Origin of the sequence: Nitrosospira sp. Nl5, assembly GCF_900102495.1 — a bacterium.
Classification (GTDB): domain Bacteria; phylum Pseudomonadota; class Gammaproteobacteria; order Burkholderiales; family Nitrosomonadaceae; genus Nitrosospira.
In genome coordinates this window covers 173,014-230,684 of record NZ_FMVQ01000003.1, presented here as the reverse complement: position 1 = coordinate 230,684, position 57,671 = coordinate 173,014, and the positions used below count along the sequence as shown (strand labels likewise).

The following is a 57,671-nucleotide window of genomic DNA, read 5'->3' as shown; positions in this document are numbered from 1 at the left end:
GAGAGCCGTTTCCATGTTGAGCAAGCATGATCTGTCCCATCGTTTCGCACCTGTCGTTGGTTAAACACGGTGCTATGAAACAACGGAATGAAAATGCCGAATAGCTGTAGAATCTTACAGGGAGAAGCGCAACATATTGGCTGTAACCATTGCCCGTAGCCAGCTCCAGGCATTCGCAGGCACATCGGATTTAACCGGATTTTACGTAAAATTTCGGAGAGAAAAGGAGCCCGGATGACATGACTTCGAGCTTTGACCTACCTTTCTTCACTTCATGTGTGTAATGCGCTTTGCTTATTACACGCTATTCTCGTAATGATTGGCTGCCAACGTGCGAATGGATAGGACGAAATGGGGGTAGGGTGTAATAAGCAAAGCGCATTACACGGTAAATCTCTACGCTCGCCGTTCACGCAATAGATCTAAATGTCTTGTCAATAGAGCATTACCCTGCCGTTGCGTCAGATTGACGGTAAAGAGATTGGTGCTGGCAGGGCGCAAGTCATGATGCTATTGAGTGAAGTTGATACTGCGCAATGTGCTTGCCTTATTATCGCCCTACTTCTGCTTGGCTGGAAGGCACGGGCTCGCCGTTTGGTAGAGAGCCGCACCTGTATTCAATGGGTCAAAATGGGTTTTTAATTAAAATTAAACCGGATAGAACCGAATGCACTGAGTGGATTGCCAGGCAATGCGCCGGCAAAAGTAGGATTGGTGAAATAGGTTTTATCCGTTAGATTTTTTATGTTGATGGCAAGATCCACCTTTTGGATGCGATAGGAAACAGCTGCATCGAGTACGACATAGGACGGTATCTTCAGAAGATTCAAAGTATCCGCATAACTATCGCCCTTGTATGTAACGCCAAAACCGAACATTAAACCACGCGCGAGGCCGCCTTGAATCTGGTAGGTGCTCCACAGACTGCCCATATGCGTTGCAACCCCCGCGGGACGGCTTCCGTAAACGCTTCGCGTCACGCCAAGGACACCGTTCGTGGCCACGTTTTGCGATAGCGTCATCGGATCCATCCATACTCCATTACCGATTATACTCAAACCGGCAACTGGACGTACGCCAAGCGACAGCTCCACACCACGCGACCGATCGTTCCCATCCTGGGTCGCTTGACCGCCCGAACCCGGCAAGATGATGAAATAGTTGCTGCGGCTGGTTTGGAACACCGCCACGTTCAAATCCGCTTTGCCATCCAGCAACATTGTTTTAGCGCCCACCTCGATCTGATCCGAAGTTTCCGGCGACCGGGATACCGCTTGCGCTTCAGTTGCCAGATTAATAAAGGCGCCGGTACTATAACCCGCGTAAAAAGCCAGAAACTTGGTGGGCTGATAGACGCCCCCTGTCGAATAGGTGGTCAAGGATCTCGTTTGCACGATTTCCCGATACCCATAGTCGCCCGAGACGAATTGAAAACCCTTGTCGCTGTACTTTACGAGATCATTCCGAATCCCCAGGCGGAGCTTGAATTTCTCGCTTAAATCAATCTGGTCCTGAGCATAGAAAGAGGTCTGATCGCTACTGATTCTGCGGTCGAAAATCGGCCTGCGATTGATTCCATCCAATGAAGTTTCCAGGTTGACGGGGTTGAAGATACTGACAGCGTTAGACAAAGTAAAATCGCTCCGGACAGTATTGATATCCGTATTCTTGTATTCGAAGCCGCCAAGGAACGTATGTTTAATCGGGCCTGTATTTGTTTTCCAGATAAACTCGTTCTGCAATGTCGTGTAGCCCGCGATATCAAATTGCGAGCGCGCATCGCGTCCGGTAATAATACCCGCCGCGTTACCCTGATTACCGCCTCCATTCCGCACTATCTCAAGTGTCCGCGCGTCGTAATTGAATGCTGTTCGCATCGTTAACATGTCGGATATTGCCCAGTGATGGACAAGGCCAAGGCGATTGATCGTGTGATCCGTCTTGTTGAATGGACTATAGTAACGGGTATCGCGGGGAACGTTGGCGATATTGGAATTGAAATCGAAAAGCAGCCCGTAATTATCCGGCTTTATTTTCATCTCACGGTGGTCAAAGTCTATCAGGAGGGTTTTATCGGGCGCCAGGCGCCAGATAAAACTGGGTGAGGCCTCGACGATATTCCGCTCCAGCCCGCGAAAGCCATCGGTATGCTCCATGTTCGCAATTAGACGGCCGGCAACGTTCGGCATGTACGGGATTGAGCCGGTCACATCCAGGAACCCATTGCGTGTACCAAAACTGCCGAGCATGGTCCCGGCGGACAGGCCAAAACCAAATCGCGGTTTTTTGGTGATTATATTGATGCTGCCGCCAGGACCGGCGACCCCAAATAGCGCAGAGCCCGGGCCTTTTAACACCTCGATGCGTTCGATATCGTACATCGTGCGGAAATAGCTGTTTTGTGCGCCCCCATCCGGCAAATCATCCCGTAAATAGCTCAGAGCCAAGCCACGTGAAGTAAAGCTGTTGCCAAATCCATAACCCCCACCCATCAAGGGCTGAACGCTGCTGACGTTACGCATGGCGTCATTCATTTCGGTTACGCCTTGCTCTTGCAGCAAGGCGGCTGGGACGACGGCAATACTGGCGGGAATGTCGCGTAATGGCGTGTCTGTCTTGCTTCCCGTTCTTGCCACATCCTCCAGTGTCCCCGGACGTACCCGTCCAGTGATAATCTTGATTTCGGGCAATGCAGCGCCTTTTCCCTGGCCCACTGCACTATCCTGAGCGACCGCATGCAATGGCGTAAACATCCATGCTGATGATAAGGTTATAAAGCCCACATGGACACATTTCAATCTGAATCCGAACCAATGTTTCATTGATAACGTCTCTATTTTTATAGTTATTGGCTGGCTATCAACCGCGACGGCTTGCTTGGCTGGCTATGAATGTCCTCCGCGAACGCGGTAGACGGAAGAATATAATTAGATGGTGCGAACGCTCCGGCCAATAAAAAGGTGCAAGGTCAAGATAGCGTAAGCGTATTCAGCATCAGGACAAGCAGAGCCGTGAGCGTGGTACCGATCAGACCCGCTGCCAGAAGCCGGGGGCCGTGCAGCCGGCTCCATAGGAGCGTGCCGGTTATCGCCAGGATGAGCAGCGCTCCGGCCAGCGTATCGGTGAGCAGTATCCATGCGTTGGACATTCCGCTGCCCTTGTGAAAATTGGCGAGAGTTTGCCAGAGATTGGCCTCTTTTTGCTCAATATGGGTATCCGCGTCACCTTTCCAGTATTCCGCATTGACACTCAGGTTGGGCGTTGTGAGCGTAATACGCCAGTTCTCCGGTTGCTCGATCTGACCGCCACCCCAGGGGACAGGGCTGGCAGGTTTCTTCTGGACGCGGGATTTTGCGTCTGGCAACTTGAATTCCGCGCGCAGCCATGCTTCCAGTGTTTCGGATGATTGGAGGCTGCTTGCGGGCGGCGTGAGTACCTGTCGCGTTTCTTCGTGCTTGGCAAGTGGGATCTTCATCTCATTGCGATGATTGAGCAGAATACCGGATACGCCAAACAACAATCCCATCACCGCTCCCCATAAACCCAGCCAGGCATGGGTACGTCGCAACCAGACAAGAAAACGGCCACGCTTCATGCTCTGAGAGAGGAACAGATAACCACGCGGCTCGACGGGAGGCCGCGGAACCGTCTCAGTTGGGCTCGACTCGGATGCGCCGGTGCTCGACTGAAGAGTGCTCATTTGTATAGACTTAGTGTGACCTTGTGGCTCTCCATGGCGTAGGGCTTGCCTTCGAATTCTCCCGGATTCTTGAGCTCATATTTCGCTTCAACTACATAAAGGCCTGAGCCAGGCAGGGAAAAAGAGACTTCGCCTTTCTCGTCCGTGCGCAGATGTTTTTCCCAGCCGTTTGGGGCAATAACGATAATCTCCGCTTTGGCGGCAGGCTTTCCCATGAAACTCACACGCAGCAAATCGCCGGAACTCTCAATATCCAGCGGTAAGCTCCCGCCTTTGCCAAGGCGAGCATACATAAAGCGTTTTTGAACTGGGCCGGGATTTTCGCCCTGAGGTTCACGTATCGGCTGTCTGAGTGCCTGCACCAGTATCGTGGTACCGGCAGGTATCGCAAAATGGCTATCCTCGCGGATTGCATCAGCGGATTTTTCCAGACCCGCCGAATCAATCACCGTCACTACCGGCTCAATAATGTTGTCAAGCCTGCCCGGCGAGGTTTCCCGCAGGTTTTCGCTATATTCCCCGAAATAGAGCCTGGTTGCAGCCTTGTCGCCCTCCAGCCATAATGCGTGAGCTGAGGCATTGAGGCTGAGCAGGCTACTTGCGATGGCGACGGCAGCGAGGATGATTTGTGCAGATTTCATAAAGTGCTTCCTTTTTGTTATTAATATGCATCATGACTTGATACGTTGTATTGTTGTGTCGTCTTGTGCCCGTGTTTTAATGGATTACGCTACCCCCCTGCATCAGTCCAAATTGAGAACGGTTCATAGGCATATCTCTATGGCATGACGTGCCAGCGGGTCGACATGCCAGCCATCATGTGGTCGTCGACATGGCAGTGCAGAAGCCAGTGGCCGGGCGAGCGAGGGACCATGTCAACCGAAGTCATGCTCGCGGGCAGCACCTCAACAACGTCGGTCCGGCGTCCGTGATCAAGTACTGTCTGCCCATGCCAGTGCACGGTGTGATTATCCGTTTCGTTGCCCAGCGCCACAACGTGCCAGCGGACGCGCTTGCCCAGGCTGGTTTTATAACCTTCCAGATTGCCAAAGATGCGGCCATTGATCGTATGCTTGAGGCCGCTCTCTTCTCCGCCTTCTTCGTTAAAAATCATGAATAGAGCAGTGAATTCCTGGTCCACGTCGCGCGGCGCGGGATCAGAGGCGGAACGCGCCATGCCCTGGCGGGTAACAATAATGGTGCCGATCAGCCCCAGATTCGCTTCTTCCTCTTCCATCACGTGGGAATGATAGAGCCAGACGATCGATGAGGGATCCATCGGGCCGGGACCTGCGGCTTCGTCTGCAACCCAGGTGTAAGTGTAGGACTTGCCCGCGGGTACGCTTGCCCCCGCGCCAGCCCCATCCGCACCTTCATTGTCCTTATCGTAGAACATTCCATGGGGATGCATGGAAAGCGGCCGGTCTGTTTTGTTCAGAAAATGAACCTTGATGGTATCTCCCACCACAGCGCGAAGCTCGGGTCCCAGGATTCCCATCCATTCAGGTTGCGCCAATGGTTGCGTATAGCTGCCGTCGGTATATCCAATATAGCGATATTTGGTGTATGCAGGCGTTTTTCCCCACACGCCGAGCCCCGCATCCGGCTTGATCATGTTTTGTCCCGAAGGGACGTAATTCCATGTTGTTTTCTCAGCCGCGACCCAATATTCCCGCACCGCAGCTTGCGCGGGGAGTGATATCCAGCAGCCCACAACAAAAGCGATCAACGCGGAAATCCTCCCCGCATAAACAGAACACATATTCCTCTCCAGCGCAGCCACTCTGCTACCGCAATAGTTCATCATCAATACAATCTGCACAAACTCGCATCTCGCTTCCAGCGCCGTAAATTTATATCCTGGACGATTTTGTAGGATGGGTGGAGCGAAAGTGCAACCCATCAATTAGCGCACCCACAAAAATCTGCACGCAACATAATACATCACCTAGGCGATTTACCGAGGCATGGGGAATAAACCGAATGATGGGTTACGTTACGCTTTACCCATCCTATATAACATACCTTTTTTCCGGCCGGCGCTTGAGTGATTTTATCGCCCGCTATGCCGTTACTACCGGCGACGCAACCAACGCGGCCAGAGCCTCTACCCCTTTGCGAAAAGTGGATAAATTGGAACGATCGAGCAACACGCAGGCCTTGCCCGAACGTGTGCAGTAGCGTTTCACGGCAAAATAGGTGTGGTGGTTTACGCAGTCGGCTGGACACACCACCATGTCCGCACGGGCAAATAGCGTAGACAGATGGTCCACATCGTTCCTTGGACCGCTACGATAGATGAGCAGGCTACCGCCTGAAGTCTCCACAAGGCGGCGGTATTCCGGGTACAGTTTCGCGCGCCCGCCCACGCACAGAATACAACGTCCCGCAAGGTCGAGGTTAGCGCACGCTTGCTTCTCATCACGGACATTGCAATCCGGCGCATCGCCATCGGAGGCAAACGCCGTGATAGATGCCTCGGGCGTGGCAGAAACTTTGATCAGAGGGGCCCAATCCGCCTCGTGGGTAAGACGCGTTTCAGCATCGGCGAGCTTGCGTTCCAGCAAATCGATACGCTTCAGCAGTACTTGCTGGCTGTCAGCCGATTTCAGTTCAGCAATACGGCCCTCAGCCTCTCTCCGGCGCGCCATCCTCGTCAGCCCCGCGCGCGTCAGAAAAAGGGCGCCGCCATCAACCTTGAAGAATTGCCTGATGACATGGCCAAATTTCTTGTCCAGCAATGCCTGTATACGGCCGGGAAAAGAGTGATGGGAATCATGCCGCTCGGATGCGCCGACATCGGCGCGCGGACGGCCATGCAGCAGATATATCGACATCGCTTCCGCACCCTGCAGGAAAGCGAGCAGAATTTCATCGGGGCGGCGCGCATCCGTAATCGGAAAAGGAAACGTGACGCCCGAAGCCGCTTTCTTAAGCTGTCTCACAGCCAATACTCCCTGACAAATCAGATAAAACCGCTGGCTTGCCTGGGACGGGCTGGCTGGGTGAACGCCGCTGACTTAGCCGTGATTCCGACTGCGTCAGCGGCAACGAATACATTACATCTGGCTCTGCAGCCAGTTCTGGACGCCAACTTTTTGCATGACATCCAGCTGAGTTTCCAGCCAGTCGATATGCTCTTCGGTATCTTCCAGAATGTGCTCAAAAAGCTCTCGCGACACATAATCCTTGGCCGTTTCAGAAGCAGCAATGGCAGCAACCAGAGTTTCACGGGAAATCACTTCGAGCTTGAGATCCAAAGCCACGCACTCTTCCGCTTTTTCACCAATCATGAGCTTGCCGAGTTCTTGCAGGTTGGGCAACCCTTCCAGGAACAGGATGCGCTCGATCAAAGCGTCGGCGTGCTTCATTTCCTCTATGGATTCTTCGTATTCTTTTTTACCCAAGCCGCTGAAGCCCCAGCTTTTATACATTCGGGCATGAAGAAAATACTGATTGATGGCCGTCAGTTCATGTTGCAGTTGGCGGTTTAGCCACTGGATAATGTCTGCGCTGCTTTTCATGTTTGCCTCCTCAGGCGAGATCTCGTGTAAGCGAGTGGGTTTATGTGGAATGGCGTTGCGCCAAAGTCTTTTGCATCAGTGCTTGTTCCAACACCTCCTTTGCATGGCACGCACATATCCCGCACTGCTCGCTCACGCCCAGGCAGGTTTTCAAATCCCGCATGCGGTCAGCGCCCTGGTGGACGGCATCGCGAATGGCAGAATCAGTTACACCTTTGCAGACACAAATATACATGATGAGCGCCTTAAGTCTACTATTTGTCTATTATTTCTATTACTTAGTTAAAATCAGCTTGCCGTTACGCGTGCGGCGCAACCGGTATTGCTCGCCTCGATGCTGGATGAACACTTCGTCTCCATGTAGAAACAGCGCATCACTATAAATACGCTTGTTCTGCTCCAGCATTGCAAAATTCCTTTGATTAACATCGGCTTCCGGAACTACACTTGACTTGTCCATTTGAGTCCCCTTCCGCGATTATTAATGAGAATGATTCGTAATTATATTCACTTCTCAGGGAAATACAAGACTTAGCCAAAAAATATTTTTGGGAGTTTGATTCAGGGCAAGATTCAGGTTGACACGCTAGGCAGCAGCAATAGGGCAGACAGTTGCCCTACGAATACTGTGTTGGCGATTCTGTAGATCACAGACATCGCGCTTTTTTCTGACAGTTAGCCAGTACGTAAATAATTGAAATGGGCCGAGTAGCAGGAACTTAATTATTTATTCGATACCAAGCCGCCGTCTCCGACAATCCAGTCTCCATCGATATGGTTGGCGACCAGCTTAACCTGGACCAATTTGCGCCGCCATCAATTGTCAAGGAACCCAGCAGCCGGTCTACAGCCTGACGCTTGCCTGACACAATGCCTGCTATCCGCAGCAGGGTGGGCGGAACGGGGATTAACCGTGCAGGCCGATGCAACGCTGCGGCCAACCGGCGAACCAATTCGGGCGTGGCGACATCCTCGTTATCCGAGAGTAGAAACGTCCCGTTCGCCGCCCCGGGATGAGCCAGGCAGACTATCATTGCATCCACCAGGTTACCCAGGTAAATCAGGCTGCGGCGGTTGTCTACCGCGCCCAATGGCAGAGGCCACCCTTTGTCCACTGCCCGCATCAATCGCAGGAAATTCCCTCCCACCCCAGGCCCATAGACCAAGGGCGGCCGCAGGATGACCACCTCCATCCCCGTGCGAGCGGCGATATCTCGCAAACCCTGCTCGGCCTCCCACTTGGAAATCGCATAAGGATCTTGCGGTGAGGGCAGGTCGGACTCGGTGTAGGGAGTGTTCCGCCCTTCGCCATTAACCTTGATAGTGCTCACAAAAGCAAAGCGGCAAACGCCAGCCTTCGCCGCCTGTCGTGCCAGATTCAGCGTGCCTTCCGTATTAACGGCGCGAAAAGCGGCCATAGTGTCGGATATCGTCTCGTGCATGACATGCACTCGGGCGGCCAAATGCACGACTGACTCGACCCCGGCCAGCGCCTCATGCCAGTCGGTATGACTGTCCACCTCCTCAATCACCACCTGGTCTACCCCTGGATCTAACCTGACGGTGCCACGCACTGCTCCACGAGCATGAATTCCCCGTGCCAGCAGTTCGGCAACCAGCGCGCGTCCAACGAAGCCGCTGGCGCCGGTAACCAGTGTGGATGCCATTTTCAATCAGACCGCGTTACAGCTGCTTACGATCAGCTCGGCAAACGCAAAGGAACTCGTAAAGGCTGGAGAAATTGCATTAAGCACATGCGTGGAACGTTCGCTGTGCTCAAAGATGTAATCCATTTCCAGCTTTCCATCGCGCAGGTTGATGAGCTGGGGCCGAATTCCCGACTTTGGAGTTGGAATCATGTCCTCCGCGGTAATGGATGGCAGCAGGCGCCTTGCAGCGGTGAGAAAATTGTGCTTTCTGTATTTTCCCAATTCGATATGCGCCAGGGCTCGGAAGTTCGATCGATTTCTCAGATACATGCCTGCCAGGCGATAGCCGACACTTGCCGCTTCCAACGGCCGAATGCCTTCAATAAGCCCATAGTTCTCCCTGCCGAGCGCAGGGATGGCGGTCGGCCCAACATATACGTCCCCGCTGATGACGCGGGTCAGATGGACACCGAGGAATGGAAGGTCGATATCCGGCACCGGATAAATGCTGGCGCGCACAAGATGCTCAGCCTCTGGCCGGAGCTTCCAGTAGATGCCCTTGAAAGGCACCAGGGCATAATTACCGGCCAGCCCGAAATGCCGGGCCACGACGTCCGCATAAGCACCCGCACAATTGAAAAGCCAACCGTAGGACAGCTTTCCCTGATCGGTCACTACTTCTCCATGGCGCCCCACCTTTCTGACGCCGTGACGCCAGAGAATCCGTACGCCCTGCTGCTCAAGCAAGACGGTCAGCCGTTTGACAACCGCGCGGCTATCGATCACCGCCGTATCCGGCGAGTAGATTGCTGCAGGGCCGGCTGCGGCGAAGGGCTCGAGCTCGCGGAGTTCCTTTTCGTCAATGCGCCAGGCGCGGATGCCATTCTCGGCAGCATTGCGCAGCAACCTGTCCACGGTTGGCAAATCTCTCTCGGACGTAGCGACGATTATCTTGCCGGACTTGGAACAGGGAATACCATGCTCGTGTGCGAACTCCATCATCCGCCTGGCGCCCGCGGCACAGACCCTGGCCTTGAGCGTGTCGCTGCTGTAGTAAATCCCGCTGTGCAGGACACCGCTGTTGCGGCCGCTGGCGTGCATGCCCGCGCTGGCCTCTTTGTCCAGAACGCCTATTCTGGCGGATGGAAATCGCGTCTTCAGTTCATGCGCCACCGTCAACCCGACAATACCGGCGCCAACAATCAAGTAATCATAAGAACGTTCAGTCATCCATGCCTTTCCTGAATCAGCGGCCCGAACAGCAGTTCATTGATCTTGTGCAGCGAATCAGCTTGTAGATCCGGCACAGACGAGGGGGGAACGTGCGATGGCGCCAACAATACCGCCCTCCCGACGGAAGCAGCCCGGGCAGCAGCGATGTCGGAAGCCTTATCGCCTACCAGGATAGACCTCTCCAGAGACAATCCGAGTTCGTCCCTGGCGCGCAGGATCATTCCTGGATTGGGTTTGCGGTCAAAGGAATCTGCCTTGTAGCCGCCAATTCCATGCTCGGGATGGTATGGGCAGTAGTACACACCGCCGATCACAATGCCTTCTTCGGCAAAACGGCTCACCATCCATTCGGTCACTGACAGGAACTGGGCCTCGGAATAATAACCGCGGCCAATTCCCGCCTGGTTTGTCACAACCACGATAGCCATGCCCGCGGCCACGGCACTCCTGCAAAGATCGAAAATGCCGTCAACAAATTCGAAGTCCTCAATACGGTTGACATAATTCTTTTCCGCATTGATGACACCATCCCGGTCGAGGAACAGCGCGGGCCGATTTCCCGGTAAGGGGGACATGATTCAGCGTCAGGATGTAAACAGCTTGGTGATGCGTTGTTTATTCGGCTGTTTCACGATCCCTTTTTCCGTGATCAAGGCAGTGACCAGATCCGCCGGCGTAACATCAAAAGCGGGATTGCGGATCTTGACTCCTTCCGCCGCCCATTTGTATTCCCGAAATCCGGTTACCTCGTCGGAAGACCTTTCCTCAATGGGAATGGCTGCGCCATCCGGGATATCGAGGTCGATCGTAGATAAGGGACAGGCCACGTAGAACGGAATGCCGTGACGCTTCGCCAAAACGGCCACCATGTAGGTGCCGATTTTATTTGCCACATCGCCGTTCGCCGCTACACGGTCGGTCCCGACTATCACGGCGTCGATCTCGCCCTGGCTCATAAAATGGCCCGCCATATTGTCCGTGATAAGCGTAACCGGAATCTTCTCCTGCACCATCTCCCAGGCTGTAAGCCGGGCACCTTGGAGAAATGGGCGGGTCTCATCCGCAATTACCGAAATACGCTTGCCATCCTCCACCGCGGAACGGATAACTCCCAGGGCCGTGCCATGCCCGGCCGTTGCCAGAGCGCCCGCGTTGCAGTGAGTGAGCACCCTAGCCCCATCTGACAGCAGCGTGGCGCCAAACGCCCCCATGGCACGGTTGATCCGGATATCTTCAGCCAGCACCTCATGCGCTTCGGCCAGCAGCACATCGGCGATCTCGGCAGGAGCACGGCCGGTTGCGCTATCCAGCATGACACGCATCCGCTTGAGCGCCCAAAACAGATTTACCGCGGTAGGACGGCTTGCCGCCAACACCTCGAATGCCACGTCCATGGCCGTAGCGAAGTCACCAGGCGCGGCGTTACGCAAATTCTGCGCCTCCAGCGCTACACCATAGGCCGCTGCGCAGCCGATAGCGGGCGCTCCCCGAACCACCATCGAGCGGATACCCTCGGCGATTTCCACCGCCGAACTGAAGGCAAGGTAATCGAACCGTGCAGGCAGCACGCGCTGGTCGACCATCTCCACACGTCCGCCCTTCCAGCGTAGTGTCTCCACCGGTTGCTTCCCGCCTTCGGCCATCACGCTCAGTCCCCCTCGAATTCGCAGAGGGAGAAGACGTTATGACCATGCTTTTCCAACCGCTTGCGTCCACCGAGATCAGGCAGATCGACAACAAAACAGCACTCGATAACCTCGCCGCCCATTCCTTCGATCAGCTTCACCGCCGCCTCTGCCGTGCCGCCGGTGGCGATCAAGTCATCCACGAGCAGTATCCTGTCTCCTTGAGAAACGGCGTCCACATGCATTTCGATGCGGTCAGTACCATATTCCAGATCATAGTCGTGGCCAACTGTTTCCGCAGGCAGCTTGCCCTTCTTGCGGATCGGCACAAATCCCACTCCCAGTTGGAGTGCCAGCGCCGCTCCGATAATAAACCCACGCGCCTCGATACCTGCCACCCTGTCGATCTTATTGCCCGCATAACGATTGACGAGCTCGGTGATGGTAATGCGCAAGCCCACCGGATCTTTCAACAGGGTTGTAATATCCCGAAACATTACGCCATGCTTGGGATAATGGGGAACAGTACGGATTCGTGACTTGATGGGCATAAGCTTTCTCTGGATATGTTAACGGGGGTTCAATAGCCGTCCGGCAACCGCGTCCAGCCGGCGGACCAATTCAGGATCGCGCGCGTCAGACGCCGTGATCAGGGCATGTTCGAGCGCGCTGCGGCAGCTACAGGAAGCGGCCTCGCCATCGTCATGCAGGAGCGGCGCAATCTTCTTGACCAGGCTTCGCGCATTATCCGCATTGGCCAGCAGAACTTTGATGATTGCGTCGACGGTGACATCGTCGTGATTGGGGTGCCAGCAGTCGAAATCCGTCACCATGGCCACCGTCGCGTAGCAAAGCTCGGCTTCCCGGGCCAACTTGGCTTCCGGCATATTCGTCATACCGATCACGTCGCAATTCCAGTTACGGTAGAGCTCCGATTCAGCGAGGCTGGAAAATTGCGGGCCTTCCATGACAAGATAAGTACCTCCACGCGCCACCTCAATTCCTGCTTCGCGCGCCGCGGCCTCGATATGATTGCCAAGCCGGCCGCAAACCGGATGCGCCATAGAAACGTGAGCTACCAGACCAGTGCCGAAAAAACTCTTGGTCCGGGCGAAAGTACGGTCAATAAACTGGTCCACGATAACGAACATTCCCGGTCGCAAATGTTCCCGTAACGACCCGACCGCACTGACCGAGATGACTTCGGTAACACCCGCCCGTTTCAAGGCGTCGATATTGGCCCTGAAATTGATTTCAGAAGGCGGAATTCGATGCCCGCGACCATGGCGCGGAAGGAATACCATTTGCTGGCCGTCCAGCTCACCGAAAAGAAGCTCGTCCGATGCTTCGCCGAATGGCGACCGCACCCGCTCCCAGCGTTTTCCGGCCAGCCCTTCAATGTCATACACCCCGCTGCCGCCGATGATGCCAATCACGGTTGGCCGATTGCCGTCTGTCATGTTGCGCTACCTCCCGGTGCAAAGAACAGTGTTGTTGTGTATTGTTTTCCTATTTGCCGAATGGCCGCAAAAGACCCCTTGCGGCCATATACCTGCCTGTGAACCAGACCCATAGATACCCTCGCCACCGTAGAGGCAGTTCCCCATCCAGCAATAGCTTTCGGGAAAAGTAACTTATCGCGCTGAATAGGCCACCCGGAGAAATTTCCCTGGCACTTCCAACAGGCGTATATGGTGGTGGCTGCTCTCCACGCAGAATCCGCAAAAGATGCTCCGCGGATGCCCGCCGCGATTCAATCAGGGCAAGAAATGTCGGATCGTCCGAGAAGCGGTCGCGTTTGCCATAGGTTTCATCAAAAGAGGCCTTCCCGGTACGGTAGTGCAGGTGTTCGAAAACAACATTCTCCAAGTAGCGGATACGGTCAAACCCGCCATGCTTGAGCCGCTTGAAGATATCAAACAGGTGATAATCGATAAATGCGCCCCGGTAAGCCACCGGATACGGTTCCACGAGGAGTTCGCAGGTGCGCCGCGACAGTATCGGGAATGTGCAGAGATTACCCTTCTTGAACAGGTCGTTGCCATAGGCCAGGTAGATTCTATCGGGGAAACTTGCGTCCATCCCGGCAATTATCTCGTCCCACCCCGGCGTTCCAATTACCATATCGTCGTTGACCAGAATAATGATGTCGCCCCGCGCCGCTGCGTAACAGGCGCTGTTGTAAAAACCCATCGACGCTCGGGGGCCAATAAGTCGTGTGACGGAAATTTCCTTGCTATCCAGATGATGGCTGCCGGTATCATCTTCGTCAACAAACAGGATAACCTCTACCCGCTCGGGCTGCGCAGTGTTCTCGGCAATGCTCTTGAAAAGGCGCTCGACCAGCGCGGGCCGGCCTCGCGTCGGCAACAATAACGAAATTGATGGGCTCGTCAACGCTTCGCGATGTTGGGGCGCAACCGGAAAAACATGGTTCATGTATTAAATGACCCGGTCATTGCCGCCATCCACCGGCACTTGCGCAGCCGTCGTCTTGGCAAACAATGGACCGCACATCTCCGCCGCCAGTTCGGCCACGTCGCGGCTGGTGACTTCCGTCCGCAATACGTTATTTTTGGTGTATTCCTCCACCGATAACCCATAGTGCCTGGCGCGCGAGGCCAGGACTTCCTCCGTCCAGATACCCGTGTCGAATACGGCATTCGGGTGCAGGGAGTTGATGCGAATGCCGTCACCGCCCCACTCCAGAGCGGCCACCCTCATCAACTGGGTAAGCGCCGCCTTGGAAACCGAATAGGCCGCCGCTCCCGGCCCCGGCGCCGGTACATTTTTCGAACCAATCACCACCACCCGCCCTCCGCGTGGTGCAAGCTTGAGCAACGGGTGACACTCACGCAGCAGCACCAAGTTTGCATCCAGGTTGACCTGCATGACGCGTTGCCAATCCTCTGTCTTCAAAGCATCGATATGGCAACCACCGGGGAAGATGCCGGCGTTAAGTATCAGCATGTCGAGCCCGCCGAATGCATCGCCTGCTTTCTCAAGCGCGTGCTTCAACTGCTCTTCAGACGTCACGTCGCATAAAATGCCGCGGAAATCCGCGCGCTTGTGCAAGGTGGAAATTTTGGGGTTGATATCGAGCCCCACCACCGCTGCTCCCCTGGAAAGCAATGCGTCAACGCAAGCCTTGCCGATCCCGGACGCAGCCCCCGTCACCAATGCCACTTCGCCGGCGAATATCGCCGGATTCCCGCTCTTGCGCAGCTTTGCCTGCTCAAGATCCCAGTATTCCACATCGAAAATATCCTTTGCCGGCAGCGCCCGGTAGCCGCCCAGGGCTGTTGCTTGCAGAATGATTTCCATCGTATGCGAATAGATTTCCGCGACAACAGCAGCGTCCTTTGCAGTCCTGCCGATTGTGCACATTCCCAGCTCCGGATCGAGCGCAATCCTCGGCGCGGCATCGAGCATTGTTTTCCGCTCGGTTGCCAAAGGCTCATGGATGGAAAAGTACTCGCCGTATTCTTTCGCATAGTCTTTCACATCGCGTCCCAGCATCGGCACACGCTTGGTACGTATCACGTGATCCGGCGTCGCTGGTCCTTGCTGCGAAATTGTTGCGACATCACTCCGTGCCGCAAATGCGAGACTCTTCGTATCCGCATGGCGTGCCAGAATGACCGGAAAGCCAGCAATATCCGAAATCTCTCGACGCAGGCGGGCAAGATCGAGCGACACATTTTTCAGCGGCCGCGCGACATCGGGCCAACAAATATCCCAGGCTTCGCTTCGCTTCAGGTAATCCTCGGCTCGGCCCACCAGCTTGATCATCCGCTCGTAGGATTCCTTCGCCGTTTCTCCGAAAGAGAAGATACCGTGATTTAGCAGCACCATACCGATGGTGTGTGCGCCCGCTTCGGCAGGAAAGCGTTCCGCGCACAGCCGAGCCAGGTCAAAACCCGGCATCACGTACGGGATGACGACCACCAGATCGCCATAGATCTCCTGAATCCGGCTTTCGCCACGCAGGGTATTGGTGATAGCGATCACCGCATCGGCGTGGGTATGATCCACATACTTGTAGGGAAGAATTGCATGCAGAATTGCCTCGACCGACGGCACCGGTGCCGAGGCTCTGGTCATATGCGTCACCAGTTCGTTGACCATCTGGGGATCGGGCAGCGACGGCAATTGGGCAAGCCGGCGGACATAATCAAGCCGGACTGGCGAAAAGCCGGCCTCTTCGATCTTCTCCAGATCCCAGCCGCTGCCCTTTACGTAAAGAAGCTCTTCATCTTCGCCAAAAGCATTCTTCTCAATGATTTTGACCGATGTGTTACCGCCGCCGTGCAGGACAAGGGATTTGTCGCAGCCTAATAGGCGAGAAGAATATACTCGCAGTGCGCTATCGCCAGTTAAGAGGCGTGATTCCGTTTCGATCCAGAGGTTATGCATTATTTGGCCTGTATGTGAAACATGTATTACCCGACTCTCATATCCTGTAACGTCCACAATTGTGGATCGCCACAGTTGGAAAAGATCACGATTTTAAAAAAGCGGCTAGTTACTTAGATATAACTGATACCAGTTACCTTACTGCTGTAGCTCAAAAAAATTAAGCTCGCACCCCAACTTGCTAGGAGCAGGAAGCAGCAATTTGAAGATTGTTCGTAAAAAATAATTACTGAGAGTTAAAGTTAGCAGTTATGTTGGGTCTGTTCAGTAAATAGTTTTGTATTCGCAAAAATCCATAATTTCCTATGATTGGGCATGCTCAAATATGCAAAATCAAAACCACTTTTCATTTGGAGTTTCTGTACCCTTAGGGATTATGCTATCGCATTGCTAGGATAGCCTGTTGGTTACCGGTGTCGTACCATGATTTTGGTAGCCAGCTATCCTGATGAGGAAGAACTTTAATATTTTTAAATCCCATCATTTCGAGGCTATCAAACAACAAGTCTTTTGACAGACCCACGTCATTATCAAAACAAACGGGAAAAGTATCGCTCGTATAAAACTTATTGGGTTTCGAATAATAAATACGATACCCTGGCTCAACTCCCATCCCACTGAAGAGAAAAATTGCCTCTTTAGCCATCTTCCCCAAAAATGACAAATAATAGAGTGGATCACTTATATGGCAAAGGATTAGGGACGCTACTGCGACGTCATGTTGCTTACAGCCAGGGATTGTGTGCTGTTGTCTAGGGTCATATGCACGATGATTAAAAATTGCATTCGTTCCAACCACTTCATTTAGAAATGCAACTGATTTGGTGTAATCTGCTCGGTCGTATCCGGTGGCAGTGCTCATTCCCCGCTTGATCGCTCCAACTGGAAAGTATCCGTTATTGCAGGCCGGATCAAGCAACGTACCGCCCGGATAGGACTGAGCAATCACGTCAAGCCAATCATCATACATATCCCGCAAAGCAAGATTCGCATCGCAAAATTTACTATATTGCTGCTCGCTAACCTTATCACGCTCACAAATAAAATCCTTGCCGTGCGAAGTTCGTCCTCCCTCATCTCCATATAACCAGGAGTAGGCGACGCCTGTCTGTACAGAGTCTGTAATTATAAAAGGCTGATAATCTAAAACATTTTTTGCTGTGGCGATTTGTTTTGGTGTAAGTTTGTAATCTCTTAAATCCATGATTCCATCCTCCTCCCCAGTTGTTAAAAGGCTTGCCGCTCAATAGGGTTTCCAAGCGGTTTTGTTGCAACACCGAGCTCAATCTTGATTGAGCCTGACGGCTACCTAAGTTCAGTGATGCTCCAGCATGCAAATAGATAATGGGGGCACGTAGAGAAAGTCTTCATCTTCGCCAAAAGCATTCTTCTCAACGATCTTGGCCGATGTGTTACCGCCGCTGTACAAGATAAGGGATTTGTCATGCCCTAAAAGGCAGGACGTATATACGCGTAGCGCTATATCACCTTGTGAAAGACAGAATTCTTCTTCCTTCCCGAGATCATTCATTTTGACAAGTCCATAAAGTCCTTAACGCTTCCAATTTTCAATGCTCGCTCTCCATTCTGCCCCAAACAGCAAAAACATCTTCAGGAAATGGGGCGTTTTGTTTTGAAGTCACAAACGTTGTATACGCATTAAATTTTTCTTCGAAAATATGCTCATATTTAACTAACGCATCCGCAACTGCAGTACCGAATAGCTCCTTCTTATCGAATTGCAAGCATATCGGAGGAATAGCGCCGCCCCTATCAGTGTTGGTTGTGACTGTTACGCGACCACATCTCAACGCAGCTAATACCCGCATGGATGAAATCCATGGCCAATTTTCATTCTGGGGAATGTTCAATACAAATCTTCCCATCGTATTCAGTGCATCTCGTCGACGCCGAGAAGACATCGTATTTGCCACCCAGAGGTTGTACTGCTTCCCTAATTTACCAAGAATTTGCCTACGGTAATTCGTAAGATAGCCAGTAAAGATAAAATCGTATGCAGGCGGTTCACTAAGGGAGCGAGGTGAACGGTCAGTTAACTTAAGCTCGGGAAATGGGATAGTTATTACAGGTATTCCTGGCAGCATTCTCTCGATCCCACTCAGCATAGGTAAGTCCCCGAGCCTGAAGAAACATTTTGTGTGTTCTCGCAGCAGAATCAGGTTAAGGAGGCGTTCTCGTTTGGTGGCTGGATGCATATAATCACTGTCAATCCCTAACCTCGTCCCATGAAAGAAAATTTCATCTTGATAAAAATCAAGGTGCTCAGTCAGGATCATGCCGACGCGCTTGTGGTATTTACGACAAAATGTTTCTACAACACCCGCAGAATGCTTATTAAAATTCTCAATCACTACATTAAGAGCGGATGGGTCTGGATGATTGGAAATGGTTACTTCGCGTCCCTGCGATTTCAATGCCAGGTAAAAGAATTCGATCTGTTCGGTTATATATCGGATTGGATGGTTGAAAATCCATAAACGAATCGGCAATTCATTATTGGCTAATTGTGAACAAATCTTATTGTTGGAAAGCATAATATAGCTACAGCAGCGCATTCACTTTGACGAAAATGCCTGCCTTACCTTTAACTGTATGGACCAAAGCCCTTTTAGCACCGAGAAAACGGCAGGATACGGACGAACCCATTCCCGAACGTCCGCGATACCATCCAGTGAAAACAGCCGGCGCGTCTTCCGCGACAAAAAATAAACTTTTTTAAGCGAGGAGAAAACGATAGGGTATGGACGAGTCCACTCCATAAGACGATATTGAAGTTTAAGCGTCAGCGAGCCCGAATCCCGTCCAATCTTTTCTAAAGAAAGCAGATGGACTTCAAGATCACGAAATACTGCTGCAATTTTGATCCCTTCCGCCCCTAATTGTCGTTTGCGCCTAGTGGCAAGAACGGAAAATTGATCTAGTCCATGTACGGTTGTTTCACGAGCACAATAAAAAAAAACCCCTTTGCAAGAGTAAACCTTTTCATACTCCGTGTTTAATACCAAATATGGCTGCGTTGGACTTTCAAATAACCCCGCTAACTCATCGGTATCAAGCAATGCCAGGCCATGCCGCGAACTATTTTTGACTCTTCTCTTCTTTTTATGATCCCGCCACAGCCCAACAATCTCTTCTGATATTTGGTCTCGGAACGCAGTTCCGGAAAATTCTTGTTTTACCCGTCTCCGCCCGCACGCGCGCATTTCCAATAAGTATTGCGGATTATCTATGAGGACCGTGATTCGACCGTACATCTGCTCAACAAGACCCGCCATAAGCCCCTTAAAATTTTGGTGCTTGTCAGCAATTACTCTCTCAACTGTATCCTCAAGCCACACTGCATCCCGAACTCCTTTTAATACTACCCCATTTTGCTCATCCTTCACGTAAAGGTCAGGCCCATAAGTATCTGTTACAACGGGTATCGCACCTGCAGCGAGTGCTTGCATGATGGTAACCGAGTGTAAGTTAATGCTTGGTAGCAACAAAATGTCAGCTGTCATAAACAGGCGCAATTGCTCATGTTCGGAAAGATGCCCTTCCAGCCATATAATCTTCCGATTTTCGAGCGAGTGCATGAACGCGAGATCAATCCCCCAGCCCCGCAGCTCCTCATCCGTAGGCCGGGCTGTTCTGAAGATAAATAACCCCTCCCTACCTGAACGCAAAAATCTTTCCGCGAAGAGCAAGCTTATAACGCCGCCGCGCAGAGCAAATGATCTTGGATTCTGGTGAGCTGAATTGGTAAATAAAAACATCGGACGTTCGGAATAAGTTTCTCTCCGCGCATCCAATAAAATTTTCAGCGTCCGGTCCGCCAGCCCAATCCGGGAACGCCGGAGTTTTTCATTTATCTGGTCATTGCGAAAAAAACTTCTGATCTGATCAAGCGTCTCAGGCAGGTGCGAAAAAATTCCAAGGCAATTTTCAGAACCCAGCAACCGTCCATAAAATTTTCGCAATTCGCCAGAGTTCTTTATCGCCCCACGCCCTTGATTCGCAAATGGCATAAAAATAGGTAGAAAAGACTCGCAGTGAAACACAAAGGGCCGCTCACCGTTGGTAAGTGGGCTGGTATGATGAAATTCGACATCGCCAGGCAACTCGCTAGTCAGCCATAATTCATCTCGCGTAATATGGTCCGCAAGCTTCCTGGCCAGTGGCAAGTCGCCATATTTCTCCGCGAATGGCTCTGGCATTTGCGCTACTTGTTCGAAAATCTCATCGGAATAAGCATTGTCTTCTGCGAGACGTCTAGCGAACGCCACCTCATCAAGGACATTGAAAGACAAGAAAGGGTTATTTTCGAATAACGGCCGATACAGCGGGTGAAAACCGTTACAGGGTATATATCTTGACTGATTCCAGGGTACAGCAACATTAAGTTTGTTCACAGCGATTCACTCCTTGCGAAACTTGCCTCAGGTGGGCTGCTCATTGTTTTCTGGCGAGGATCAAATTCTTCAATAATTTTTCCATGATCAAGACGGAACGCCCGGTTGCAGACTTTGGAAATCAATTCCGGCGAATGCGAGGCGATCACCAGCACGGAGGATTCATCTACCCGCCGCTGAAGGCGCTTGGCCGCTTTCTGTTGGAAGTTTTCATCACCCACGCTTAGCCACTCGTCCATAAGCAGGATATCCGCGGAGATTGCCGTTGATACGGCAAATGCCAGCCGAATCTGCATCCCGCTGGAGTAGGTACGCAACGGCATGTCGAGATATTCACCAAGCTCGGTGAATTCGGCTATTTCCGGCATTTGTTTTCTGATCTCTTTTGCGTCCAGCCCCATCATTAAGCCACGCAAAAGAATGTTGTCATACCCTGTGGCATCTCCCTCCATACCCATCGAGATATCCAGCAAAGAGGCAATCCTCCCATGCATTTCCAATGAACCCGAGACCGGCTCATATGCCCCCGCCAATACCCGGAGCAAGGTGGTTTTTCCCGACCCGTTGTGACCCAGTAAGCCGACCCGGTTGCCGGACTTGAGGTTAAAACTAATTCCGTCGATTGCCCTCACGGAAATATAAGATCGGGAATCTCGGGCAATGCGACCCCCTGTGGTTGCCTTTAATACAGCACGTTTCAATGAGCGGTCAGCGGTATAAGTCGGAAACTCAACCCTCAAATCCCGAGCGCGAATAACATCTGTATTCATAGCCAATAGGCTACCCTATTGCGGAATCTCCACAATGTGAAAATAGTTGTTACCATACCGATCAGGGTAATGCTCAACACAACTATCCAGGAGTTAAGGGGGGCTGCGGCCCCAAGGAAGGGGGCACGAAATAATTCAATAAAATGGTATAGGGGATTTGCCTCGACAAGCCATGCAGCACTGCGCCCTTTGATAATCTCGGGTAGCCACATAATGGGAGTAACGAAAAATATCACCTGGACCAAATTGGTAACTATCGGCGGAATATCCCTGAAACGGGTGCAGAATGTACCGAGAATTAGCCCGGCCCAGACGCCATTGAGTGCAACCAGCCCAATCGCCATTGGCACCAATAACAAGTTGGTCAGATCTATCTCTTTTCCATAAAAGAAAAAAACGGGCACCAACACAATCAGATTATGAAAAAATATGATCACGTTCCTGTAAACCATGCGGCAAACATGTAGGGTCAATGGCACGTGCACTTGCTTGATCATCGAATCGGCCGCGATAAATACATTGCATGACTCATTTAGCAACGATGCGATAAGCGCCCAGATGATTATGCCTGTTGCCAGGAATGGCAGGTATACATCCAGCGGCATACGGAATAGCTGCCCGTACAAGGCACCCAGCATACCGATCATAATTCCTGTACTGATTGTTAACCAGAAAGGACCCAGGACTGAACGACGATAGCGTTGCTTGATGTCTTGCCAGCCTAGTAGGGCCCAAACTTTGTATGACTTGAAGCCCGACGCTACGTCTTCAATTGCCAGCGAAAACCTGGATCGGCCAACCCCTACCCTATAGACTATCTCTGAATGTTTCAGATACTTTAGCTCCTGTAATTCCACTCGGATTTACTTAAATTTAATGAATGATTAGTAAGGATGGATATAGCTGGATGCAGAACCAAAGGTTCAATATATTCCCTGGCTTGACTCTAGGTTTGACAAACTTCATTGCGTTTCGAACCAGCGTTCTTTGATTGTATGCTTCAGGATGGCGGACATTGTACAGCCGTCCTGGACACTTCCGGATTCGATCATGGCGGTAATCTCGTCGCGGCGAAAGAAAGCCAATTCTCCATGGCCTAGTTCTCCGTCGACCGCACCAACACTTTCATCTTTCTCCAAAATTACCGAGAACAACTGGATGCAGCCGGCAATCACGCCAGCTTCTGGCGCCATCACCCCAAGGGCGACGAATTGCGTCGGTTTAGCCGCGAACCCCGTTTCTTCTCGCAACTCCCTTACCGCAGCTTGTTCCGCCGTTTCACCGGCATTCACGAGACCCCTGGGAACTTCCCAGGACCATCGGCTAAGGGGATGACGAAATACGCGGATCAATCCCAATTTACCATCCTTGATGGGCAGCACGCCCACGCCTGCCACCATGCCTTCCGCCCCGCCCTTGGGCAATACACTCAGGTACAGCAATACCTCATGGCCCTGCGTGCCGGTAACGTGATCGAGAAACACGGAGAAGATCGTATTCTCGCAGGCAAGGTGACGGGAATGGAGCCGAACCGGCGCTAATTCCTCGTTTTTTTTCTCTAGCTTGTCCACCTTCATCGCAGAAGAAGACATTGCGGGATGCGGAAATAGAGGAGAGTAATACATGGCCCTGGATTGGATCGGCTGGGTCAAACGTTGCCGTAAAGGGAATTCCTGATCATGGTGTAACCCTTGATCAATTCACCGATGCCGCGATCGAGCGAGAATTCCGTTTTGAAGCCGGTGGCCTCGATCTTGGCATTGGAGACGATGTAATTACGCTGATCCGGGTCCTTGCCTACCGGGGCCTCGATGAAAATGAAGTTGGGAACCTGTTTCTGGATATGTTCGCACAGTTCTTTCTTGGAAACGTTGGCGTCGGAAAGTCCGACGTTGTAGATCTGGCCCTTCATCTTTTCGTGATTAATGAGGGCATGCTGGAAAACGCGCGAGACGTCACGAACGTGGACGTAGTTGCGTTTAAAGTGGCTTTCGAACAGAACAACGAAACGGTCGTATACAGCACGATAGGTAAAATCGTTCACCAGCAGGTCAATGCGCATGCGGGGCGACATGCCAAATACCGTCGCCAGGCGGAAGCTGATGGCGTTCGGGTGCTGCATCAGTTCCTTTTCGATTCCGACCTTCTCGATGGCATACTGCGAAATGGGACGCAGTGGTGATTCCTCGGTGCAGTGGTTGTTTTCGTCGCCTGTTCCGTATGCGCTGTTGGTAGTAGGCATGAGCACAATCTGCTCCCGGGAGAGGTGCTTCAGCATCAGGGTGATGGCGTCATGATTGACCGTAGTGGCCCCTACGGGGTCCAGGCTGCAAAGCGGAGCGCCTACCAGCGCGGCCAGGGGAATAATAACGTCCGCCTTTTTCATGAGCGGAGCGATAACACTTTCGACGCGAATATCACCTTTCACCACCGAGAAGTTCGGGTGGTGGCAAACGTGGTTGAGCGTCGCCTGCTTGAACATGAAATTGTCCAGGACGGTAACCTTGTGGCCGGCGTTGAGCAGGTCGGGGACCATGGTGCTGCCAAGGTAGCCGGCCCCGCCGGTGACGAGGATGTTATAAATCATTTTATTTCCTTTTCTGGCTGTCAAAAAATCATTAATCAAACATGGCCGATTCAACACACTCGCATAGCGTGTGGGCTAATATGATATGCAGCTCCTGGATGGTGCTGGTGTCTGCGCCGGGTACGATAATGCAATGGTCGGCCATTACCCTGGCCGCGCCGCCGTCCCGCCCGCAAAAAACAATGCTTGGCACCCCCATGATGCGGCATTGCTCCAGCGCTTTGAGAACATTGGGCGATTGCCCAGAAGTGGTTATGCCCAGAAATATGTCCTTATCCGTCGCCTTGCCGGCCAGCTGCCGTGAGAACACCTGGTCATAGCCGTAATCGTTGGCGATGGCGGTGATAGTGGAGCTGTCAACTGTGAGGGCTTCGGCTGGTAATGGGGCCCGATCACGCGCCAGCTTGCTGACGAATTCCGCAGCCAGGTGTTGCGCATCGGCCGCTGAACCGCCATTACCAGCGATGTAGATACGCCCTCCGCGCTGATAGCGGTCGACGACGGTTTCTACAGCTTTGGCAAACAGCGACAGGGCCTCATCGTCAGCCAGGAACTGATGCTTGGCTTGAATGGACATTTCCAGGTTTTTCTTGAGACCTTTGATTGGATCCAATTTGAACCTCTTTTCTATTATGCCAATAGTGCTGGTGCGCGATGGTAGTCATCCGGCACACCGATATCGATAAAAGTGCCGGGGAATTCGATGCCAAACAGCCGTTGACCGGAACCTATCGCGGCCGGGAGAATGTCATCTTCCAGGGAGATCTTGTCACCGGGTAAAAATTTGCTGCCGGACAAGGCGCGAGGGTGCACCCAATATACGCCGCCATTGGCGAGGCGACCGGGATGACCGGTACCCGACTTGAGCGAGGTTATTTTCCCTTGTGGCGAAACCTCCATGCCCATGTACCGGCCTTGTTCATTTGCGCGAAACAGGGAGAAACACCAGTCGGCATTATTTTCCCGGGCAAACTCGCTCAAGGCCTTCAAATCCACCGCAAAATATGTATCGCCATTCAATAGCAAAAATGGTTTGTCGCTGCCGATTCTCTCAATGGCTAACAGAAGGCCGCCACCAGTACCCAGAGGTACTCGCTCAATGACATAATCAAGTCCAGCATCCTTGTAGCGGTTGCCGAAGTAATCGACAATGGCCTCGTGCCGGTAGCCGACAGAGAGCACAAAGCTGCTTATTCCCTGGGTAATCCAGTAGTCGAGCTGATATTCAAGAAACGGGCGGTCCCTGACAGGGGCCATCGGTTTGGGAAGGTCAGGCACGACACTGCGAAGCCGGCTGCCTATACCGCCTGCGAGAATAACGGCCGAGATCGCTGTCACCCGCTATTACCTTATGCCGCGTTCAGAATCGTGCAAAGCTCATCCACTTCCTCATCCCTGAGATCCGGAAAATTGCCAATATAGAAGCCATAGAAGTGGACATGCTCGGTTTCGGGAAACTCGCGATGATGACCATCCGGAACGACACCCTTCAGATAAGGTTGACGGGTTTGATTGCCGCCGCCCGCGCTGCCTCGCCTGAACTCAACACCGGATTCTTTCATCTTCTGCATGAGGCGTTGAACCAGATCGTCATCCGGACGCTTCAGAATGAGGTTGAAGGCGTAATTACTGGAACCTTCCAGCTTGAAGTCTGTTCGGTACTTGCTCGAATCGATCTGGTTCAGGAAGCGCGTCAGGTTTTCAGTCCGGCGCTTCACGATGCGATCCAGGCGCTTGAGCTGGCTGCGTCCCATGATGCCGCCAATCTCTGTGTTACGGGTGTTATAGGCAGCGAACGCAAAGATGAAGTCCGGGTTTAGCTCCGGATTCTCCGAAAGATAGGCTGCACGCACAACGGGGTCGGTGGCTTCACGAACCATACCATGAGAACGCAGCATCCGAACCTGTTGATAAACCTCCGGGTCGTCGGTACAGATCATGCCGCCTTCGATGGTACTCATATGGTGAGCATAGTAATACGAAAAATTCGATATCCAGCCGAGGCTCCCGAGTTTCTTACCGTTGTGGGTTGCGCCGTGCGATTCGCAGACATCTTCGATCAGCGGAATATCGCGGCATTTCAATTCATCCAGGAGGCCGTCGGTCAGCCCATCGAATCCTTGAATGTGGGTGAGGAATACCGCACGTGTATTTTTGTTTATTTTGGCTAGAATCTGTGCGGGATCCATGGCAAGAGTCTGAGGGTCTATATCCGCAAAAACAGGTTTGAACCCGTTTTGCAGCACTGATGCGACATCGGAAATCCATGTCAACGGCGGGACAATGACTTCGCCACCCTCCGGATGGCGAATCTTGAGTACCGCCATGGTCAGCAGGTTGGCTGACGCCCCGGAATTGACGAATACGCTGTATTTCACGCCCAGCCATTCCGACCATTCGGCTTCGAAAGCGCGTACGTTGGCTCCATGGGTGAGAATCGGATCGTCCTGCTTCAAATGCTCGATAACCGCATCAAGATCTTCACGCAGGATGTTGTTGCGCATCAATGGAAATTTCATGGTTCTCCCCTAACTCCAAACCCCAATAAAGGACAGCATCGTTTCCGCTCTACCCAACTTCCATCTCAAACGGAGTATATATTTATGGTTGCTCTACTTGTTTACGCACCGGCTTTCTCCTGCCGGCATTGACTAAATTCCAGGCAATAGGACAATTATCGGCCTTCAAAATCAGCAAATCTTTTCTCACGCAATCACCTTTTGGCCTCGGTTCTTTAAATCGGGCGGGCTGCTCGCCGAAAATGTCCGCTCAAATCTCTCAACGCTTCCAGTGACCGATTCCACGCCTATCCCCACCTTTTCGTGGAGAACGCTCCTTTCCCCAAGTTCGAAACGGTATCCTCCCTCGACTCCGATATTGAACATGCGGACATTGATTCCACGACGGGCAATGTAGTCGAACATCATGGCGTCCATTCCCCCCCGTCCACGAAACCCCTCTTCCATCGTAACAACGCCCTGGTAAGAGGCGAGCATGGATTGCAGCTTATCCTCCGAGAAACTGCAAAGATCAAAGAGATCGACCACACCGACTGATAGGCCGGAAGCTGCGAGCTTATCCGCCACTTTCAACGCCGTATGCACCATGTACCCGGTAGCAATCAGGCAAATCTTGTCGCCCTTGCGATGTACATGGAATCCCGAATCGAGAGCTGGGGATATTTCGTATAAAACAGGCAGTACTTGCGCGTCGAGACGCAAATATTTCGGCCCGTTGCTATCCAGGCATAATGCAGGCAAAGCTGCCGCCACTACCTGGTCCGCCGGGGAGAATATCCGCATATTCGGCAGCGCTCGCATTACGGTCAGGTCCTCGTAGCACTGATGGGTGGGGCCAGAGACCACATAACTATACCCGGCCCCGACACCAATCAGATTCACATTGATGGGCCGCACCTCGGAGAGAAGCGACAGATTGACACGAATCTGCTCGTAGCAGCGCATGGTAATGAAGGGAGCAATGGCGTAGGCAAAAACTTTGAACCCTTCCAGCGCCAAACCGGCGGAGACGTTGATCAGGTTTTGTTCGGCAATACCCACATTGACGAACCGGGCCGAGCAATCGGTGCGAATCTTGTCTATGACCGGGGAACCAAAATCCGCGGTGACAAAAAATATGCCGGAATCCCGCAGCATTGCTTCGTATGTTGCCTCCAGGAGGGTGTCACGCATGGCCCGTGGTTTAAGCGGCAGTAAAGCACTCATGCGCTGTCTCCTAATAATTGGTCAACCAGGTCGGACTTGATCGCGGTAACGTGCGACAGCGGTGCATTCTCCAATCCCGGCACCCGGTTACCTTTTCGCGTGTTCACGATAACGACCTTAGGTTTGCCTGAACGGTCGTGCCGGCATTCAAGCAATGCTTCGCCTATCGCCGTGACCGAATGCCCGTCCGGTACGTCTCTCGCTGCCCAGCCAAACGCCTCGAATTTATTTCGCAAGTCGCGATGGGATACGATTTCATCGGTTGGGCCCAGCATGCTGATCTGGTTGTTGTCCACGATCACCGTCAGGTTGTCCAAGCGATGCTGCGCGGCGAACATGAAGGCCTCCCAGTTTGAACCCTCATGAAGTTCACCATCCCCGGTTACCACATAGACAGCCTGATCTTTTTCAAGCCGCTTGAGAGCTAGCGCCATGCCGGAACTAACGCCGGCTCCGTGCCCCAGCGAACCGTTAACGGTTTCGTATCCTGGAATCACCGGATCGGGAATGCCTCCAAGAAAACTGCCTTCCTGACAAACTTTCTCCAGCTCCTCCATCGGAAAATACCCTAAGTCCGCCAGGATGGGGTACATGCACAGTGAGCCATGGCCTTTGCTGATAATACAGCGATCCCGCCCCGCCCAACGCGGGTTGCCGCTATCCTGGCGCAAGAACCCGCCGTAGTAAAGAACGACGAATATCTCGATAGGAGACAAGGATGAGGCAACGCGCGTCTCTGGCGACCGCCGATGAATTCTCAAGGTCTCTTCCCACACCCAGCGTGCTTTTTCGCTGAGGCGCGCGTACAACGATTCGTCAAGCTGGTTCACATCTATTCCTCAAATACCAGTCATAAGTTTGGCGGATACCATCCTTGAGCGTCGTTTTGGCAGACCATCCCATTGCCTTCATCCGGGCGCTCTCCAGCAATTTTCTGGGAGATCCGTCCGGCTTGGTGGTATCCCACTCAATTCCGCCTGCATAGCCAACGACATCTGTGACCAGCTCGGCCAATTCCTTGATGGATACATCTTCGCCTGGGCCAATATTGATGGGTAACGCGATACTGTCCGGATCAGTTTGCAAAAGTGTCAGGCAGGCACCCACCAGATCGTCGGAATAAAGAAATTCCCGGCGTGGGGAGCCGCTTCCCCAAAGCGTTACCTGGGCACTTCCGTTCTGTTTTGCGGTATGAAACCGATTGATCAGGGCCGAAAGGACATGCCCCGAGACCGGATCAAAATTATCGTTGGCCCCATACACACTATTGGGAATCACCGGCAAAAAACGGCCTTGTCCATACTGCTGGTTGTAAGAAAGGCACATCTGGGTACCTGTCAGTTTAGCCATCCCATATGCGATGCTGGTGGGTTCAGGCTTGCCGGTCAGTAGGGTATCTTCCGCCATGGGCTGCGTGCATTCCCTTGGGTACATGCAGGATGACCCGAAAAAAATCAGGCGCTTCACCCCCGCAAGATGCGCGGAGCGAATTATATTTAGCTGAATGGCGAGATTCTGGGTAATGAAATCGGCGGGATATGTTTTATTTTCGACAATGCCGCCCACCTTGCCTGCCGCCATCACCACCACTTCTGGACGCTGCTCGTCGAAAAACGACTGAACTTGGCCTGCATCGGTCAAGTCAAGTGATGCATGATCACGGACAATCAGATTTTGATAACCTTCGGCGTGAAAATAACGCGCGAATGCAGAGCCGATAAGGCCGCGGTGGCCCGCTACGTAAATCCGCGAGTTCTTTTCCAGGTTTCCCGCCATTATTGCAATCCATTCGGCTGATAGAGCACCACCCGGCTTCCTGAGTTTTCAAAGCGGAATGGCACATGAATCAGTTTATTCAAGCGCTCGCGAACTCGGGGCTGATCTTCCGGCCTGACGAAAAACAGCATAAAGCCACCGCCGCCTGCACCCAGCAGCTTACCTCCAAGCGCACCTGCCTCACGCGCCGCGACGTACATCTGGTCGATTTCCAGAGTGCTTACTTTATCCGAGAGGCTTTTCTTGTATTGCCAACCCTGATCGAGCAGGTGGCCAAACCCGTCCAGGGAACCGGACCCATTCAGGATAGAAATCGACTCATCGGCCATTTCTTTCATTCGCATCAATTCGGCTTGGCGGTGGCGTATGTTGTCGATTTTAGATTTGGCAATTTCTGATGCAATCCTGGAAAATCCGGTGAAAAATAACATCAGGCTATCCTGAAAGGACTCCAGCCTGTCCTTTTGCAAGATGATCGGATCCACCCGGAATCCTCCATCGCGAAGAAATTCTATACGGTTGAAACCGCCGTAGGCGGCGGAAATCTGATCCTGGGAGCCGACGTTTTCCTCGATCACTTCCTGCTCAATGCGGATAGCCAGGGCGGCCAGCTCGTCATTCGAGATATAACACCCCTCGAGTGCTTTCAGGACATTTAACAAACCAACCGTGAACGATGAGCTGGAGCCCAGTCCGGACCGGGCCGGCAAATCCCCATCATGGTGAATCTCAAGACCGCTCTTGCAGCCCATGTGCTGCAAGACAGCGCGTACAGCAGGATGTTGAATTTCGGCAGGATCGACCACATTCTCAATCCTGGAATAAACTATCCGGTATTTGTGCTCGAAAAACGGGGGCAAATAACGGCAACTGATATAGCAATACTTGTCTATGGTGGTGGCGACGACGACGCCGCCATGCTGCTGAAACCACGTCGGATAGTCGGTCCCACCCCCGAAGAAGGAGATACGGAACGGTGTACGCGTAATGACCATTCGACTTAATCGCCCAGCAACTTTCTCTTGAGTCTAACGCTGGCCATATCCTCGACATTCTTCCGCTCTTGCTCGCCAAATTTCTTTCCCACAAGCGCAAGATAAGCCGGATTGGAAAAGTACTTTTGCCATGCTTCATCACGGAATTTAAGCACCTGAGCGGCACTGAGGTGCTTTGTCGGCAAGGGCTGGCATTCATAAGACAGAAAGGCATAGCCTTCAAACGTATCTGGCAATTTCCAGCCGTTTTTCTTGGCTGAATGATGCATCGGACTGCCCGGAAGCGCCTGGCAGGGATACATATTGGTCATTTCATTATTCAACTCCATGGCCAGATCCAGCGTTTGCTGCATTGTTTCCAGAGTATCGTCCGGAAAACCGAAAATGAAATTGCTGATGATATTGATCCCTGCATCGCCGATCGTCTTACTGACTTCACGGATATTGACTTCCTGGAAGGAACCTTTGGAAACCTCCTGCCGAACCACCTGGTTGCCCGCTTCAATTCCTAAAGCGAGCCAGCTTACCCCGGCTTTTCTGAACAGGTCGAGATAATCCCTTCTCACGGTGTCAACCCGGGAGTAAGTCCACATATTGAAATCCAGGCCGCGGTCAATTACCTGGTTCAATATCGGCTCGTAATACTTTCGGTTAAGGAAAAACATCTCATCGCTGATGCGCAAGGTGCGGACACCCATGCCGGCAAGTTTTTCCATTTCCCTGCCCACCCATTGCGGGCTCCAGAAACGCATCCCCCTTGAATGTGAAGAGTTTACTTCATCACCGTTATCGACACGGTTGACGATGTTGATCATGCAAAAGTCGCAACCAAAATTGCAACCCAGCGAGGTATAGATGGCGGCAAAGGGAGTGCGCTTTGCATGGTCGAACTCCGCGTGCCAAAAATGCGCGCGATATAAATCGAGTGGCTTGGCCTTGTAGGGGAGCAGGTCCCAGGCATATCCCGGCATATCCTCATCCATCCGTTGCTGGGGGACAATGCCTTGCGGAGCATTAATCGTAGGGATCAAATCGTCTCCCGGACCGCTCTTCTTATAGCCGATTCCTTTTATGTATGCCAGATCATCGCCCAGATTGCTCTTCAGCAATGCATGCAGAGCGTATACACCCTCGTTTAAAAGCACGATGTCGACGCAGGAGTACGACAAGACTTCCCGGGGTAAGGCGCTCGTATGCGATCCGACGAAACATATCCGGCAGGCAGGATCATTTTCCTTGAGAGTCCGCGCAAGATCCAGCGCACCAATCATGCTGGTCGTTCCCGAATTCGGATTCTGGCCATAAACCACAAATACGATCAGGCGCGGGCGCAGCTCCTCTATGCGCAGCACTGATTGCTCAAGAGAAAGCCTTTCAGCATCGCAGTCCAGAATGCCAACCCCAAAACCTTTGGAACGACAGGACTCGGCTAACAGGAGCGCCCAGGTCGGCGGCTCGATCGCAGAATATACTTTTGCCAGCCCTTGGTAGGCCTTCGCGGACGAGTCTGGATTAACGAATAAGACATCCATAAGTTTTTACCATCTAATTTATTCCTAAGTCCCCTAGCCTGCCGCGCCCCGGGCAGCGGAACGCACAGCACATGGTAATCCTATGGAGGAAGTAACGCGGAAACAACAATTCAATCCGGCAATTCTCGTACAAGCCGACTTGAATCATCCCCCTGCATGGATTGGTTTTGGCAAAACTGTGGACATCAGACTTTCGATATCCAACGTTTAATTCACCAGCATGACTATCTATGGAATTACAGCAACCAGAAGTTTCTTTTTATGGAGGAGCGTTCGTCTACTACTTCTTTTTTTGAGTTGCGCCGATGGAGAAGGCATATCCCATTGACGAAAGTTGCTAACAAATTGCAACCGGCGCGGGAGGCATTATAGGTGACAGAATATACAAAAGCAACAAATTGTATGCGCCCCGCATTGTTATTCCTGCCGGCCGCTACTTGCTATTTTAAGCGACATAATTATCCGATGATCTGGCCAGTTTGATAGAAATAAAACTCATCAGCGGCAACTTCAAGAACGCAACATCCAGTCCAGTCACTCTGACGGCAATTCATGTCTGCCGCTCATTACGTATCTACAATGTAGACACATTCGGATTTCTCCGATATCATATCGACACTATTTTCAATAGGAAATTATCGTGCGCGTGATCGTGAAAAAGTGGGGCAACAGTGCATCCGTTCGCATCCCTGCCGGGATCATGGAAGCTGCCCGTTTGGGTTTAGATGATCCGGTTGATATTCGTGAAGAGGACGGTCGCATCGTCATCGAACCGATTCGCCTAAATAAATACGACCTTGCCCAGTTGCTTGCCAACATAACGCCTGAAAACCTGCATACCGCGGTTGATTTTGGCGCGCCTGTCGGCAAAGAGCTTTTGTAGTGCCTCATCGCCATGTACCTGAGGCTGGTGACATTGTCTGGTTGCACTTCAATCCCCAGGCAGAACATGAGGAAGCTGGACATCGTCCTGCCCTCGTGGTCAGCCCATCGTCCTATAATGGCAAAACTGGCCTTATGTTGTGTTGTCCGATGACTACGCAAATCAAAGGTTACCCATTCGAGGTCTTGATTTCGAGTGACTGTCCCGTTGCAGCGCTGGCCGATCAGGTCAAAAGTCTTGATTGGGCCGCGCGTAAAGCCAGCCGCAAAGGCAGAGTCTCGCCGTGTGAGTTGGCCCAGGTACTGGCGAAAATTTCTGTTCTCATGGGCAAGCAATAATCCTACGGGGCCACCCGGCAAACTTCGGTTTTATGCTACGGCACCAGCTGAGCCCAGTCAAAGATACACGAGTCAGTATCAGCAAGGCTTCAAACCTTATGGCATTAATGAAATTCACGGTATTTCGGATCAGATAAATAAAAGCCCTATATGGACATAATCATTCCCGAGAGCGAGATCGAGATAAGCGCGATCCGGGCGCAGGGATCTGGCGGGCAGAATGTAAACAAGGTTTCCAGCGCGATTCATCTGCGTTTCGACATTGGCGCTTCATCCCTGCCCGATATTTACAAGGAGCGGCTGCTGAAACTGAGGGACCAGCGTATCACCAGGGAAGGCGTTGTCGTTATCAAGGCGCAGCGATACCGCAGCCAGGAGAAGAACCGTGACGAAGCACTGAGACGGTTACACGACCTTGTTGATAGCGTGACCGAGCTACCCCGGGAACGTAAGCCGACGAAACCGACGCGAAGCTCACAGAAAAAGCGGCTCGACAGTAAAATACAGCGGGGCCAGCTTAAGATTATGAGAAAAAAATTGCTGACTGAACCTGCATCATGACGGCCGATAGCCCCGGCGCCGCTCACGAACACGGGGGTGCCAGGTAACGCCCGTTGTGGCCGCCGCCATATTCGGCTCCAATGATTTAGTCTGGGAATTCCCAATATTCGCTGCCGGACTTCCCGGTTGCTGCACAACTTTTTCCGGAACAGATGAGTGTTCCACGCCATGGAAGATGACCGAAAACGTTGTTCCCATATTGTGTTCGCTGGAAACTTTGATATGTAGCTTATTGTTTTCCGCAACCGTTTTCACTATCGATAAGCCTATTCCACTCGATGTCCTGTTGTGTAAAACAGCTCTGGGCGTATAAAAATACTCGTCAAAAACGTGTGGTAAATCTTTATCCTCGATTCCAATCCCGTGATCGATCACGGTCACCACGGGGGACTGGCTTGGCTTGTCAATGGCTGATGCGATCTCCACCGAGTTCCCGTCGTACGAATAGGCGATCGCATTTGAAATAATGTTTTCGAACAGTATTTCAAACTGGCTGGGAATCCCCTGGACAACAAAAGCCTCTATGGATGCGTTGATAGTGATGCGCCGCGAATTGGCGATCGGGCTTAATTTATCAATGCATTTGCGAAGTATTGTTTCGATATTGACGTATTCCAGATTCTTGGTATCCCGAGCGGCCGCTTTCAGCCGTTCAAGCTTGAGCACATCCAGGATCAGGCCTGCCATGCCAGAAGCGCGATTGTCGACTTTTAGAAGGATGTCCTTTATTTCAGGCGAGGCCTCTCCGCAATAACCTCCCTTTATCAGATTGATTTTGCTGCGGATGGCGTCTAGTGGCGCTTTGAGCTGATGTGTCATCAGTACGGCATACCGGTCTTTCTCTACTTGCGACCGGCTGATCTGCTCATAAGCATCCACTAATTGGCGTTCGTGTGTACGTACGACAATAGCGAGCCGTGAAACCACATACCAGACCACGACAAACAGTACGTTAAGGGTAAACATCCATAAAAGGATACTGGCCTTGAGCGGGTTTACGGCGGCCGAACCGGGATCTATCGGCACGGGTTGGGAACCCAGAAAAAGAAGAGGGCTTTCAATCAGTAAAACCACGCCATACATGGCACAAACCAGAAGCGTAACAATCAGGCTCTCTACGGTCGAAAAAAAGATACAGGATAAGGCAATATGCAGCACGTAAAAAAACGGAGCGGGGGTTGCGATGCTGCCAACGTAATGTACGACAATTGACAGGCAGAGAAGATCGACAATAATCTGAGCCCAGATATTGATCGATGGGGAGTTGTACTTGGTTGCTTTACAAAAATCCAGCGCATAGATGTAAATAATATTCGCAACGCATAATACCATTGTGACGGCGAGCGGCCATCCCTGCTGATGGGTGATGCCGATTTCCGTAAGGGCATCCGAAGCAACAACCGCCACTATTTGAAAAAGAAGAAGAACGGCAATGACGATCCATCGAAAAATAATAAACCATCGGGCGTTGCCGATTAATACTTCGTCGCTGAGTATCGAACCAGTTGTCCCTTTACCGGGAAACGTGAAGCGATTTCTGGATACGTCCCACGAGAATTCGGCAACGGCCATGGTTAAGTACTCTAAGAGGAATCTGCCTTAGATTCTGAGTTATCCAGGCGACTACGAATAATGGACAAAAAACTGGCCGGATCCACCGGTTTTTCCACTATCAAAATCCATTCGTCGGACAAACCGGTAAAATAAGGCCGGATCTCTTCGCCAAGGGAGGTCATAAATATCATGTGAAGTTCCGGGAATCGTTTCCGGATTTCCACATAAGCATCCAGCCCGGCATCCATCGATTCCACCATGACATCGAGAATCGCCAGGTCGGGGTGAGCGCCGGCATCGTCAAGCGACTCCATGAAATCGCTCATCGTCTGGTAGCTATCGACTGAATAACCGTGGGCGACCAAGATGCGCTTGACGGTATCCCGGATATCCGGATCGTCATCGATATGGGCAATTCGTTGGGCCGTACCGGTTTCTTCGGCTGACTTCGAATTCGGCACTGCGCCCGGCAGCCCTCCAGTCTCGCGACCTTGGATAAATGCGTGCATTTTAATTTCCTCCAGCTTCTGTTTAAGCGGCAAAAAATACCCTGTTGACAGAAGGGTAATATAACAGACGTGAAGGAATTGTCAGACACATGTTAAAAATTCGTGAAGATTGCAGATACACTTGACGACGACAAGCCTGAGTCAGGTAAGGTGCAGGGGGATAAAGCGAAAGCGCAGGGATGTAGAGGGTGCAATAAGCGAAGCGCATTGCAGCGTATGGAATGAAGTACCACGGCCGCTCTCTTTGAGCGTCTAATGAGAATGTAACTTAGACCGCCGAGAGTGTTTACTAAGAGTGCTTATCCAGCGGATTGGGGAGCAGCGGCAATGAAGATATGCTTGAGTGTATAGACTACCGTGCAATGCGCTTCGCTTATTGCACCCTACCTTACTTTTCCCCGCTGGTTATATCAGAACTCGTTTCAGCCATTCAGCGATATCGGCTATTTCCTCTTTGCAAACGGCGTGCGCCATCGGATACTCATGCCATTCCACCATATAGCCTGCTTCGAGCAGCTGTCGCTTTGACGCCAGGGCCTGCGTCATCGGTATGACGTTATCAATACTGCCATGTGCAATGAAAATAGACGTGTTGGAATTGACTTGATGGGCTTCGGCCGCAAGTGTCTGTGATGCCGGCAGATAGCACGATAATGCCATGATGCCCGCAAGTTTTTCCGGATAGCGCAAGCCGGTTTGAAGCGCCAGGGCGCCTCCCTGTGAAAAACCCGCCAGGACGATATTCTCCGGCTCAATGCCGCGCCGTTTTTCGCGGTCGATCAGTGCGTCGATTGCCCGTTGCGATTCGCGCAAACCCGCCATATTTTCACGAAAGCTTGAAGTTGAAGTAGCCAAGTCATAGTCATGCCATGCGCGCATCACCGAGCCGCCATTAATGCTCACCGGCCGCATCGGTGCGTGTGGAAACACAAAACGAATGGGCGGGTTGAGAGGCAACGCGAGTTCATCCACGATAGGAACAAAATCGCTGCCATCCGCGCCCAGTCCATGCATCCATAGAATGGTGTGAGTAGGGGAAATTCCGGTCTCAAGCTCTATGGCGGGCAGTACGCTGTCGGGGGTATTAGTCATTGGCGGAAATGGGAGTTGAAATGCGGGTCGAAAATGAGGGTTGACTTAGCCGAAAGGTAGGATTAGATTCGCGCTTGCGATTTTCGAGATCGAATAAAATAAGCGGGAGAAAGCCATGAAACGCAGGGATTTTATCAAACTTGCCGGGGCAAGCGGAGCAAGCGTCGCATTATTTTCGATTGCGCCATCCGTATTCGGTCAACAAGCGATTCCGTCACGATCGCACAGCTATCGCCTTACTTATAAGGTCAACCTTCCGGGGGAAGGGAAAAAGGCACGTTTATGGTTACCGTTGCCCGATACCGACGATACCCCGCACCAGTTTTCTCAAGGCAGCGTGTGGAGCGGCAACGCGGACATTGCCAGGTTCGAAAACATTCCGGGAACAGCTTCCCCCATGTTTTACGCTGAATGGCAGGGTATCGGTCCCCGCAGCGTCGCGGTGAGCAGTGTAGTCAAGACTACGGATCGCTCCGTCGACTTGAGCCAATATTCGGAGTCCGGCAAGAGCGCCATTCCCGCAGATGTAAAACGTTTTCTCCGGCCGACCAAGCATATGCCGCTGGACGGTATCGTACGCAAGACCGCTTTATCGATTATCAAAGACGCTCACGCGCAATCGCCCCTTAAAAAGGCGCACGCCATTTATGACTGGGTGGTAGACAACTCCTATCGCGATCCGGCAACGCGAGGTTGCGGGCGGGGGGACATCAAGTCCATGCTGGAATCCGGTAATCTGGGAGGGAAGTGTGCCGACCTTAACGCTTTATTCGTGGGGTTGGCGCGTGCCGCCGGCGTTCCTGCAAGGGATCACTATGGAATTCGCGTAGATGACTCTGCGTCACATAAAAGCCTCGGCAAGTCGGGCGATGTCAGTGATGCGCAGCACTGCCGCGCGGAATTTTACCTCGCAGGGCTGGGCTGGGTGCCTGTGGACCCTGCTGATGTGCGTCAACTGGCACTGGATGAAGAATTGCCCGTTACCCATCCCAGAGTGGTTGCACTGCGCGAAAAACTTTTCGGGGCGTGGGAAATGAACTGGGTGGCGTTTAATCATGCCAGAGACGTTACCCTAGGGCGGGACAGCGCAATTGGCGAACTGCCGTTTTTCATGTACCCACAAGCCGAGATCGCGGGTCACCCCAGAGATAGCCTTGAACCGGCGGAGTTTGCTTATCAGATCGTCTCATTGGAATTGATCGGCACGGGCGTCAAGTTTTAATACAGCCGGCCCCAGGAATAAAGGAATGCTGGGCTTTGAACCATCGCCCGCGTTGCGTCCGTCCCCGCACCGCTTCGGGCATTATTCCGGATATATTATTGGGCAGGATGAGTGGAACGAAACGCAACCCATCATTTGATGCTCATGGGCCTCTTCATTTATCGACACTTCCGCCGGGCTCGGGACCTTCCGGAATAACGGTCTGCAATTCGTGAAATAACGCACGAAAGCTCCGGGGAGGCTTATTCGCGAGCTTTTCCTTATGCGCATTGCGCGCGAGCGTACGCAGATGCTGCAAGTCGGCGGCAGGATATTTCTGCCCAAGCTCGGCGAAAGCCTGTTCATCCGTCAGTAGACGACTGCGCCAGCGTTCCAGCAGATGCAGCCAGGCGGTATGCTGCAGGGTTGCCCCGCTCCATAAGTCGAATTTTTCTAAAATCGGAGCCGCGTCAACATCACGCATCAATTTGCCGATGAATTGCATCTGCCGGCGACGAGCTCCATGCTTAGTCATCCGCTTGGCTTCAAGTATGGCGTCTGTCAATGTTTCCGGCAAACCAAGTTCGACCAGCCGCTTGGGATCGAGCTGCACCAGTTGCTCGCCGATGTCCTGCAGCGCGTGCATTTCCCGCTTAAGGCGGGTCTTGCTGGGCTGGAGTTCCTCTTCGGAATGATTTGGCGGCTTTTTTTGCACGTTGGCTTGTTTAATACGGCAATGAGAAACTGCTATCATAGCGTCATTCTCCATGTAACTTCCATAAAGTCGCCATGAACGATATCATCAAGCCTTCTCCGCGTTTCTCCTATCCCTTTACAATGCTTCAGAAAATAGCGCGTGACGTTCTGGATTACGCCAGGAAAGGCGGCGCCACCGGTTGCGAAACCGACATATCGGACGGCTTCGGTCAAAATGTCACGGTACGGCGAGGAGAGGTGGAAACAATCGAGTACAACCGGGACAAGGGTTTATCGGTAACGGTTTACATCGGCCAGAAGCGCGGTAACGCCAGTACTTCGGATTTCTCTCCCCAAGCCGTGAGCGATACAGTGACGGCGGCGCTGTCCATCGCCGGGCATACCGCAGCGGATGATTGCGCGGGGCTGGCTGACCCCGATTTACTGGCGCGGGAGTTCCCCAATCTCGATTTATATTTTCCATGGGATTTGCCGGTGGAACAGGCGATACAACTCGCCCAGACGTGTGAGGCGGCTGCGTTTGCGGTTGACAAGCGCATCACTAATTCCGAAGGGGCCAGTGTTTCACTGAATGAATCACAGTTTGTTTATGCAAACAGCCTCGGTTTCATGGGGGGTTATCCCGGCTCTCGTCACAGTATCAGTTGTGCGGTGATCGCGAGCCAGGATGAAACCATGCAGCGCGACTATTGGTACAGTACAGTGCGCGATCCCAACGATCTGGAGCAAGCCGAAAGCGTCGGCAAAAAAGCGGGAATGCGCAGTGTCGCACGCCTAGGCGCGAGGAAAATTGCTACCTGTGAAGTGCCGGTGCTGTTCGAAGCGCCCATCGCCTCCAGTCTGATAGGACATTTTGTTAGTGCCGTGAGTGGCGGCAGCCTTTACCGGAAGTCATCTTTTCTGCTGGATAGCATTGGCAAACAGGTATTTGCCCCGGACATCCACATCAAGGAGCTGCCCCATCTGAAAAAAGGTTTGGCCAGCGGGGCGTTCGACGATGAGGGAGTCGCCACCCAAGAGCGCAAAATAATAGAGAATGGCGTCGTGCAAGGCTATTTTCTCAACAGCTATTCCGCTCGCAAACTTGGGTTGCGCACTACTGGAAACGCCGGTGGCAATCATAATCTGATCCTGGACAATGGCGCTGCCGTGGAATTCGCCGCGCTGCTCAGGAAAATGGGCAAAGGACTATTGGTGACCGAGTTGCTCGGCCATGGCGTGAATGCTGTGACTGGGGATTATTCCCGGGGAGCAGCGGGCTACTGGGTGGAAGGCGGAGAAATCCGCCATGCGGTCGAGGAAGTCACGATCGCAGGCAATCTGAAAGATATGCTGCTTGGTATTTCGGCAGTGGGAAATGATGTGGTGGTGCGCGGTTCGAAACAATGTGGATCTCTCCTGATAGACCGCATGACGGTCGCTGGGGGCTAAGAGGATCGCGTCCTTACCCGCCGGATTCAGAAAATGAATCTACATTTGCTTGTTCCCGCCCTCTTCTGGCCAGAAGCTTCGCTCCCCGAAATTTACCGCGATTTACCGCTCCCCGCACTGGAAAATCTGCTGGCAAGGAGTTTATGCAAAGATGATGAATCCCAGGAAACCGAGCCGTGGCTTTGCCGCGCCTTCGGTGTGCCAAAGCAACAGGATTGGCCGGTGGCGCCTATTACCCTGCAAGCCGATGGTGCGGGAAAGATAGAAGCCGGAGACGATTACTGGCTTCGAGCCGATCCCGTGCACCTGCGCATTGAACGCGATCAAATTGTGCTGGCCGACAGCCGTGTTTTTCGAATTTCGCCAGAAGAAGCAGATCAATTTACAGGTCTGCTTAACCGGCATTTTGCGGAAAATAATCAGGAAATAACATTCCTGCCCCTACAACCCGACCGCTGGTATTTGCGGATAATGAAAACGCCTCCGGCAGAAACCTGTTTACTCAGCGAGGTTGCCAATCAAGGCATCAATGAGCGGCTAGCGTTCGGTCCGAACAGTATGATCTGGCGTGGACTCTTCAATGAAATCCAGATGCTGCTGCACGAGCACCCGCTCAATCAGTCGCGGGAAGCGCGAGGCGAGCTTGCCGTTAATAGCACCTGGTTCTGGGGCGGTGGAATTCGGCCAAAATCCCTGGTCTGTCCCTATACCCATGTTGTGAGCAATGATATCCTTGCTGAATCGCTGGCACTGATGTGCGGTAGCGGTCATGCACTACTGCCCGCGGATGCGGCAACCTGGCATCCACCCGTTACCTCCGGCGAACATCTTGTCGTGCTTGATGCCCTGCTTGGGAAAGCCCAATATGGAGATGCGTATGGATGGCGTGAGAGTCTGAAGGAACTGGAGCGGAACTGGTTTGCGCCTTTGTGGGCGCTGGCGAAGCAAGGCATGTTTGATCAACTGACCCTTACAGCCGTTCACGGAAGTCGCACCAGAAATTTCGTCATGAAACGGGGAGACCTGAGGAAATTCTGGCGCCGGGCCAAACCGCTTTCCGTTTATGCCGGTTGATTGAATTACCCGGATGATCTGAAACTTACTTTGTAATACTTTGTGAATATAGGAAGTGATAGAATGCCTCGGTAGTCAAGTAGTTGTAAATAGTACTTACGGGAGAAGCAAAGAGAATTAATCATGAAAGGGGAGATCATGAATGATTTAGACCTGTTCGAATCGTTACTGAACTGCGATACGGTGGAAGAGCTGCATACCGCCACAACGTCTATCATCGGCCACATGGGGTTTGAGCATTTTCTTTATGGGGTGCAGGTCAACACATCGCTTACCCGCCCCTATCGATTCATCCTCAGTTGTTATCCGGAGGCATGGCGTAAACGTTATGATGAGGAGAACTACGCCAGTATTGATCCGACAGTTTCTCACTGCGCCAGGACAGCAATTCCCATTATCTGGAAGAACGAAGTCTTCAAGGGACGCAAGGAGGCCCGGGTACGAAGCGAAGCTAAGGATTGCGGTCTGGTAGGCGGAGCCAGTTTCTCGGTTCACGGCGGACGCGGCGAAGCTGCAATGCTGAGCCTTGCCACCTCCCGCGAATCTCGCGAGGCACAGGATGACATCGTTGCAATGATGGGCAAAGCCCAGCTATTAACCTGTTATCTGCATGAGGCGGTTCAGCGTATTGTGCTTAGCCAAGGCCCCCTTCCCCTGAAAAAAATCAGCCTGACGGAACGGGAAAGAGAATGCTTGCTGTGGGCGGCGGAGGGCAAAACAGGTTGGGAAATAGCCAACATCGTCAGCATTTCGGAACGCACGGTAACATTCCACCTGCAGAACGCGGCACAGAAAATGGGCGTGGTAAACCGGCAGCAGGCAATCTCCCGCGCCCTCTCAATGGGATTGATCGCGGCTTGCACCGTTTCTTGACGTAGCAGTAATTCCAGAGCGCAACAGCGCTCACGCCTCTGTTCTCAGCTCCATTATCACCGGAGCATGATCAGAAGGCCGCTCAAGCTTGCGTGTCGATTTATCTATGGCACATGCAGTGCATATTTTCGCAAGCTCGTTACTTAACAGAATGTGGTCTATTCGCAAACCCATGTTACGGCGAAAAGCCATCATGCGATAGTCCCACCAGGTGTAGGATTTTTCCGGCTGCTCAAACAGGCGAAAGCTGTCCAGAAAACCCAGCTTGAGTACTTCGCGGAATGCTTCCCGCTCCGGCAGGCTGAACAGAACCTGCCCTTCCCATAGTGCCGGATCATGCACATCACACTCTTCGGGTGCGATGTTGAAATCACCCAGCACCACCAATTTCTGATGTTGACTTAACATGTCCCGCAACCAGCTATTGAGCGCGGCAAGCCATTTTAGCTTGTATTGATACTTTTCCGACTCGATGCTTCCGCCATTGGGAACATAGATGCAAATTACCCGAACATCATCGTAGATCGCGGAAAGCACGCGCTTCTGCGGATCGTCAAGGCCGGGTATGGCAGTAACGACATCATATCCCGCCTGTTTGCTGAGCAAAGCGACGCCGTTATAAGTTCTCTGCCCGGTATAAATTGTCTGATATCCCGCAGCTGCAATCTCGGCCATTGGGAAATTCTCATCCTGCATCTTGGTTTCCTGCAGGCACAACACGTCGGGTTGATTTACCGTCAGCCAGTCAAGGACGTGCGGAAGACGGACTCTCAGGGAATTGACGTTCCAGGTAGCAATTTTCATGCGCATTCGACAAATTAACTTCAGGCTGAAAGATTCCCATGGCCGTCGCCAGGGCAAATACTGAATGGCTCTCCGTTTATGTTGTGCTATTATAAATAATAATGCACGCTATAGTGAAAACCTGCGCCCGTCATTGAGACCCGGAGGATGGTCGATGTCTCACCCGCCACTCTCGATCAAAACGTTATTTTCATTGCTCTCCTCCTGCCGATACTCGAACGCGTCGCTTTAACTGTAGCGGATGCCAACGTGTATCAAGGCGGTGTAATGTTGGGGTCAATTATCCAGCATTTATCCTTAGTCCCGCCCTGTGACGAACCGGATTTAGATATTAGCAATTACTTCCCCTTCAACCAAAGGCATAGTAACCATGGATACTTCAAATAACTCGCAATTTGGCGTTGCCGATTGGCAGCGCCTGCTGCGTTCGATCGGGGAAGATCCCGCCCGTCAAGGTCTGACTGAAACACCTAACCGTGTTTCGCGAGCTTGGGCCCATTGGACACGCGGTTACCAGCAGGACCCCGCTGCAATTCTCAAGACATTCGCCGATGGTGGCGAAAGCTATGATGAATTAATTGTTGTCAGGCAAATACCGGTGTACTCTCATTGCGAGCATCATCTGGCTCCCTTCTTTGGTCACGCAACGATCGGTTATCTTCCGACCGGACATATTGTCGGACTATCCAAATTGACGCGATTGGTCAACTGCTTCGCCGCACGGTTACAAGTTCAGGAGCGCCTGACCCAGCAGATTGCGCAATCCCTGCTCGAACATCTGGAACCCAAGGCTGTCGGAGTGATCATCCGCTGCCGCCATATGTGCATGGAGTCCCGGGGAATTGCGGTTGCTGGCGAAGAAACGGTTACCTCCTCGATGCTCGGCGATCTCAAAACCAACTCAGCCCAGCGTGCCGAATTCCTGGCGCTGGCCGAGTAGGTCGAGAGTACTCCGCCATCCGAACCTATCCTGCGAACCCATTATGCCCTGCTCGGGGCACACTCCATAAGAATGGGCAAAAGTCCACGATAGGTGGAATTTTTGTGCCATACTTTCCGCTAGTTATACAACCCAGGCTTGATCGCGCGCCTGTGTCTCGCCGCGCTGCAGGGCGTAGAATCCCCGATGAGATCACAAAGCCCTACGCTGCGGATTACCTATTACCAGCCCCGTTTCGCGTTCAGCCAGGCCGTAAACACAATTTAAACCATCTGGAGCCAGAGAATTATGCAATCAGCTAAATACCTTTCCATTTTTTCTCCCGCGACGAAGCAGGAGAGAAAACAAAATTTCGAAAATTACTGGATGTTTACGCAGCAACACGGCGGAGAGCTTTTTGAAGAGGATAAAGATCTCGCAAAAAAACGTGCTCGATTGCAATACTTCCGGGATAACCCCGTTACATTGCGGCAACCGCTGGCTGACCCCGAAAGTTTCTATCGGAATTATGTAAAGATGCAGGATGACCCCAAGTCGCTCGATCGAATGACACTCATGTTGACCGGCATGTATAAATTCGCCAGGCATGAGTGGGTGGGAATAAAAGGCGCATGGGATGCGGTTCCCGATATGGCGAATTCACATAGAGTAGAGGATAAAATCAGCCGCGTGCACTTAGCCGAGGAATTCTGCCACGTACGCCTGTTTAATGAAATGTTGTATACATGTGGCTTGGACAGGGTGGAATGGGTTCCTTTAGGACCGATAAAAGAAAAAATCTATGAGCAGTTTCCTAAGTTCCCGGGATTTTTAATGGACTCCCCCGCTTTTGTGACTGAACTGATGGGCGTCACTTATTATTGCCATCTGAATCGTTTGTTTGATGACGTACTAGCTGACGAGCCGGAAGTTCGTGGCCGCTTAAAAGAACTGCTGGATGAAATAACCATTGATGAAGTGGCGCATGTAGGGCAGCGGAGGAATTTCATCGGCCCGCTAGGCATGAAGATTTCAAAAGCATTGGTTAAACCTTTTTATACGTTATTTTTTAACGACATCCCTGAAATCAAGCAACTGTTCAACGTTGACCAGATGATCAAGGACGGCGTGGCCTTTGACTTTAATAAGTTGCCCGGCTATATGATAGAGCGCACCTGGATTCCGTCATATTGCAAAAAGCTGAAAAGCATCCACAGCGGACAGGAATCCCCATCCCTCCAGGACGCTCCAAGGTATGCTGCATCTCTGGAGCTGGATAAACAGGTCCCTGGCAATCTGCCTGCCTTGAAGAGTCGAAGCAAAAAAATGATCGGTTAAGGACAGGTTTTGAAGGGCCAATAGTTGCTCTATTGGCAGAAAAGTGGCGAATAGGGCTATTCACACATTTCGCAGCAACTCCCTTTAAGTCGGCAGGCTGTCAGTCTCCCGCGGCCAGCAACATTTCAGCCGCATGCTTGCGCGTGGTTTCGGTGATTTTCTTACCGCCCAGCATGCGGGCGATTTCTTCGACTCGCTCCTGCTTTTCAAGTACGGTGATTCGACTCGATACTTTTCCTTCATGCACCGGGTCAACCGATTTAGTGACTTGCCATTGATGGTCCCCGGCCGCTGCAACTTGTGCCAGGTGGGTGATACACATTACCTGGCGTTCCGTCCCAAGTCTTTTTAGGAGCGCACCTACAATTTCCGCTACACGTCCGCCGATGCCTGCGTCCACTTCGTCGAATATGAGCGTGGGCGTGCCACCGAGCTTGCTGGCGATAACTTGTATCGCCAGGCTGATACGCGACAACTCTCCACCGGAGGCGACTTTTGCCAGCGGTCGCAGCGGCAGCCCCTGATGCGCGGAAACCTGAAGTTCGATCTGTTCCATGCCGTATGCATTGCCGGGTTCGATTGGCGTTAGCCCCACGGAGAACTTCCCGCCCGCCATCGCCAGCGTTTGCATCGCCGCGGTAACTTGCCGGGCGAGCGTTACCGCTGTCTCTGCTCTCTTTTTACTCAATTTCTTTGCGAGCTTGAGATACTCGTCTCCGGCTGCCGCCTCTTCCCTGGCTAGCATCTCGCCATCATCCTTTTGGCCGAACTTCTCCAGTTGCTCGGTAGCTATTCTTAAAAAATCTGGTAATTCAGCAGGGGTAACGCGATATTTTCTGGCGATAGCGTGAATTGCCGATAAGCGTTCCTCCATTTTCTGAAGACGCTGCGGGTCGAGATCGAGACGCTGCTGATAACGCCCCAGTTCGTACACCGCTTCCTGCAGCTGGATCTGTGCCGGCTCAAGCAAATCAAGCACGACTTGAAGGTCGACGTCGCAATCAAGCAAGTTATGCAGGCGCGAAATCACTGAATTGATTTGCGCGAGCGCGGCCAGTTCGCCTTCTGATAGAGCTTCCAGCCCCATCTGCGTCACCTCAAGCAAGCTTGCGGCGTGGGCCAGACGGCTATGGTCGGCTTGCAGCGCTTGCCATTCCTCCAGTGAAAAATTCAATGTCGAGAGCTCACGCACTTGCCACTCCAACTGCTCCCGCTCCTGCGTGAAAGCGGCGGCGTTCTGCTCCCAGGCGAGACGCTGTTGCCGCAAAGCCTGCCAGCGACGATAAACATCTGTCACCTTCCGCGCCAATTCAAGGCTGCCTGAAAACGCATCAAGCAGATCGCGTTGTGCGTCGCTGCGCAACATCGTCTGGTGCGCATGCTGACCATGGATATCCACCAGCTTTTCTCCCGCCGCGCGTAATTGCTGCAAGGTGGCGGAGCAACCATTGATGAAGGCGCGCGAGCGCCCGGCAGTATCTATGGTTCGGCGTAGCAAGCAGACGGTTCCATCATCGCCATCACTTTCAAAGCCATTGTCGCGCAACCAGTCTGCCAGCTCCGGCAATCCGCCGATGTCAAATTCCGCGCTGATTTCAGCGCGCTCACAACCATGGCGTACCGCGCCGGCATCGCTGCGCTCCCCCAGAACCAGTGAAAGCGCATCGATCAGAACAGATTTTCCCGCGCCGGTTTCGCCTGTGAGAACAGTAAACCCGGGAGAGAATTCCAGTTCCATACGGTCAACAATAACAAAGTCGCGGATGCCCAAAAACTTTAACATGATAGAGGGCTCATGCCTGGTTTCTGGGTAAGCCGCTCCAGCCGAGCTTCTCGCGCAGCATGCGGTAATAGCTATGGTCAGACGAATGCAGCAACGTTGCCTCGTGGGGGGAACGCCGCACGAGAACTTTGTCATGCTCCTGCAAGTCGAAATGAGAATGACTGTCGGAGTGAACGCGCGCGACTGCGGTGCGGTGCATCAGGATTTCGACTATGGCGTCTGGTCCGACTACGATGGGACGATTGCTCAGCGTATGAGGGCTTACGGGCACCAGCGCGATCAAATCAAGGCTGGGATGCAGGATCGGGCCTCCCGCCGACAATGCGTAGGCGGTGGAACCAGTAGGAGTCGCCACAATCAGGCCATCGGACCGCAGTGAGTAAACGTATTCATTATTGATCCTCACCTCGAATTCGATCATGTTGCCGCCCACTCCCCGGTTCACCGCCACGTCGTTTAATGCCAAGGCGCTGAATGTGTCGCTCTCGTTACGCACGACTTCAACGTACAGCAGCATGCGCCGCTCGGCGACATAATGGCCGTCGAGCATGGAGCCGAGCGTTTGCAGCATGGTATCGATGGAAAGATCCGTAAGAAATCCGAGCCGTCCCTGGTTGATGCCGACCAGCGGCACATCGAAAGGCGCAAGCTTCCGCGCGATATTGAGCATGGTCCCATCACCGCCAAGCACGATGGCCAGATCAGCATTTACGCCGACCTCCTCCATCGTCATGATGGGATACTCTTTCTCTTCCACGTGAGAAGCGGTCAGATGGTCCAGAACCACCTTGAGATTGCGGCTTTTCAGGTACCGTCCCAGACGCAATAATGGCGTCACGATTTCGGGATTTTTGTGCTTGCCGATCAGTGCTATTGTTTTGAACGGGGAACGCATTGCTGGATTTAACCTGGGAAAACTGTTGAGCTGCCGGCGAGACCGGTCCTTGTTGTGGAAATACTGTTTGCAAGATTAAACCATATCGGGCTGCGGGTGACAAAAGGATTCGAACCTGGGTTATGTCACTTTGCGCCATCATTGCGCTACTTTTGATTTAAAGGCAGCGTTTTACGAAGGGGCTCAGTCTGCCGCAGGCCTGCAGAATCTCAAGCTGCTTCGCTTCGGCGCACCCATTTTACTTCTCGCCCAAGCCGGAGAATTGAATCCTGGTGTAGAATAACCGAATGCTTAATCAACGCGCCAAAATTCTGCTCAAGACCCTGGTCGAACGGTACATCAGCGAAGGTCAGCCGGTGGGTTCCCGCTCGCTCTCCAAATTCTCTGGCCTGGATCTGAGCCCTGCCACCATTCGAAACGTGATGGCTGATCTTGAGGAAATGGGTTTTGTCACCAGTCCTCATACTTCCGCTGGGCGCGTGCCAACGCACCGGGGCTACCGTTTTTTCGTGGATACGCTACTGGTGGTCAAGCCGTTGGATCTCATTGAAATCCATCAACTCGAAGACCAGCTTCATCCGGATAATCCTTCACGATTGATCAATTCCGCTTCGCTGTTGTTGTCGGAACTAACACGCTTCGCCGGCATGGTGGTGACTCCCAAGCGTAGCAGCGGCATATTCCGCTACATAGAATTCATGACTTTGTCGGAAAAGCGCATTCTGCTCATCATCGTTACCCCTGAGGGAGATGTTCAGAACCGCGTGCTTTTCACCGACAGAACCTACAGCCAGACGGAGTTGATAGAGGCGGGGAATTTCATCAATCAGAATTATGCCGGTTGCGCCTTCGATGAAATTCGCCGCCGCCTGCAGAACGAATTGAAAAAATTGCGTCACGACATGACTAACCTGATGACTGCCGCTATCGAAGCGGGCGGCGAGGCGATGCGGGAAAACAGCGAAGCAGTGGTAGTGGCAGGCGAGCGCAAGTTGCTCGATGTCCATGATTTAGCCAGCAACATGACCAGCCTGAAGAAACTGTTTGATCTGTTCGAGCGCAAAACGGTGTTGCTGCAGTTGCTGGAATTTAGCCGCAAGGCGGAAGGTGTACAAATCTTTATCGGAGGCGAATCGGGCGTGGTGACGCTGGATGAATTCAGCGTGGTCACGGCACCCTACGAGGTTGACGGAAAAGTGGTGGGGACCGTGGGCGTGGTTGGCCCAACGCGCATGGCTTACGAACGCGTTATTCCGATTGTGGATGCCACGGCCAGGCTGCTCTCCAGTGCAATGTCGCAGCATTAACCACCCTTATTCCCTCTGCAATCAAGGCTGATCAACTCTTTATCTTGCGCACCACGGATAATGGCTTTCGCCGGTATGCCATTTGTACCGTTTGCACGCCGGACAAAATAATGTGATTTCCCCCGAGCCCGCTTACCAGCACGGCACCCCCAGCCAGACAGGCATTTTGCTGATCAATCTCGGCACGCCCGATGCGCCCACCGCGCAGGCACTACGGCCTTATCTCAAGCAATTTCTGAGCAACCCGCGGGTAGTGGAAATTTCGAAGTGGGCATGGTGGCCGATTTTGAACGGGATCATACTCAATACCCGGCCAAAGAAGTCGGCGGAAAAGTATGCACAAATATGGATGCCGGAAGGCTCGCCGTTAAAAGTCCATACCGCTCGCCAGACCCAGCTGTTGCGGGATGTTCTGGCGCAGCGCGTTCAATCCCCGCCGATGGTTGAATATGCTATGAGCATCGGCAACCCTGCCATTGCCGAGGTACTGGAGCGGATGAAGCAACATGGCTGTGAACGCATCCTGGTGCTGCCGCTCTACCCCCAGTATGCCGCCAGCAGTACCGCCTCTGCGTTTGATGAAGTATTCGCGCAATTAAAAGAAATGCGTAATACGCCTGCCATACGCACTGTGAAGCATTATCACGATCATCCGGGTTACATTGCCGCACTTGCCCAAAATGTGCGCGACTATTGGACAAAAACCGGCAAGCCGGACAAGCTGGTAATCAGCTTCCACGGCGTGCCGCGCTTCACCCTGGACAAAGGCGATCCCTATCACTGTGAATGCCAGAAAACCGGGCGGCTGCTGGCAGAGACGCTGGAGCTGGATGCAGGCAAATACCAGATTTGTTTCCAGTCACGATTCGGCAAGGCGGAATGGTTAAGCCCATACACCGCGGTTACCCTTGAACAACTCGGCAAGAAAAATACGCGGCGCGTGGATGTCGTCTGTCCCGGTTTTGTTTCCGATTGCCTCGAAACGCTGGAAGAAATTGCCATGGAAGGTAAAGCGATTTTCATCCAGGCGGGCGGGCATGAATTTCATTACATCCCCTGCCTCAACGAACGTGACGACTGGATACAAGCCTTGGCGGACATCGCTCTCGCCAATTTGCAGGGATGGCTGGGTGTCGAACCCTCAGAAAAACAAACGAATCAATCACGACAGCGTGCATTGGAGATGGGAGCAGCAAAGTAGAAGGCGCTAGACTTTCTGACCGCGATTATCCAGCCGGCTGCGTATAAACTGGATGATGCCGGGGAGAATGGAAATAATGAGAATGCCGAGAATAAAAAGAGTCAGATTGTTTTTAACTACCGGCACGTTACCGAAATAGAAACCGCCGAACACAAAAAAACTGATCCAGAAAACGCTGCCGAATGCGCTGAACGCCACGAAGTGCGGATAGATCATACGTCCAACGCCGGCAACGAAAGGCGCAAAGGTACGTACGATGGGCAGAAAACGCGCAAAAATAATGGTCTTGCCGCCGTGCTTTTCATAGAATCTGTGGGTTTTTTCCAGGTGAGCACGGTTTAATAAACGCGAATCCGCGCGGCTGAATATTCGGGGGCCAAAGTAGCGCCCGATCCAATAATTGGTATTATCGCCGCAAAATGCGGCTAGCATGAGCAGCGCCGCCAACAATTGAACGTCCATGGCACCGCTGGCGGCAATCGCGCCAGCCACGAATAGCAGGGAGTCTCCAGGCAGGAACGGCGTTATCACTAACCCGGTCTCGCAGAAAATAATCAGGAACAGAATGAGATAAATCCAGTTGCCGTAATTCTGAACCAGCCAGATGAGATGCTGATCCAGATGCAGGATGATATCGATAAAGGTGGTGAGAAGTTCCAAGACAAGCCTTAAACGACGAAACCGGGACAGCGATTGAAACCAAACTGAGAAGAGTCTGGAAAGATCAAAGCTACATTAAGGCAATGCTTCCACCTCATCCTTCTTTTTTTCAGGTTTGACAATATCTTCGCGTGAAACGCCCAGCAGCATGAGGAGAGGGCTTGCCACCAATACCGAAGAATAAATGCCGAACAGGATGCCAATGGTCAGCGCCAGGGCAAAGTAATGCAGCGCCTCTCCACCGAAAAACAGCATGGAGACAACGACCATCTGGGTACTGCCGTGGGTGATGATAGTACGCGACATGGTGCGAGTGATCGCATTGTCGATAACTTGCGTCACCGGAGCCTTGCGCAACTTGCGAAAATTTTCTCGTATCCGGTCGAATATCACCACTGATTCGTTCACCGAATAGCCAAGAATCGCCAATATTGCGGCTAACACGGTGAGCGAGAATTCCCACTGGAAGAACGCGAAGAAACCAAGAATGATCACGACATCATGCAAGTTGGCAATGATTCCGGCAACGCCGAATTTCCACTCGAAGCGCACCGCGAGATAAGCAACAATACCGAGCGAAACCATCAGCAACGCCAGCGCGCCATTTTCCACCAGCTCTTTGCCCACTTGCGGCCCGACAAATTCCACCCGGCGTATCTCTGCTGTTTTGTCATCCTGGCGTAGTGCCGCTATCACCGTTTCGGACAGCCTGGCGCTTGAGATATCCGGCTTGGCTGGAAGGCGTATCATGACATCCCGGGATGTTCCAAAATTCTGCACGCTTGCGTCCGACATGCCGAGCTTGATGAGTATATTCCGTACCTTTCCGATGTCCGCCGACTGAGTGTAGCCGACCTCCATTACCGTGCCGCCGGTAAAATCCACGCCCAGATTCAACCCCTTTGTGAAGAGAAAGAACACTGATACGACAAAAGTCAGCAACGAAATGGTGGTGGTATATTTCCCCCAGCTCATGAAGGGAATATCGCGCTTGATTCTGAAAAATTCCATACCGGCCCTTATTCCCTGCTTATTTCCTGCTTATTTATTGGGGACAGCCCCGTCCTATTCATCGTTGACATCAGCGCCTGTCACTCGCCGGCTTCCAGACCTGGCCGATGGAGACCCGTTCCAGCTTGCGGCGATTGCCATATACCAGGTTAACCATGCCGCGCGAAACCATTACCGCGCTGAACATTGAGGTTAATATGCCTAAGCACAGCACCACGGCAAATCCCTTCACAGGGCCGGAACCAAACGCAAATAACGCGATACCGGCGATCAATGTCGTAATGTTGGAATCAAGTATGGTGCCAAACGCCCGCTCATACCCCGAAGTTATTGCCGCTTGCGGCGATACGCCGTTGCGCAACTCTTCGCGGATACGTTCATTGATCAGCACATTCGCATCGATTGCCATTCCCAGGGTGAGCGCAATCGCCGCCATGCCCGGAAGCGTCAGCGTGGCTTGTAAAATTGAGAGGAGACCTACCAGCAACAGCAGGTTTACGCCCAACGCTATGACCGAAATGAAACCAAACATCAAATAATAAGCAGACATAAAAACAGCGATCGCGGCGAAACCAAATAGCGTTGAATCAAACCCGCGTGAAATATTGTCGGCGCCGAGACTCGGGCCCACCGTGCGCTCCTCGATGATATCCATCGGCGCGGCCAATGCGCCGGCACGCAATAGCAGCGCCACATCCCTGGCTTCCTCGGTGGTCATGCGCCCACTGATCTGCACCCTTCCACCACCGATTTCTTCACGAATCACAGGCGCTGTAACAACTTCCGCCTGGTTCTTTTCGATCAATAAAATTGCCATGCGCTTGCCGACATTTTCCTGTGTCAACTGCCTGAAAATTCGTGCGCCATTGTTGTCGAGGTTAAGGTGCACCGCTGGCTGGTTGTTATTATCGAAACCAGCCTGAGCGTCATTGATACGGTCGCCCGTCAACACCACTTGTTTTTTCACCAGCAACGGGCCGCCGCCGCGCTCATAGTAAAGCTCGGTTCCAAATGGAACCTGCCCGCGCAATGCAGCCGCCAGGTCACGCTCGTCGTCCACCATCCGCACTTCCAACGTAGCCGTGCGTCCCAGAATATCCTTGGCCTTGGCGGTATCTTGTACGCCGGGCAATTGCACCACTACGCGGTCAGCGCCGGCCTGTTGAATAATTGGCTCCGCTACACCCAGTTCGTTGACGCGGTTGCGCAGCGTGGTAATGTTCTGCTGCACGGCGGAATCCTGCATGAGTTTCTGTGCTTCCGGCTTGAGAGTGGCGGCGAGATGAAACTCATCCCCCACATTCTGCTCTCGCAGGCTTAAATCGGCGTAGGTCTTTTTGATTTCGGCTTCGGCCTTGGCACGCGATTCTGGATCGCGGAATTTGACAATGACCCTGGTACTATCCTTATCCAGCCCGATATACGGAATCTTCTGCTCGCGCAAACTGCTGCGGATATCGGCACTGTAGCGGTCAAGCGCTTTGGAGAGCGCACCGTGCATGTCTACCTGCAACATGAAATGTACGCCGCCACGCAGATCGAGCCCCAGATACATCGGCAACGCGCCCAGACTGGTCAACCACTGTGGCGAATTAGGGAGAAGATTCAGCGCTACCATGTAGCCGTTACCCAGCACCGACTGAAGCGTATCCCTGGCCTTGATCTGCGCGTCCGTATCGGAAAAACGTACTTTGACGCCACCTTCTTCGAGAAACATTCCACTTGGGACAAGATTAGCTTTCTTTAACGCCTCTTCAACCCGTTGCAGCAGGGCCGTATCCGCCTTGGCGGCGGTACGTAACGGCGAAACCTGTACTGCCGGCGATTCACCATAAAAATTTGGCAAGGTATAGAACAGTCCGAGCAGTATCGAAATCGCGATAATCAGGTATTTCCAGAGGGGGTAGCGATTCATCCTAAAGCCGGCGGTTGGAGTGGGTGGAGTTTCGGTTTTTGCGGTTCATGGGGCTTAACTAAAAAAAGAGCAGTCAACTGCCGGATTCAGGATCATGTTCGGGAGGGATGCGAAGGACGAGAAGGGTGGAAGGACTGCGTTGCACCCTCGCCTACCTTTACCGATCTTATTCCTTCTCGATACTGTTCAGGGTTCCCTTGGGCAACAGGGTCTGAACAGACGTTTTTTGTATGATGACCTGCACGTTCTCGGCAATTTGCAGTATGACGTAATTGCCGCTAACCTTGACCACGCGCCCCAGCTCGCCGCCTGTCGTCGCCACCTCGTCGCCTTTTTGCAGCGCCTCTATCATCAATTTCTGCTCCTTGGCGCGCTTCGACTGGGGACGAATCAGCAGGAGATAAAATACGGCGAATATGCCGATCAGCGGCAGCAAACTCAAAAAGTCCGCGCCTTGCGGGGCAGGAGCGGCGGCCTGAGCAAAAGCTTCACTAATCAACATGGCATTTCTCCGAAGACAGTTTCAAAAAGGGATGCATTTTAGCATGATGCGGCGCGGGCTTGAAATTCTTGCGCATATTCCCCGAACTTGCCGGCCTCTACAGCGGCACGGATTTCGCCCATCAATTGCTGGTAATAATACAGGTTGTGCAGCGTGTTGAGACGTGCGCCGAGAATTTCATTGATTCGCTGCAAATGGTATAGATAAGCGCGGGTGAAATGACGGCAGGTATAACAGCCGCACTGCTCATCCGGCGGCGCGGTATCCAGGCGATATTGACTGTTGCGCAGCTTGATGACTCCGTTGCGCGTGAACAGCCACCCGTTGCGCGCATTGCGTGTTGGAAGCACGCAGTCAAACATGTCCACGCCGTGCGCCACGGCATTGACTATATCCGCCGGCGTTCCAACCCCCATGAGGTAGCGCGGCTTGTCGGCAGGTAATTGTGGCGCAACATGCTTGAGAATGCGCTGCATGTCGTCCTTGGGTTCTCCCACCGACAATCCACCGATGGCGTAACCGTCGAAACCGATATCCCGCAGCCCTGAGAGCGATTGATCGCGAAGATTTTCGTACATTCCGCCCTGGACAATACCAAACAATGCATTGGGGTTGCAGCCATCATCATGCGCGCGTTTTGACCGTTCCGCCCAGCGCATGCTCAATTCCATGGATTGAGCGGTTGCCCGCTCGTCAGCCGGGTAAGGCGTGCACTCATCGAATATCATCGCGATATCCGAATTCAGTATGCGCTGAATGCGCATCGATTCCTCCGGCGTAAGAAAACACGCATCGCCATTCACCGGCGAGCGAAACTTGACTCCCTCCTCGGCAATCTTGCCTAAAGCTCCCAGGCTGAATACCTGGAAACCCCCGGAATCGGTCAGTATAGGGCCGTCCCAGCGCATGAAGCCATGGAGGCCGCGATGCGCCTCGATCACCTCAAGGCCGGGTCGCAGCCATAAGTGGAAGGTGTTGCCAAGAACGATATGCGCGTTAACTTCCCGTAACTCTGCAGGTGAAACCGTTTTTACCGCGCCATAAGTTCCGACAGGCATGAACGCGGGCGTTTCCACCGTGCCATGCGCGAGCGTCAAGGTGGCGCGACGGGCAAGGCCGTCACTGCAATGCAGTTGAAATTTCATGTCAAGTCACGCAAATGAATTAATCCTATAGAGCGACATTGATAAGCACATCGCGGCAAATTATCTTACCCGGCAAAAACCAATCTTTCGTCATTCCGGGCTTGACCCGGAATCCAGCCCCACAACGTACGGATGCTTTGCAACGCCACTGGAGGTTTCCTGCGACATATCGTTCGCTCGTCGGATCAATATAGGATTCGAGTTTATGACTGTCTTTCGATCAGCATCGCGTCGCCGTAGCTGAAAAAGCGATAGTGCTCATTGATTGCGTGTTGATATGCATGACGGATATTTTCCACGCCCCCAAAAGCGGACACCAGCATCAGCAGCGTCGAGCGGGGTAAATGGAAGTTAGTCAGCAAGCGCTCTACCACGCGCAAGCGATAGCCCGGGGTGATAAAAATATCCGTATCGCCATGGCCCGGTTTCAGTTCGCCGCCGCCGGCCGCTGCCGCCGCTTCCAGCGCCCTCAACGATGTTGTCCCCACCGCCAGCACTCGTCCGCCACCGGCTTTCGCCCGCCGGATGGATTCCACCGTTTCCGGCGGCACATGAAAAATTTCCTTATGCATCTTGTGATCGGCAATGTTTTCCACACGAACCGGCTGGAAGGTACCCATACCGACATGCAACGTCACATGTGCAATCACCACACCCATTTCAGCCAATGTTGCCAGCATATTCTTATCAAAATGCAGCCCTGCGGTAGGTGCTGCCACAGCACCCGCCTGTCTTGCATAGACTGTCTGGTAGCGTGCTTCGTCTGTTTTTGTCGCCGGTCGCGAGATGTAAGGTGGCAGCGGCAGACTGCCGTAGCGTTCCAGTAACTCCATAGCCGTACTTTCGTGATCGAAACGCAGGGTATAGACATCATGCTCGCGCATCAATACCGTTACCCGGATTGCATTAGCGAGAAAAAGTACCGAGCCCGGTTTCGGCGGGTGACTGGCACGCACAACCGCCAGCACGCAATGCGCATCCAGCACTCGCTCCACCATTACCTCCACCTTGCCCCCACTGCGCTTCACGCCAAATAAGCGCGCATTAATGACACGGGTGTCATTGAATACCACCACGTCGCCAGCGCTCAGATATTTAGGCAGGTCGGCAAACATCCTGTCCTGCAGCATGCCGCTCGAACCTTCCAGATGCAGCATGCGGCTGCTGGCACGATGCTCGACTGGAGATTGCGCGATGAGATCTGCGGGAAGACCAAAATCGAAATCCTGAGTTTTCATCGCGCACATTATACCGGTACCCCCTGACTTCGCTCACGCAGGTTGCCGCGACCTATATTTTCAGTGATAATCCCTTTTCAAACGAACGGGCCACAGCCTTGCCGGGATGGCGGAATTGGTAGACGCACGGGACTCAAAATCCCGCGACCGCGAGGTCATGGGGGTTCGATTCCCCCTCCCGGCACCATCGGATAATCCAAAGAAGTCCAGAAATATATAGATCTTCACAATGGCCTTTTGCCGGTAAAACGACAATGCCCATTTATCGGTTCTTTTGGTTCATTTTGTTTTGACCGTCTCGATTCAATTCAAACCATGAAGGAGATCAATCATGAACGACATGAACTATGTCGATGGATTCGTTGCCGCCGTGCCTACAGCCAATCGGGAAATCTACCGGCAGCATGCTGCAGAAGCTGCCGCGGTATTCAAGGAGTACGGAGCGCTGAACGTCGTCGAGTGCTGGGGCGATGACGTGCCCGAGGGCAAGCTGACGTCCTTTCCTATGGCGGTCAAGTGCCAGGCGGACGAGACGGTGGTGTTCTCGTGGGTAACGTGGCCTTCGCGCCAGGTGCGTGACGACGCCTGGAAGAAGATGATGGGCGATCCCCGAATGCAGCCCGACGCGAACCCAATGCCATTCGATGGAAAGCGCCTGATCTATGGCGGATTTGAGGTGATCGTAGAGGCATGACATAGCCCGGCGAAGCGGGATCCGCGACGGTTTAAAATAAGATTGAAGATATTATCAGGGCAGTGGAAGGCGCGTAACG

At 52.6% G+C, this 57,671-nt stretch carries 58 protein-coding genes and 1 tRNA gene (1 of these 59 running past the window's edge); 13 read left to right on the top strand and 46 right to left on the bottom strand.

What is annotated here, in order from left to right:
- From BLP45_RS05115 to BLP45_RS04950, 33 genes are all read right to left on the bottom strand, one after another.
- On the bottom strand, positions 1-40 hold the 5' portion of the coding sequence (locus tag BLP45_RS05115) for an acyl-homoserine-lactone synthase (RefSeq protein ID WP_218117949.1). It extends 575 nt beyond the left edge of the window; the window shows 40 of its 615 coding nt (coding positions 1-40); the start codon lies at positions 38-40; its stop codon lies off the left edge, out of view.
- Between the two features lie 598 nt (positions 41-638).
- Positions 639-2,753 (bottom strand): TonB-dependent receptor, encoded by a 2,115-nt coding sequence (locus tag BLP45_RS05110; protein WP_256327691.1) that lies wholly within the window; start codon positions 2,751-2,753, stop codon positions 639-641.
- A gap of 215 nt (positions 2,754-2,968) precedes the next feature.
- Complete coding sequence (locus BLP45_RS05105) at positions 2,969-3,700, bottom strand: PepSY-associated TM helix domain-containing protein (RefSeq protein WP_090370428.1); 732 nt, start codon at positions 3,698-3,700, stop codon at positions 2,969-2,971.
- Positions 3,697-4,341, bottom strand: a complete 645-nt coding sequence (locus BLP45_RS05100; RefSeq protein WP_090370426.1) for a DUF4198 domain-containing protein — start codon at positions 4,339-4,341, stop codon at positions 3,697-3,699. The genes BLP45_RS05105 and BLP45_RS05100 overlap by 4 nt, the downstream gene beginning before the upstream one ends.
- A 137-nt stretch (positions 4,342-4,478) precedes the next feature.
- On the bottom strand, positions 4,479-5,429 hold the full coding sequence (locus BLP45_RS05095; protein WP_256327690.1) for a multicopper oxidase domain-containing protein: 951 nt from the start codon (positions 5,427-5,429) through the stop codon (positions 4,479-4,481).
- A gap of 334 nt (positions 5,430-5,763) precedes the next feature.
- Positions 5,764-6,645, bottom strand: a complete 882-nt coding sequence (locus tag BLP45_RS05090; protein ID WP_090370422.1) for a DUF2325 domain-containing protein — start codon at positions 6,643-6,645, stop codon at positions 5,764-5,766.
- Between the two features lie 114 nt (positions 6,646-6,759).
- Positions 6,760-7,224, bottom strand: coding sequence for a bacterioferritin (gene bfr / locus BLP45_RS05085; protein ID WP_090370420.1), 465 nt, complete (start codon positions 7,222-7,224; stop codon positions 6,760-6,762).
- A gap of 40 nt (positions 7,225-7,264) precedes the next feature.
- Positions 7,265-7,459 carry a (2Fe-2S)-binding protein gene (locus BLP45_RS05080; RefSeq protein ID WP_090370418.1) on the bottom strand — a complete coding sequence of 65 codons (195 nt, stop codon included), beginning with the start codon at positions 7,457-7,459 and terminating at the stop codon, positions 7,265-7,267.
- Between the two features lie 39 nt (positions 7,460-7,498).
- Positions 7,499-7,684: a hemin uptake protein HemP gene (gene hemP, locus BLP45_RS05075; RefSeq protein WP_090370417.1), complete on the bottom strand. Its 186-nt coding sequence runs from the start codon at positions 7,682-7,684 to the stop codon at positions 7,499-7,501.
- 259 nt (positions 7,685-7,943) lie between these two features.
- Positions 7,944-8,891, bottom strand: coding sequence for a UDP-glucose 4-epimerase family protein (locus tag BLP45_RS05070; RefSeq protein WP_090370414.1), 948 nt, complete (start codon positions 8,889-8,891; stop codon positions 7,944-7,946).
- Between the two features lie 6 nt (positions 8,892-8,897).
- Positions 8,898-10,103: an L-2-hydroxyglutarate oxidase gene (lhgO, locus tag BLP45_RS05065; RefSeq protein WP_090370412.1), complete on the bottom strand. Its 1,206-nt coding sequence runs from the start codon at positions 10,101-10,103 to the stop codon at positions 8,898-8,900.
- Positions 10,100-10,681: an HAD family hydrolase gene (gmhB, locus tag BLP45_RS05060; protein ID WP_090370410.1), complete on the bottom strand. Its 582-nt coding sequence runs from the start codon at positions 10,679-10,681 to the stop codon at positions 10,100-10,102. Before gmhB ends, lhgO begins: the two co-directional genes overlap by 4 nt.
- Before the next feature lie 9 nt (positions 10,682-10,690).
- Positions 10,691-11,749 (bottom strand): S-methyl-5-thioribose-1-phosphate isomerase, encoded by a 1,059-nt coding sequence (mtnA, locus tag BLP45_RS05055; RefSeq protein WP_090370407.1) that lies wholly within the window; start codon positions 11,747-11,749, stop codon positions 10,691-10,693.
- A gap of 5 nt (positions 11,750-11,754) precedes the next feature.
- Positions 11,755-12,282: an adenine phosphoribosyltransferase gene (locus tag BLP45_RS05050; RefSeq protein WP_090370406.1), complete on the bottom strand. Its 528-nt coding sequence runs from the start codon at positions 12,280-12,282 to the stop codon at positions 11,755-11,757.
- Between the two features lie 18 nt (positions 12,283-12,300).
- On the bottom strand, positions 12,301-13,191 hold the full coding sequence (locus BLP45_RS05045; RefSeq protein ID WP_090370404.1) for an S-methyl-5'-thioadenosine phosphorylase: 891 nt from the start codon (positions 13,189-13,191) through the stop codon (positions 12,301-12,303).
- A 49-nt stretch (positions 13,192-13,240) separates the two neighbouring features.
- Positions 13,241-14,170: a glycosyltransferase family 2 protein gene (locus tag BLP45_RS05040; RefSeq protein ID WP_090370402.1), complete on the bottom strand. Its 930-nt coding sequence runs from the start codon at positions 14,168-14,170 to the stop codon at positions 13,241-13,243.
- Between the two features lie 3 nt (positions 14,171-14,173).
- Entirely contained in the window at positions 14,174-16,147 is a 1,974-nt protein-coding gene (locus BLP45_RS05035) for a bifunctional aldolase/short-chain dehydrogenase (RefSeq protein WP_090370400.1), read from the bottom strand.
- A 379-nt stretch (positions 16,148-16,526) separates the two neighbouring features.
- Complete coding sequence (locus BLP45_RS05030; RefSeq protein WP_090370398.1) at positions 16,527-17,351, bottom strand: hypothetical protein; 825 nt, start codon at positions 17,349-17,351, stop codon at positions 16,527-16,529.
- Between the two features lie 111 nt (positions 17,352-17,462).
- Positions 17,463-17,678: a hypothetical protein gene (locus tag BLP45_RS05025; RefSeq protein ID WP_090370396.1), complete on the bottom strand. Its 216-nt coding sequence runs from the start codon at positions 17,676-17,678 to the stop codon at positions 17,463-17,465.
- 37 nt (positions 17,679-17,715) lie between these two features.
- Positions 17,716-18,702, bottom strand: coding sequence for a hypothetical protein (locus tag BLP45_RS05020; RefSeq protein ID WP_143002398.1), 987 nt, complete (start codon positions 18,700-18,702; stop codon positions 17,716-17,718).
- 21 nt (positions 18,703-18,723) lie between these two features.
- Positions 18,724-20,562: a glycosyltransferase gene (locus tag BLP45_RS05010; RefSeq protein WP_090370390.1), complete on the bottom strand. Its 1,839-nt coding sequence runs from the start codon at positions 20,560-20,562 to the stop codon at positions 18,724-18,726.
- Positions 20,559-21,332 (bottom strand): ABC transporter ATP-binding protein, encoded by a 774-nt coding sequence (locus BLP45_RS05005; protein WP_090370388.1) that lies wholly within the window; start codon positions 21,330-21,332, stop codon positions 20,559-20,561. Before BLP45_RS05005 ends, BLP45_RS05010 begins: the two co-directional genes overlap by 4 nt.
- Complete coding sequence (locus BLP45_RS05000; RefSeq protein ID WP_218117948.1) at positions 21,329-22,189, bottom strand: ABC transporter permease; 861 nt, start codon at positions 22,187-22,189, stop codon at positions 21,329-21,331. Before BLP45_RS05000 ends, BLP45_RS05005 begins: the two co-directional genes overlap by 4 nt.
- A gap of 105 nt (positions 22,190-22,294) precedes the next feature.
- A complete protein-coding gene (locus BLP45_RS04995; RefSeq protein ID WP_176754666.1) occupies positions 22,295-22,924 on the bottom strand; it encodes an NUDIX hydrolase in 630 nt (209 codons plus the stop codon).
- A gap of 56 nt (positions 22,925-22,980) precedes the next feature.
- Entirely contained in the window at positions 22,981-23,919 is a 939-nt protein-coding gene (locus BLP45_RS04990; RefSeq protein WP_090370385.1) for an NAD-dependent epimerase/dehydratase family protein, read from the bottom strand.
- A 31-nt stretch (positions 23,920-23,950) separates the two neighbouring features.
- On the bottom strand, positions 23,951-24,532 hold the full coding sequence (locus BLP45_RS04985) for a D-sedoheptulose-7-phosphate isomerase (RefSeq protein ID WP_218117947.1): 582 nt from the start codon (positions 24,530-24,532) through the stop codon (positions 23,951-23,953).
- Positions 24,533-24,549: 17 nt separating this feature from the next.
- Entirely contained in the window at positions 24,550-25,257 is a 708-nt protein-coding gene (locus BLP45_RS04980) for a sugar phosphate nucleotidyltransferase (protein ID WP_090370383.1), read from the bottom strand.
- A gap of 11 nt (positions 25,258-25,268) precedes the next feature.
- Positions 25,269-26,438, bottom strand: a complete 1,170-nt coding sequence (locus tag BLP45_RS04975; protein WP_256327689.1) for a DegT/DnrJ/EryC1/StrS family aminotransferase — start codon at positions 26,436-26,438, stop codon at positions 25,269-25,271.
- Between the two features lie 186 nt (positions 26,439-26,624).
- Positions 26,625-27,644, bottom strand: coding sequence for a transketolase family protein (locus BLP45_RS04970; protein ID WP_256327688.1), 1,020 nt, complete (start codon positions 27,642-27,644; stop codon positions 26,625-26,627).
- Complete coding sequence (locus BLP45_RS04965; RefSeq protein WP_256327687.1) at positions 27,641-28,474, bottom strand: transketolase; 834 nt, start codon at positions 28,472-28,474, stop codon at positions 27,641-27,643. Before BLP45_RS04965 ends, BLP45_RS04970 begins: the two co-directional genes overlap by 4 nt.
- The gene (locus BLP45_RS04960) at positions 28,461-29,420 is read right to left on the bottom strand and encodes a GDP-L-fucose synthase family protein (RefSeq protein ID WP_256327686.1); all 960 of its coding nucleotides are present in this window, start codon (positions 29,418-29,420) and stop codon (positions 28,461-28,463) included. The genes BLP45_RS04965 and BLP45_RS04960 overlap by 14 nt, the downstream gene beginning before the upstream one ends.
- Positions 29,420-30,415, bottom strand: coding sequence for a GHMP family kinase ATP-binding protein (locus BLP45_RS04955; RefSeq protein ID WP_090370381.1), 996 nt, complete (start codon positions 30,413-30,415; stop codon positions 29,420-29,422). The genes BLP45_RS04960 and BLP45_RS04955 overlap by 1 nt, the downstream gene beginning before the upstream one ends.
- 5 nt (positions 30,416-30,420) lie before the next feature.
- A complete protein-coding gene (locus BLP45_RS04950; RefSeq protein ID WP_090370379.1) occupies positions 30,421-31,947 on the bottom strand; it encodes a B12-binding domain-containing radical SAM protein in 1,527 nt (508 codons plus the stop codon).
- A gap of 640 nt (positions 31,948-32,587) precedes the next feature.
- Between BLP45_RS04950 and BLP45_RS04945 the strand changes: the two genes are divergently transcribed.
- The 3 genes from BLP45_RS04945 to arfB all read left to right on the top strand — a co-directional run bounded on the left by BLP45_RS04945 (position 32,588) and on the right by arfB (position 33,729).
- A complete protein-coding gene (locus BLP45_RS04945) occupies positions 32,588-32,830 on the top strand; it encodes an AbrB/MazE/SpoVT family DNA-binding domain-containing protein (RefSeq protein WP_090370377.1) in 243 nt (80 codons plus the stop codon).
- Complete coding sequence (gene mazF / locus BLP45_RS04940; RefSeq protein ID WP_090370375.1) at positions 32,830-33,168, top strand: endoribonuclease MazF; 339 nt, start codon at positions 32,830-32,832, stop codon at positions 33,166-33,168. The genes BLP45_RS04945 and mazF overlap by 1 nt, the downstream gene beginning before the upstream one ends.
- A 150-nt stretch (positions 33,169-33,318) precedes the next feature.
- Positions 33,319-33,729, top strand: a complete 411-nt coding sequence (gene arfB / locus BLP45_RS04935; protein WP_090370373.1) for an alternative ribosome rescue aminoacyl-tRNA hydrolase ArfB — start codon at positions 33,319-33,321, stop codon at positions 33,727-33,729.
- Here arfB and BLP45_RS04930 read toward each other — a convergent pair.
- The 3 genes from BLP45_RS04930 to BLP45_RS04920 all read right to left on the bottom strand — a co-directional run bounded on the left by BLP45_RS04930 (position 33,724) and on the right by BLP45_RS04920 (position 36,884).
- On the bottom strand, positions 33,724-35,301 hold the full coding sequence (locus BLP45_RS04930; protein ID WP_090370371.1) for a sensor histidine kinase: 1,578 nt from the start codon (positions 35,299-35,301) through the stop codon (positions 33,724-33,726). The genes arfB and BLP45_RS04930 overlap by 6 nt on opposite strands.
- Before the next feature lie 11 nt (positions 35,302-35,312).
- The gene (locus BLP45_RS04925; protein ID WP_090370369.1) at positions 35,313-35,792 is read right to left on the bottom strand and encodes a response regulator transcription factor; all 480 of its coding nucleotides are present in this window, start codon (positions 35,790-35,792) and stop codon (positions 35,313-35,315) included.
- A 405-nt stretch (positions 35,793-36,197) separates the two neighbouring features.
- Positions 36,198-36,884, bottom strand: coding sequence for an alpha/beta hydrolase (locus tag BLP45_RS04920; protein WP_090370367.1), 687 nt, complete (start codon positions 36,882-36,884; stop codon positions 36,198-36,200).
- Between the two features lie 115 nt (positions 36,885-36,999).
- Here BLP45_RS04920 and BLP45_RS04915 point away from each other — a divergent pair, with 115 nt between their 5' ends.
- Positions 37,000-38,106: a transglutaminase-like domain-containing protein gene (locus BLP45_RS04915; RefSeq protein ID WP_090370364.1), complete on the top strand. Its 1,107-nt coding sequence runs from the start codon at positions 37,000-37,002 to the stop codon at positions 38,104-38,106.
- 154 nt (positions 38,107-38,260) lie between these two features.
- On the opposite strand, the gene yjgA is transcribed toward BLP45_RS04915, so the two are convergent.
- Positions 38,261-38,839 carry a ribosome biogenesis factor YjgA gene (yjgA, locus tag BLP45_RS04910; protein ID WP_090370492.1) on the bottom strand — a complete coding sequence of 193 codons (579 nt, stop codon included), beginning with the start codon at positions 38,837-38,839 and terminating at the stop codon, positions 38,261-38,263.
- A 35-nt stretch (positions 38,840-38,874) separates the two neighbouring features.
- Between yjgA and pmbA the strand changes: the two genes are divergently transcribed.
- From pmbA to BLP45_RS04895, 3 genes are all read left to right on the top strand, one after another.
- A complete protein-coding gene (gene pmbA, locus BLP45_RS04905) occupies positions 38,875-40,233 on the top strand; it encodes a metalloprotease PmbA (RefSeq protein ID WP_090370363.1) in 1,359 nt (452 codons plus the stop codon).
- 33 nt (positions 40,234-40,266) lie between these two features.
- A complete protein-coding gene (locus tag BLP45_RS04900; RefSeq protein WP_090370361.1) occupies positions 40,267-41,307 on the top strand; it encodes a phosphoglycerate mutase in 1,041 nt (346 codons plus the stop codon).
- A 138-nt stretch (positions 41,308-41,445) separates the two neighbouring features.
- Positions 41,446-42,180: a LuxR family transcriptional regulator gene (locus BLP45_RS04895; protein ID WP_090370490.1), complete on the top strand. Its 735-nt coding sequence runs from the start codon at positions 41,446-41,448 to the stop codon at positions 42,178-42,180.
- 30 nt (positions 42,181-42,210) lie between these two features.
- On the opposite strand, the gene xth is transcribed toward BLP45_RS04895, so the two are convergent.
- A complete protein-coding gene (gene xth / locus BLP45_RS04890; RefSeq protein WP_090370488.1) occupies positions 42,211-42,984 on the bottom strand; it encodes an exodeoxyribonuclease III in 774 nt (257 codons plus the stop codon).
- 370 nt (positions 42,985-43,354) lie between these two features.
- Between xth and folE the strand changes: the two genes are divergently transcribed.
- Positions 43,355-43,924, top strand: coding sequence for a GTP cyclohydrolase I FolE (gene folE, locus BLP45_RS04880; RefSeq protein WP_090370358.1), 570 nt, complete (start codon positions 43,355-43,357; stop codon positions 43,922-43,924).
- Between the two features lie 288 nt (positions 43,925-44,212).
- Positions 44,213-45,241, top strand: a complete 1,029-nt coding sequence (locus BLP45_RS04875) for a hypothetical protein (protein WP_256327685.1) — start codon at positions 44,213-44,215, stop codon at positions 45,239-45,241.
- A gap of 100 nt (positions 45,242-45,341) precedes the next feature.
- On the opposite strand, the gene recN is transcribed toward BLP45_RS04875, so the two are convergent.
- Positions 45,342-47,024 carry a DNA repair protein RecN gene (gene recN / locus BLP45_RS04870; RefSeq protein WP_090370356.1) on the bottom strand — a complete coding sequence of 561 codons (1,683 nt, stop codon included), beginning with the start codon at positions 47,022-47,024 and terminating at the stop codon, positions 45,342-45,344.
- A gap of 10 nt (positions 47,025-47,034) precedes the next feature.
- Complete coding sequence (locus BLP45_RS04865) at positions 47,035-47,919, bottom strand: NAD kinase (protein WP_090370354.1); 885 nt, start codon at positions 47,917-47,919, stop codon at positions 47,035-47,037.
- A gap of 287 nt (positions 47,920-48,206) precedes the next feature.
- On the opposite strand from BLP45_RS04865, the gene hrcA reads away from it, so the two are divergent.
- Together hrcA and hemH are read left to right on the top strand one after the other, a co-directional pair.
- The gene (gene hrcA, locus BLP45_RS04860; protein WP_090370352.1) at positions 48,207-49,226 is read left to right on the top strand and encodes a heat-inducible transcriptional repressor HrcA; all 1,020 of its coding nucleotides are present in this window, start codon (positions 48,207-48,209) and stop codon (positions 49,224-49,226) included.
- Positions 49,227-49,338: 112 nt separating this feature from the next.
- Positions 49,339-50,427 carry a ferrochelatase gene (gene hemH, locus BLP45_RS04855; protein ID WP_371128730.1) on the top strand — a complete coding sequence of 363 codons (1,089 nt, stop codon included), beginning with the start codon at positions 49,339-49,341 and terminating at the stop codon, positions 50,425-50,427.
- Between the two features lie 6 nt (positions 50,428-50,433).
- Here the strand turns inward: hemH and BLP45_RS04850 are convergent, their stop codons facing one another.
- From BLP45_RS04850 to queA, 6 genes are all read right to left on the bottom strand, one after another.
- The gene (locus tag BLP45_RS04850) at positions 50,434-51,087 is read right to left on the bottom strand and encodes a DedA family protein (RefSeq protein ID WP_090370350.1); all 654 of its coding nucleotides are present in this window, start codon (positions 51,085-51,087) and stop codon (positions 50,434-50,436) included.
- 75 nt (positions 51,088-51,162) lie between these two features.
- A complete protein-coding gene (secF, locus tag BLP45_RS04845; RefSeq protein ID WP_090370348.1) occupies positions 51,163-52,098 on the bottom strand; it encodes a protein translocase subunit SecF in 936 nt (311 codons plus the stop codon).
- Between the two features lie 70 nt (positions 52,099-52,168).
- Complete coding sequence (gene secD / locus BLP45_RS04840; protein WP_090370347.1) at positions 52,169-54,013, bottom strand: protein translocase subunit SecD; 1,845 nt, start codon at positions 54,011-54,013, stop codon at positions 52,169-52,171.
- Between the two features lie 166 nt (positions 54,014-54,179).
- Complete coding sequence (gene yajC, locus BLP45_RS04835; protein WP_090370345.1) at positions 54,180-54,515, bottom strand: preprotein translocase subunit YajC; 336 nt, start codon at positions 54,513-54,515, stop codon at positions 54,180-54,182.
- 38 nt (positions 54,516-54,553) lie between these two features.
- On the bottom strand, positions 54,554-55,660 hold the full coding sequence (gene tgt / locus BLP45_RS04830; RefSeq protein WP_090370343.1) for a tRNA guanosine(34) transglycosylase Tgt: 1,107 nt from the start codon (positions 55,658-55,660) through the stop codon (positions 54,554-54,556).
- Positions 55,661-55,863: 203 nt separating this feature from the next.
- A complete protein-coding gene (gene queA / locus BLP45_RS04825) occupies positions 55,864-56,898 on the bottom strand; it encodes a tRNA preQ1(34) S-adenosylmethionine ribosyltransferase-isomerase QueA (RefSeq protein ID WP_090370340.1) in 1,035 nt (344 codons plus the stop codon).
- Between the two features lie 100 nt (positions 56,899-56,998).
- On the opposite strand from queA, the gene BLP45_RS04820 reads away from it, so the two are divergent.
- Both BLP45_RS04820 and BLP45_RS04815 read left to right on the top strand, forming a co-directional pair.
- Positions 56,999-57,085: transfer RNA gene (locus BLP45_RS04820), tRNA-Leu, on the top strand.
- Positions 57,086-57,229: 144 nt separating this feature from the next.
- Entirely contained in the window at positions 57,230-57,592 is a 363-nt protein-coding gene (locus tag BLP45_RS04815) for a DUF1428 domain-containing protein (protein WP_218117946.1), read from the top strand.
- Positions 57,593-57,671: the final 79 nt, after the last annotated feature.

Excerpts from the sequence above, each read along its gene's own strand:
- BLP45_RS05110 (WP_256327691.1), bottom strand. The coding sequence starts at position 2,753 with ATGTTTACGCCATTGCATGCGGTCGCTCAGGATAGTGCAGTGGGCCAG.
- BLP45_RS05105 (WP_090370428.1), bottom strand. The coding sequence starts at position 3,700 with ATGAGCACTCTTCAGTCGAGCACCGGCGCATCCGAGTCGAGCCCAACT.
- BLP45_RS05100 (WP_090370426.1), bottom strand. The coding sequence starts at position 4,341 with ATGAAATCTGCACAAATCATCCTCGCTGCCGTCGCCATCGCAAGTAGC.
- bfr (WP_090370420.1), bottom strand. The coding sequence starts at position 7,224 with ATGAAAAGCAGCGCAGACATTATCCAGTGGCTAAACCGCCAACTGCAA.
- BLP45_RS05080 (WP_090370418.1), bottom strand. The coding sequence starts at position 7,459 with ATGTATATTTGTGTCTGCAAAGGTGTAACTGATTCTGCCATTCGCGAT.
- hemP (WP_090370417.1), bottom strand. The coding sequence starts at position 7,684 with ATGGACAAGTCAAGTGTAGTTCCGGAAGCCGATGTTAATCAAAGGAAT.
- BLP45_RS05070 (WP_090370414.1), bottom strand. The coding sequence starts at position 8,891 with ATGGCATCCACACTGGTTACCGGCGCCAGCGGCTTCGTTGGACGCGCG.
- lhgO (WP_090370412.1), bottom strand. The coding sequence starts at position 10,103 with ATGACTGAACGTTCTTATGATTACTTGATTGTTGGCGCCGGTATTGTC.
- gmhB (WP_090370410.1), bottom strand. The coding sequence starts at position 10,681 with ATGTCCCCCTTACCGGGAAATCGGCCCGCGCTGTTCCTCGACCGGGAT.
- mtnA (WP_090370407.1), bottom strand. The coding sequence starts at position 11,749 with ATGGCCGAAGGCGGGAAGCAACCGGTGGAGACACTACGCTGGAAGGGC.
- BLP45_RS05050 (WP_090370406.1), bottom strand. The coding sequence starts at position 12,282 with ATGCCCATCAAGTCACGAATCCGTACTGTTCCCCATTATCCCAAGCAT.
- BLP45_RS05045 (WP_090370404.1), bottom strand. The coding sequence starts at position 13,191 with ATGACAGACGGCAATCGGCCAACCGTGATTGGCATCATCGGCGGCAGC.
- BLP45_RS05040 (WP_090370402.1), bottom strand. The coding sequence starts at position 14,170 with ATGAACCATGTTTTTCCGGTTGCGCCCCAACATCGCGAAGCGTTGACG.
- BLP45_RS05035 (WP_090370400.1), bottom strand. The coding sequence starts at position 16,147 with ATGCATAACCTCTGGATCGAAACGGAATCACGCCTCTTAACTGGCGAT.
- BLP45_RS05030 (WP_090370398.1), bottom strand. The coding sequence starts at position 17,351 with ATGGATTTAAGAGATTACAAACTTACACCAAAACAAATCGCCACAGCA.
- BLP45_RS05025 (WP_090370396.1), bottom strand. The coding sequence starts at position 17,678 with ATGAATGATCTCGGGAAGGAAGAAGAATTCTGTCTTTCACAAGGTGAT.
- BLP45_RS05020 (WP_143002398.1), bottom strand. The coding sequence starts at position 18,702 with ATGCTTTCCAACAATAAGATTTGTTCACAATTAGCCAATAATGAATTG.
- BLP45_RS05005 (WP_090370388.1), bottom strand. The coding sequence starts at position 21,332 with ATGAATACAGATGTTATTCGCGCTCGGGATTTGAGGGTTGAGTTTCCG.
- BLP45_RS04995 (WP_176754666.1), bottom strand. The coding sequence starts at position 22,924 with ATGTCTTCTTCTGCGATGAAGGTGGACAAGCTAGAGAAAAAAAACGAG.
- BLP45_RS04990 (WP_090370385.1), bottom strand. The coding sequence starts at position 23,919 with ATGATTTATAACATCCTCGTCACCGGCGGGGCCGGCTACCTTGGCAGC.
- BLP45_RS04975 (WP_256327689.1), bottom strand. The coding sequence starts at position 26,438 with ATGAAATTTCCATTGATGCGCAACAACATCCTGCGTGAAGATCTTGAT.
- BLP45_RS04970 (WP_256327688.1), bottom strand. The coding sequence starts at position 27,644 with ATGAGTGCTTTACTGCCGCTTAAACCACGGGCCATGCGTGACACCCTC.
- BLP45_RS04960 (WP_256327686.1), bottom strand. The coding sequence starts at position 29,420 with ATGGCGGGAAACCTGGAAAAGAACTCGCGGATTTACGTAGCGGGCCAC.
- BLP45_RS04955 (WP_090370381.1), bottom strand. The coding sequence starts at position 30,415 with ATGGTCATTACGCGTACACCGTTCCGTATCTCCTTCTTCGGGGGTGGG.
- BLP45_RS04950 (WP_090370379.1), bottom strand. The coding sequence starts at position 31,947 with ATGGATGTCTTATTCGTTAATCCAGACTCGTCCGCGAAGGCCTACCAA.
- arfB (WP_090370373.1), top strand. The coding sequence starts at position 33,319 with ATGGACATAATCATTCCCGAGAGCGAGATCGAGATAAGCGCGATCCGG.
- BLP45_RS04930 (WP_090370371.1), bottom strand. The coding sequence starts at position 35,301 with ATGGCCGTTGCCGAATTCTCGTGGGACGTATCCAGAAATCGCTTCACG.
- BLP45_RS04925 (WP_090370369.1), bottom strand. The coding sequence starts at position 35,792 with ATGCACGCATTTATCCAAGGTCGCGAGACTGGAGGGCTGCCGGGCGCA.
- BLP45_RS04920 (WP_090370367.1), bottom strand. The coding sequence starts at position 36,884 with ATGACTAATACCCCCGACAGCGTACTGCCCGCCATAGAGCTTGAGACC.
- BLP45_RS04915 (WP_090370364.1), top strand. The coding sequence starts at position 37,000 with ATGAAACGCAGGGATTTTATCAAACTTGCCGGGGCAAGCGGAGCAAGC.
- yjgA (WP_090370492.1), bottom strand. The coding sequence starts at position 38,839 with ATGATAGCAGTTTCTCATTGCCGTATTAAACAAGCCAACGTGCAAAAA.
- pmbA (WP_090370363.1), top strand. The coding sequence starts at position 38,875 with ATGAACGATATCATCAAGCCTTCTCCGCGTTTCTCCTATCCCTTTACA.
- BLP45_RS04900 (WP_090370361.1), top strand. The coding sequence starts at position 40,267 with ATGAATCTACATTTGCTTGTTCCCGCCCTCTTCTGGCCAGAAGCTTCG.
- BLP45_RS04895 (WP_090370490.1), top strand. The coding sequence starts at position 41,446 with ATGAATGATTTAGACCTGTTCGAATCGTTACTGAACTGCGATACGGTG.
- xth (WP_090370488.1), bottom strand. The coding sequence starts at position 42,984 with ATGAAAATTGCTACCTGGAACGTCAATTCCCTGAGAGTCCGTCTTCCG.
- folE (WP_090370358.1), top strand. The coding sequence starts at position 43,355 with ATGGATACTTCAAATAACTCGCAATTTGGCGTTGCCGATTGGCAGCGC.
- BLP45_RS04875 (WP_256327685.1), top strand. The coding sequence starts at position 44,213 with ATGCAATCAGCTAAATACCTTTCCATTTTTTCTCCCGCGACGAAGCAG.
- recN (WP_090370356.1), bottom strand. The coding sequence starts at position 47,024 with ATGTTAAAGTTTTTGGGCATCCGCGACTTTGTTATTGTTGACCGTATG.
- BLP45_RS04865 (WP_090370354.1), bottom strand. The coding sequence starts at position 47,919 with ATGCGTTCCCCGTTCAAAACAATAGCACTGATCGGCAAGCACAAAAAT.
- hrcA (WP_090370352.1), top strand. The coding sequence starts at position 48,207 with ATGCTTAATCAACGCGCCAAAATTCTGCTCAAGACCCTGGTCGAACGG.
- secF (WP_090370348.1), bottom strand. The coding sequence starts at position 52,098 with ATGGAATTTTTCAGAATCAAGCGCGATATTCCCTTCATGAGCTGGGGG.
- secD (WP_090370347.1), bottom strand. The coding sequence starts at position 54,013 with ATGAATCGCTACCCCCTCTGGAAATACCTGATTATCGCGATTTCGATA.
- yajC (WP_090370345.1), bottom strand. The coding sequence starts at position 54,515 with ATGTTGATTAGTGAAGCTTTTGCTCAGGCCGCCGCTCCTGCCCCGCAA.
- tgt (WP_090370343.1), bottom strand. The coding sequence starts at position 55,660 with ATGAAATTTCAACTGCATTGCAGTGACGGCCTTGCCCGTCGCGCCACC.
- queA (WP_090370340.1), bottom strand. The coding sequence starts at position 56,898 with ATGAAAACTCAGGATTTCGATTTTGGTCTTCCCGCAGATCTCATCGCG.
- BLP45_RS04815 (WP_218117946.1), top strand. The coding sequence starts at position 57,230 with ATGAACGACATGAACTATGTCGATGGATTCGTTGCCGCCGTGCCTACA.